This window comes from Pasteuria penetrans (assembly GCF_900538055.1).
GTDB classification, from domain to species: domain Bacteria; phylum Bacillota; class Bacilli; order Thermoactinomycetales; family Thermoactinomycetaceae; genus Pasteuria; species Pasteuria penetrans.
This window is the reverse complement of record NZ_UZAC03000001.1, coordinates 346,027-403,697: the sequence shown is the minus strand read 5'-3', so window position 1 is coordinate 403,697 and position 57,671 is coordinate 346,027. Positions and strand designations below refer to the sequence as shown.

Annotated in this window: 42 protein-coding genes, 1 tRNA gene and 1 other RNA gene (1 of these 44 running past the window's edge); 24 read left to right on the top strand and 20 right to left on the bottom strand. The window is 46.6% G+C overall.

All coding sequences use genetic code 11. From position 1 onward, the window contains the following. The first annotated feature begins 1,993 nt into the window (after nucleotides 1-1,993). Both PPRES148_RS10435 and PPRES148_RS10430 read left to right on the top strand, forming a co-directional pair. Nucleotides 1,994-2,134: a hypothetical protein gene (locus PPRES148_RS10435; protein ID WP_187820358.1), complete on the top strand. Its 141-nt coding sequence runs from the start codon at nucleotides 1,994-1,996 to the stop codon at nucleotides 2,132-2,134. Between the two features lie 670 nt (nucleotides 2,135-2,804). After that, a complete protein-coding gene (locus tag PPRES148_RS10430) occupies nucleotides 2,805-2,954 on the top strand; it encodes a hypothetical protein (protein ID WP_187820357.1) in 150 nt (49 codons plus the stop codon). A gap of 444 nt (nucleotides 2,955-3,398) precedes the next feature. On the opposite strand, the gene PPRES148_RS01650 is transcribed toward PPRES148_RS10430, so the two are convergent. The 6 genes from PPRES148_RS01650 to PPRES148_RS01625 all read right to left on the bottom strand — a co-directional run bounded on the left by PPRES148_RS01650 (nucleotide 3,399) and on the right by PPRES148_RS01625 (nucleotide 13,977). Beyond that, nucleotides 3,399-4,382 (bottom strand): YitT family protein, encoded by a 984-nt coding sequence (locus tag PPRES148_RS01650; protein ID WP_149452934.1) that lies wholly within the window; start codon nucleotides 4,380-4,382, stop codon nucleotides 3,399-3,401. A gap of 424 nt (nucleotides 4,383-4,806) precedes the next feature. Further along, nucleotides 4,807-5,004, bottom strand: a complete 198-nt coding sequence (locus PPRES148_RS01645; RefSeq protein WP_149452933.1) for a hypothetical protein — start codon at nucleotides 5,002-5,004, stop codon at nucleotides 4,807-4,809. Between the two features lie 516 nt (nucleotides 5,005-5,520). After that, on the bottom strand, nucleotides 5,521-7,386 hold the full coding sequence (gene asnB, locus PPRES148_RS01640; protein WP_149452932.1) for an asparagine synthase (glutamine-hydrolyzing): 1,866 nt from the start codon (nucleotides 7,384-7,386) through the stop codon (nucleotides 5,521-5,523). 120 nt (nucleotides 7,387-7,506) lie between these two features. Beyond that, nucleotides 7,507-8,982, bottom strand: coding sequence for a glutamate--tRNA ligase (gene gltX, locus PPRES148_RS01635; RefSeq protein ID WP_149452931.1), 1,476 nt, complete (start codon nucleotides 8,980-8,982; stop codon nucleotides 7,507-7,509). 558 nt (nucleotides 8,983-9,540) lie between these two features. Beyond that, entirely contained in the window at nucleotides 9,541-10,818 is a 1,278-nt protein-coding gene (locus PPRES148_RS01630; RefSeq protein ID WP_149452930.1) for a S1C family serine protease, read from the bottom strand. A 2,913-nt stretch (nucleotides 10,819-13,731) separates the two neighbouring features. Next, entirely contained in the window at nucleotides 13,732-13,977 is a 246-nt protein-coding gene (locus tag PPRES148_RS01625) for a hypothetical protein (protein WP_149452929.1), read from the bottom strand. 559 nt (nucleotides 13,978-14,536) lie between these two features. On the opposite strand from PPRES148_RS01625, the gene PPRES148_RS01620 reads away from it, so the two are divergent. From PPRES148_RS01620 to PPRES148_RS01605, 4 genes are all read left to right on the top strand, one after another. Beyond that, nucleotides 14,537-14,725, top strand: a complete 189-nt coding sequence (locus PPRES148_RS01620; RefSeq protein WP_149452928.1) for a hypothetical protein — start codon at nucleotides 14,537-14,539, stop codon at nucleotides 14,723-14,725. A 673-nt stretch (nucleotides 14,726-15,398) separates the two neighbouring features. Then, the gene (locus PPRES148_RS01615; RefSeq protein WP_187820355.1) at nucleotides 15,399-16,160 is read left to right on the top strand and encodes a YheC/YheD family protein; all 762 of its coding nucleotides are present in this window, start codon (nucleotides 15,399-15,401) and stop codon (nucleotides 16,158-16,160) included. Between the two features lie 444 nt (nucleotides 16,161-16,604). Further along, complete coding sequence (locus PPRES148_RS01610) at nucleotides 16,605-17,309, top strand: hypothetical protein (protein ID WP_149452926.1); 705 nt, start codon at nucleotides 16,605-16,607, stop codon at nucleotides 17,307-17,309. Between the two features lie 1,382 nt (nucleotides 17,310-18,691). Beyond that, nucleotides 18,692-18,940 (top strand): hypothetical protein, encoded by a 249-nt coding sequence (locus PPRES148_RS01605; protein WP_149452925.1) that lies wholly within the window; start codon nucleotides 18,692-18,694, stop codon nucleotides 18,938-18,940. Here PPRES148_RS01605 and PPRES148_RS01600 read toward each other — a convergent pair. Beyond that, nucleotides 18,937-19,173 (bottom strand): hypothetical protein, encoded by a 237-nt coding sequence (locus tag PPRES148_RS01600; protein ID WP_149452924.1) that lies wholly within the window; start codon nucleotides 19,171-19,173, stop codon nucleotides 18,937-18,939. The two genes, PPRES148_RS01605 and PPRES148_RS01600, sit on opposite strands and share 4 nt — an antisense overlap. A gap of 146 nt (nucleotides 19,174-19,319) precedes the next feature. Here PPRES148_RS01600 and PPRES148_RS01595 point away from each other — a divergent pair, with 146 nt between their 5' ends. From PPRES148_RS01595 to PPRES148_RS01585, 3 genes are all read left to right on the top strand, one after another. Next, on the top strand, nucleotides 19,320-21,119 hold the full coding sequence (locus PPRES148_RS01595; RefSeq protein WP_223127909.1) for an ATP-binding protein: 1,800 nt from the start codon (nucleotides 19,320-19,322) through the stop codon (nucleotides 21,117-21,119). 42 nt (nucleotides 21,120-21,161) lie between these two features. Continuing rightward, entirely contained in the window at nucleotides 21,162-21,689 is a 528-nt protein-coding gene (locus PPRES148_RS01590; protein ID WP_149452922.1) for a YwhD family protein, read from the top strand. 446 nt (nucleotides 21,690-22,135) lie between these two features. Continuing rightward, nucleotides 22,136-22,591 carry a hypothetical protein gene (locus PPRES148_RS01585; RefSeq protein WP_149452921.1) on the top strand — a complete coding sequence of 152 codons (456 nt, stop codon included), beginning with the start codon at nucleotides 22,136-22,138 and terminating at the stop codon, nucleotides 22,589-22,591. Nucleotides 22,592-22,681: 90 nt separating this feature from the next. On the opposite strand, the gene PPRES148_RS12730 is transcribed toward PPRES148_RS01585, so the two are convergent. The 4 genes from PPRES148_RS12730 to PPRES148_RS01555 form a co-directional block, all read right to left on the bottom strand. Further along, nucleotides 22,682-25,999 carry a collagen-like protein gene (locus PPRES148_RS12730; RefSeq protein WP_149452920.1) on the bottom strand — a complete coding sequence of 1,106 codons (3,318 nt, stop codon included), beginning with the start codon at nucleotides 25,997-25,999 and terminating at the stop codon, nucleotides 22,682-22,684. Nucleotides 26,000-27,578: 1,579 nt separating this feature from the next. Further along, nucleotides 27,579-29,000, bottom strand: a complete 1,422-nt coding sequence (locus PPRES148_RS01575) for a hypothetical protein (RefSeq protein ID WP_223127908.1) — start codon at nucleotides 28,998-29,000, stop codon at nucleotides 27,579-27,581. A gap of 226 nt (nucleotides 29,001-29,226) precedes the next feature. Further along, on the bottom strand, nucleotides 29,227-31,170 hold the full coding sequence (locus PPRES148_RS01560) for a transglycosylase domain-containing protein (RefSeq protein ID WP_187820350.1): 1,944 nt from the start codon (nucleotides 31,168-31,170) through the stop codon (nucleotides 29,227-29,229). Nucleotides 31,171-31,318: 148 nt separating this feature from the next. Next, nucleotides 31,319-31,744: a hypothetical protein gene (locus PPRES148_RS01555; protein ID WP_149452917.1), complete on the bottom strand. Its 426-nt coding sequence runs from the start codon at nucleotides 31,742-31,744 to the stop codon at nucleotides 31,319-31,321. 644 nt (nucleotides 31,745-32,388) lie between these two features. On the opposite strand from PPRES148_RS01555, the gene PPRES148_RS01550 reads away from it, so the two are divergent. Next, on the top strand, nucleotides 32,389-33,480 hold the full coding sequence (locus PPRES148_RS01550; RefSeq protein WP_149452916.1) for a DNA-directed RNA polymerase subunit beta: 1,092 nt from the start codon (nucleotides 32,389-32,391) through the stop codon (nucleotides 33,478-33,480). 52 nt (nucleotides 33,481-33,532) lie between these two features. Further along, complete coding sequence (pgsA, locus tag PPRES148_RS01545) at nucleotides 33,533-34,066, top strand: CDP-diacylglycerol--glycerol-3-phosphate 3-phosphatidyltransferase (RefSeq protein WP_149452915.1); 534 nt, start codon at nucleotides 33,533-33,535, stop codon at nucleotides 34,064-34,066. Nucleotides 34,067-34,070: 4 nt separating this feature from the next. Here pgsA and PPRES148_RS01540 read toward each other — a convergent pair whose 3' ends face one another. Together PPRES148_RS01540 and PPRES148_RS01535 are read right to left on the bottom strand one after the other, a co-directional pair. Next, nucleotides 34,071-35,033, bottom strand: a complete 963-nt coding sequence (locus PPRES148_RS01540; protein WP_149452914.1) for an ABC transporter permease — start codon at nucleotides 35,031-35,033, stop codon at nucleotides 34,071-34,073. Between the two features lie 19 nt (nucleotides 35,034-35,052). Next, complete coding sequence (locus PPRES148_RS01535; RefSeq protein ID WP_246142875.1) at nucleotides 35,053-36,081, bottom strand: ABC transporter ATP-binding protein; 1,029 nt, start codon at nucleotides 36,079-36,081, stop codon at nucleotides 35,053-35,055. Between the two features lie 374 nt (nucleotides 36,082-36,455). Here PPRES148_RS01535 and PPRES148_RS01530 point away from each other — a divergent pair, with 374 nt between their 5' ends. From PPRES148_RS01530 to glpX, 5 genes are all read left to right on the top strand, one after another. Continuing rightward, nucleotides 36,456-36,881: a response regulator gene (locus PPRES148_RS01530; protein WP_246142874.1), complete on the top strand. Its 426-nt coding sequence runs from the start codon at nucleotides 36,456-36,458 to the stop codon at nucleotides 36,879-36,881. Nucleotides 36,882-37,012: 131 nt separating this feature from the next. Beyond that, nucleotides 37,013-37,873 carry a class II fructose-1,6-bisphosphate aldolase gene (fba, locus tag PPRES148_RS01525; RefSeq protein ID WP_149454181.1) on the top strand — a complete coding sequence of 287 codons (861 nt, stop codon included), beginning with the start codon at nucleotides 37,013-37,015 and terminating at the stop codon, nucleotides 37,871-37,873. Between the two features lie 18 nt (nucleotides 37,874-37,891). Next, a complete protein-coding gene (locus tag PPRES148_RS01520) occupies nucleotides 37,892-38,542 on the top strand; it encodes a transaldolase family protein (protein ID WP_149452913.1) in 651 nt (216 codons plus the stop codon). A 49-nt stretch (nucleotides 38,543-38,591) separates the two neighbouring features. Next, on the top strand, nucleotides 38,592-39,848 hold the full coding sequence (locus tag PPRES148_RS01515; RefSeq protein ID WP_149452912.1) for a hypothetical protein: 1,257 nt from the start codon (nucleotides 38,592-38,594) through the stop codon (nucleotides 39,846-39,848). 32 nt (nucleotides 39,849-39,880) lie between these two features. Continuing rightward, nucleotides 39,881-40,831: a class II fructose-bisphosphatase gene (gene glpX / locus PPRES148_RS01510; RefSeq protein WP_149452911.1), complete on the top strand. Its 951-nt coding sequence runs from the start codon at nucleotides 39,881-39,883 to the stop codon at nucleotides 40,829-40,831. A gap of 401 nt (nucleotides 40,832-41,232) precedes the next feature. Here glpX and PPRES148_RS01505 read toward each other — a convergent pair whose 3' ends face one another. Next, nucleotides 41,233-41,454, bottom strand: a complete 222-nt coding sequence (locus tag PPRES148_RS01505; protein ID WP_149452910.1) for a hypothetical protein — start codon at nucleotides 41,452-41,454, stop codon at nucleotides 41,233-41,235. A 774-nt stretch (nucleotides 41,455-42,228) separates the two neighbouring features. On the opposite strand from PPRES148_RS01505, the gene PPRES148_RS01500 reads away from it, so the two are divergent. Further along, nucleotides 42,229-42,762 (top strand): hypothetical protein, encoded by a 534-nt coding sequence (locus tag PPRES148_RS01500; RefSeq protein ID WP_149452909.1) that lies wholly within the window; start codon nucleotides 42,229-42,231, stop codon nucleotides 42,760-42,762. 1,215 nt (nucleotides 42,763-43,977) lie between these two features. Here the strand turns inward: PPRES148_RS01500 and PPRES148_RS01495 are convergent. The 4 genes from PPRES148_RS01495 to PPRES148_RS13230 form a co-directional block, all read right to left on the bottom strand. After that, nucleotides 43,978-44,160 (bottom strand): hypothetical protein, encoded by a 183-nt coding sequence (locus tag PPRES148_RS01495; RefSeq protein WP_149452908.1) that lies wholly within the window; start codon nucleotides 44,158-44,160, stop codon nucleotides 43,978-43,980. Nucleotides 44,161-44,225: 65 nt separating this feature from the next. Next, the gene (locus tag PPRES148_RS01490) at nucleotides 44,226-44,405 is read right to left on the bottom strand and encodes a hypothetical protein (RefSeq protein WP_149452907.1); all 180 of its coding nucleotides are present in this window, start codon (nucleotides 44,403-44,405) and stop codon (nucleotides 44,226-44,228) included. Nucleotides 44,406-44,810: 405 nt separating this feature from the next. After that, on the bottom strand, nucleotides 44,811-44,978 hold the full coding sequence (locus PPRES148_RS10420; RefSeq protein WP_187820346.1) for a hypothetical protein: 168 nt from the start codon (nucleotides 44,976-44,978) through the stop codon (nucleotides 44,811-44,813). Between the two features lie 1,405 nt (nucleotides 44,979-46,383). Beyond that, nucleotides 46,384-46,704: a transposase gene (locus PPRES148_RS13230; protein ID WP_425468257.1), complete on the bottom strand. Its 321-nt coding sequence runs from the start codon at nucleotides 46,702-46,704 to the stop codon at nucleotides 46,384-46,386. A 1,248-nt stretch (nucleotides 46,705-47,952) separates the two neighbouring features. Between PPRES148_RS13230 and PPRES148_RS01475 the strand changes: the two genes are divergently transcribed. Together PPRES148_RS01475 and rpmE are read left to right on the top strand one after the other, a co-directional pair. Further along, nucleotides 47,953-49,374, top strand: coding sequence for a LysM peptidoglycan-binding domain-containing M23 family metallopeptidase (locus PPRES148_RS01475; RefSeq protein WP_149452904.1), 1,422 nt, complete (start codon nucleotides 47,953-47,955; stop codon nucleotides 49,372-49,374). An 87-nt stretch (nucleotides 49,375-49,461) separates the two neighbouring features. After that, nucleotides 49,462-49,674 (top strand): 50S ribosomal protein L31, encoded by a 213-nt coding sequence (gene rpmE / locus PPRES148_RS01470; protein WP_149454180.1) that lies wholly within the window; start codon nucleotides 49,462-49,464, stop codon nucleotides 49,672-49,674. Nucleotides 49,675-49,839: 165 nt separating this feature from the next. Here rpmE and PPRES148_RS01465 read toward each other — a convergent pair whose 3' ends face one another. Both PPRES148_RS01465 and rpoE read right to left on the bottom strand, forming a co-directional pair. Further along, complete coding sequence (locus PPRES148_RS01465; protein WP_149452903.1) at nucleotides 49,840-51,495, bottom strand: CTP synthase; 1,656 nt, start codon at nucleotides 51,493-51,495, stop codon at nucleotides 49,840-49,842. 408 nt (nucleotides 51,496-51,903) lie between these two features. Further along, the gene (gene rpoE / locus PPRES148_RS01460; protein WP_149452902.1) at nucleotides 51,904-52,419 is read right to left on the bottom strand and encodes a DNA-directed RNA polymerase subunit delta; all 516 of its coding nucleotides are present in this window, start codon (nucleotides 52,417-52,419) and stop codon (nucleotides 51,904-51,906) included. Nucleotides 52,420-54,096: 1,677 nt separating this feature from the next. On the opposite strand from rpoE, the gene PPRES148_RS01455 reads away from it, so the two are divergent. From PPRES148_RS01455 to dnaX, 5 genes are all read left to right on the top strand, one after another. Then, entirely contained in the window at nucleotides 54,097-54,309 is a 213-nt protein-coding gene (locus PPRES148_RS01455) for a hypothetical protein (protein ID WP_149452901.1), read from the top strand. A gap of 313 nt (nucleotides 54,310-54,622) precedes the next feature. Beyond that, on the top strand, nucleotides 54,623-56,008 hold the full coding sequence (locus PPRES148_RS01450) for a hemolysin family protein (protein ID WP_246142873.1): 1,386 nt from the start codon (nucleotides 54,623-54,625) through the stop codon (nucleotides 56,006-56,008). Nucleotides 56,009-56,101: 93 nt separating this feature from the next. Continuing rightward, a tRNA-Ser gene (locus PPRES148_RS01445) sits at nucleotides 56,102-56,188 on the top strand. A gap of 49 nt (nucleotides 56,189-56,237) precedes the next feature. Beyond that, nucleotides 56,238-56,503, top strand: an RNA gene (ffs, locus tag PPRES148_RS01440) — signal recognition particle sRNA large type. Nucleotides 56,504-56,558: 55 nt separating this feature from the next. Then, on the top strand, nucleotides 56,559-57,671 hold the 5' portion of the coding sequence (gene dnaX, locus PPRES148_RS01435; RefSeq protein WP_187820343.1) for a DNA polymerase III subunit gamma/tau. It continues 786 nt past the right edge of the window; the window shows 1,113 of its 1,899 coding nt (coding positions 1-1,113); the start codon lies at nucleotides 56,559-56,561; its stop codon lies beyond the right edge, outside the window.

Here is a 57,671-nt window from a genome sequence, read left to right as displayed (position 1 = left end):
TCCGATGGTATGTCCTCTATTGGATTGGTCCCTTATGGATGGTGGCATCTTTATTCATATCTTTTTCCATGAACTCACAGGAGATCTCTTTCTGGATAGTAGTGATGGGACTTTTGGGATGGTGTATTTTCTTTAAACTACAAGTGAGACGAGAATGTCGATGGTGTTATGAAGCGGGGCCTATTCATATAAAATTTATTAATAAAATAATAATAATAATATTTATCTGGTATGCGATCGTTTGGTATGTCCCACACACCTATGAAGACAGCTGGCCAGAATTTCTACAGACGATTTCCACTGTGGTTTTCCCTATCACCCAATCGTGTTTTTCCTCTCTCTGGCTGTTTCTCTGCCTGGGACAGCGTGGAAAGAGAGATGTTCTTAGGAATCCGTTACGGGAAACAGAGGGAGATGGGAGGTCTGATCAATCATCCCCTTACTCTGCTATCTCTCCCTCCGAAAGGAAAAAAATATTTATGGTGGGTCGGTCCATGGACTCTATTTTGATCATCATGTTGTTAGGTTTTTTATTGTATTTGGTGTACTGGGTGTGTAGTAGAAATGTCGGTACGTAGAGGGAAGCGGTTGATGGGCAAAAGATGGGGTAGAGAAATACCTCTGCCCCTTACGGATGAATCATCATCCATGACCAGTACGTGTAGGTTCATCCCGGGATCCTGAATCCTCTAAAACCCGATTCCTCTTATCGAACAATGTTTCAACCCCCACTCCCGGGATTGAAAACCCCCAGGTCCGATATAGGGACAAGATCCGAAATTTCCTAATGCAAGGAACATTTTGGATTTCAATCGACCGTATTGATATAATAGGATTTCAGATCGATTCTTCCCAATCTGTGCGTAGTAAGCCATAGACCCATCTAGGATGATGATTAGTAGGGGTAAGTTCGGTTGATTTCGAATGGCAGAATTATATATCTTGGCCCCTCATGACCGGGATAGGACGGAATAGTCCACAGATACATAGGGGGATTTATTTCCATGAAAACCTCTACTCGTTCACGGTTGACGAACAAAAAAAATATAAATATTATCACATTCTATGTAATAGGACTTCTTTTTCATGTGACCATGCTCTATCACGCCCATTTTTATTTTTATGGATCGGATTTTACACTAGGGTTTGCTTTTGGTTTTTCCTACTATTTGTTCCATGTACTACAGATATACAATTATGAGGAAGGTGGCTTCTGGGATTATTTTGACGACGTATATAATAAATTTACGAGGGTCTATTCTTATCATAGAGGGTGCGCTTCTCTATATGAAATGCGAGGTTTTCCTAGGTTTCTTTGGTATCTCCCTCTCTTTCTAGGTCCTTTATGGATGTTGGTATCAATTTCTCTGTTTTTGTGGATGGGGAAATCACCTTGGTCCATAGGGATATCGACTTTGGGAATTGTGGTTTGGTGTGTATTGCTGCAGTGGCAGGTTTCCAGGGAGATCAATCTGCGTGCTAGGTCTGATTCCGTAAATAGGAAATTTGTATCGATAAAAACACTACAGTTCTTCTTACTGTATATGATTCCTTTGTATATATCCTATCTTTTTGGCGATAGGTGGTCCGATCGACTTCAAACCTTATCTTTTGTTATTCTTACGATTTTGTATTCATCCACCATTCTTCCTTCATGGTTTCATATTTGTTTAGGACAACGTTCCCCCTATTATAGGGATGTTTCAAAGTTCTTATGGTCTGATGTTTATGGTAGTTTTGGTAAAATATATGTAGATTATAAATTTTCATTATGGAAATGCATTCTTTGGGTGGTACTCATCGTCTCTATACTCTTATTTGTCTTGGATAGGAATTACGGATGGTGATTATTGAGACCGTGCATTTTTTGCGGGAATGCCTTCCCTGTCAATCTAATCCGAGCGTTAGTAAAAATATAAAAAAATATAAATTAATCATGTAATAACGTCTTTGTATTCCCGGGAACACCCCACCGTGTGTGGGATTATTTTTTGTGACGGGAATTCGGGAGGGGATCTTTGCGTCGTGTCATGCTCTATGGGGGAGGAGCCTCCTGAAATCAGCGCGTGTGGTATGTGTGTCAAGAAGTCGTTTAGGAAATGGAGGTTGTTTTCGGCCCTTCGTAACCGGCTGAATAGGTAGCAGGTTACAAACTGCCTCGTGCTGCTAGGGTAAAATGTCCCGGTTGTGAGCGCTCTAGGAAAAGGCAGGGCATAACTCTGTCCGGTGGGGAATCGGGGAGATCAGCGAAAGAAAACCGTTCCAAGACGCATCGAAAGGCCTAGACCATGTCAAATGCTGCTCCATATGCTACTCCATAATATTGCCTGCCTGATTCATGCAATAATTTCATACCCTAAAGCCTCTATTCATCCACCCGCTATGAACAGCGGAGACCCCTGCCTCCAGATCCATATTCGGAATAGAACATATTCAATTTTAAATTCATTTATACTGAGCAAAATCATTGCGGTATGGGTATGCTGATTCAATTCTTTCCGTTGTCTTTTTTATTATGAACCATAAAAAAAATAGGACCGGCCCTAGGTCCTCCTCTGGTTCCGTAACCATTAAAGTGCGGAGACCCGCCCTTCGTAACCGGCTGAATAGGTAGCAGGTTACAAACTGCCTTGTGCTGCTGGGGTAAAATGTCCCGGTTGTGAGCGCTCTAGGAAAAGGCAGGGCATAACTCTGTCCGGTGGGGAATCGGGGAGATCAGCGAAAGAAAACCGTTCCAAGACGCATCGAAAGGCCTAGACCATGTCAAAACCGAGGTGGGTACCCGTCGGGATGAACCGTGAGGGATGATTTATCTCCTGCAAAAATTGTTTTTAGGCCGCCAAGATGAAGGTGCGCGGTACGATGGGGGTGGCACACGGGGCCATGATGGCAAAAGGATCGGCTTATCATTGATCCCAAGTCGTCTGCTATCTTCAAAAGGAGATCAGGAATAGGAGAATAAGACCACCTATAACTACATAATATAAAATACAATTTCAATAAAAAAGAATTTTACTTTATGTTGGTTTCTTTGGTGTGCATAAAAGGTACGGGATAGGAACCAGCTCCTACAACCCTTCAGCGATTTCTGGGATTCAACAAAGAATAACCAACCGCACTAAATTTTCAGATGCACCCTTTCAAGAAGGGGTACTTTTCAACCCCAAAGTACTTACGCAGGAAATACTCAAGAATGCTTATTTTATAATTATTATCAATATAAACATCCCAACATATAATTCAGTTTACAAAAACACTATAAATAAGTTTGATACTTTTTTCCGCAAGGGGGACAAAAAAGGGTCCCTCCGGGGGCCCTGCCCCGACCCCTTCCTGTATCTAAACCTAGGGATCGTGAAGATAGTTTTGGCTACAGGATCATACAAATATGGATCTTACTAGGAAACTCTCCAATGGTTCCCTATGTGATGGGATATTTTACTTCGAAAACTTTGTATATATTTCTTACAGCGTTGGACGGTTATAAGGGCGAAAGGGTCAATTTCCTCAACGAGGTTTCGAAGAGTCCCTAATTCCTTGGCAGAAACTACAGTGTAGATGACATCACATTCCCTATTGTCTTGGGAATTTTTTCCTTTCAATACAGTATAATCAATGTTGAGGTTTCTATCTTGAATTTTATGTATAATCAATGGGATTCGGGGTGAAATGATCATTATAGTGTATGCTGGTCCAAAATTCTCTAATATTATCTTGACTACAGAGGTGTAAGCGAACATATAGGGTAAAGTATACATAACGCCAATGCTACCTACAGCGGGCCAGGCACAGAGAAGAACGGAGATATCAAAAAATAGAAGAGTGTAATTCAATGGGATGCCTGCACAATGCTTCACAATCAGGGCCACCAGATCGGATCCACCTGTGTTGGCATTCACGCGCAGAACCAAGCCTAAACCCAGACCCATCAGGATACCACCCACCAGAACGGAGATCCAGGGATCAGTCTGAATGTGCCAATCCTTGGCAATTTGTTGCAAAGGGTTGGTAAGGACCAGTGCGGGGGGAAGCATGCTAACACCCAGTATCGTATTGATAATGAGCCGATACCCCAAGAGGGGAATACCCATAAGTACCAGGGGTATATTCAACCAAACTACCATGTCATTCAGATCTATGCCGTACATGTAATTGATAATCAGGGCAATCCCTGTAAAACCACCGTCGGCTAGCCTAGCGGGAACAACAAAAAAATTGACAGCAATGGATATGGCCAGGCATCCTAGAAAAATAGTACATATACGGAGTAGGATACCGGGCCATACGTTCCATTGAAGGAGATATGGCAAATCCTCCCTGAGGGACCGCCATTCTCTACACGTATGCTGTTTTACATCTGTCAGCATCCTATGGCTAATCAATGGGATTACGACCCCCTTCTAGGATTTGTGGGTATGTTGCAGATATCCTATCCTGGGGTTTTGAGTTTGAAATAGGGTGTTCTTAAGGACAACGAAAAGCACAGGGGGTGGGTGACCTAGCCACAATTCACATGGGGAGCCCAATAAAAATGGTCCCTGGGGGATTTTTTGCTGTTTAGGGTAGAGGTGGGGGGACGATTCTCCAATGATACATACTGGATCCACCGGGTTTATACATCAAGATTGTCCTCACGTCACCGAATCCCAAATCTGCCCCCGGGGGCCAGGATCAGGGGGTTTATATGATCCCAAACGTCCCCTAGAGATCCGTGTGAGCATGGGCTCCTGGGAACCGTATCCATTGCTTTACAATCATTCCGGTGTATCCATCCCCTTGTACAATCCTATCGCCCTTGTTCCCAATCTATCGGGTAAATCCATCCCTATTACGCTTGGACTGTCCCGGGATTGTTTCCTCCGTGGCCTCTTCGTTTCGCTTGGTCACATCTGTAGTTTCCCCCACGGTTGTTTGTTGTCCTATGCCCAACATGGCCGTCACCATCAACAATGAACAAGCAAATGCGCCAATGGATTGTATTTTCATACGTCGACCGGTGGTCATAATGCGCCATCCTCCTGGATCGTATCCATTCATCCTAACATTCCGGAGAAAGATGTCCCCCAAGGAAAAAGGATTGGGAACTTCATGTGATATTTTATTATAATTAAACAGAAAATTTTTGTTGATTTATGTTCAATGGATCGGGGACCGACTTGCTCTCACCCGTAGGAAAGGGGGTTTTCCATACGCGGGGATTTCAGGATGGTGTAGGAGTTCCATATGCCAGACGGAACATTCGCTCATTTTACCACCCCTGGTTTGGTTTGTAAATAAAAAATGAATTTTTTAAAACAACATACCAATGGAGGTGCGGGTCTTCTAGGGGACGGCAAGTGGAAGGTGGTTTTCCCCCTAGTTCGACGTGTTGTTGGGATGTCGAATGAGTTATGCAGGGGATGGCAGCTTTTTGAAAAGTGGACTCTAGATTGGGTGGGGATTCTTTTACAATAACCCAAGTCCCCGGTTCATGCAGGGCCAAGATCTCCATGTTCTTGCTTGTAATGGGTCCTTGGGAAACTACTGTATCGTAACACCATATCTTTTCCACCAGGTATCCAACTGCAACCAATGTGCCAGCAAAGAGGGTGCCTGCATGATTTGTCCAAACCATGCGAATTGGGGGGATGCCCCGGGTTGTAGCAGGGGTTGGACTGTGGTAGGATCCAGGAATTCATGTAAGGGGCTCGTGGTGTCATTCAGTAGGCTTGCTATTTTTTTCTGCATGGCTTGGAAATAAACAGGATTATGGGTACGTGGATAGGGATTTTTAGGGCGTAAACGGATGGAGTCTGGTAAGAGTCCCCGGCAAATATGGCGCAATAGGCCTTTGGTTAGGCCATTGTAATTTTTCATGGACCAGGGGACATTCCAGAGGTAGGAGACTAGCTTGGCATCGCAGAAAGGTACACGCGCCTCTAGGCTGGCAGCCATGGTCATACGGTCCTTACGTTCCAGGAGAACGGGTAACCAACGGGTTAAGGTCAGGTACGTAATGATTCGTAATCGGTTCTCGCGGGAGGATTCCCCTTCAGGGGATTGTACCTCTGCGCAGGCTTCATGGTAGCGTTCATGGAGATAGGAGAGTGGATCAAGACGGGTATGCCAAGAAGGTCGTAGGAAGGAGATGCGTTTTGAGGCGTTACGCATCCAGGGGAATACGTGTGGCGTTGTTTCCCTGGATAACGCCTCCTGTGATTCCCGGAACCATGGATAGCCGCCGAAGATTTCATCAGCCCCTTCCCCGGAGAGGACCACGCTTACCTCCCGACCCATTGCACGGGAAAAAAGAAGTAAGGAGGTGTCGATATCAGCCATTCCCGGCATGTCCCGGGCATAGGCAGCGGTGGATAGGTTATCTATTATTTCTTCTGCAGAGGGGCTTATACGACGGTGGTGGGTGCCTAGATAGTGGGACATAATTTCCACCCATCGGGTATCCGTATCGGGTTGGGTGCGACTTGCTTGGAAATGAACTTCATACTTACCATCATCAATGGAATAGGTAGGGAGAGCTCTTCCCTGATTTTTTTGATACCAGGGGTGAGCTATGGAACAGAGAAAACTGGAGTCAATACCTCCTGATAACATGGCCCCTATAGGTACATCGGCCGCCATTTGTTCTGTGACGATTTTATGGAGACAATCGTTTACATATTGTATCGTTGTCTCCATATCATCGGGGTGGGGAGGGTTGCCCCTCCAAAAAAAATATGGCTCTTCAGTGGTTTGATGGGGTGTAATGGACAACTTGTGACCGGGTTTCACCTCTTTGAGGGTAGAAAAAGGAGCACAGCCGGGTGTGTGCCCAGGACACATGGTCCAGAGTTCGTTGAGGTGGACAGAGTCAAGAGAGGGTTTGATACGGGGATGTTGTAGTAGGGTTTTGACTTCAGAGGCGAATCCCCATCCCGTACCGATGCGTGCCCAGAAGAGGGGTTTGATACCCAATGGATCCCGTGCTAAGAGAAGCCTTGGTACCGAGGGGTCCCAGATGGCGAGGGCGAACATTCCTTCCAATAGGGACAAGAAGTTTCCTGGTGAATGGATATAGGTCCAAAGAACGATCTCCGTATCAGAATGGCTAGTGATGGGGTACCCCTCTGCCCCCAACTGCCTTCGTAGTGTGGGGGTATTGTAAATTTCTCCGTTGTAGACAAGGGTATATTCCCTTCCCTTCCAGCTGCGTGTGAGGGGTTGTTGGCCCCCTATCGGATCAATGATGGTAAGTCGACGGTGGCCTAGGAGGAGGTGTTCGGAGGAGAAAAATCCTTCCCCATCGGGACCGCGGTGTATTTGTGTTTCATTCATTTCCTTCAGCAAATTTATGGATGTTGGTTCCAGGAGGGAACGTTGGAAATCAATCCAGCCTACTATACCGCACATATCGTCTCATCCCCTTTGAGAAGCAAACTACTTAGTATGATTCCGGAAGCGCGTTATTTTCCTTCTGACTGCGTAGCTGCCCATCTCTTGGGAGGGATTGGGTATGGATGGGGGATTGGTTTATAAGGAGTGTGGGATTCCGACTTGCTTGAGGTAGAGGCGTGAACGGTACAAAATCTCCTCTCGTCCGAGGCAATGCAGTAGATGTGGCAAATCGGGTCCTTGTGTTTTTCCTGTGCAGCAGGCGCGGACGGGTAGGAAGAGTTTTTTGCCGCGGAGGTTCGTTGACTTTTGCACCTCTTTGAGTAGGGAACGCATATCTTCCACGGAGAACATGGGATTTATGAATTGTATTTTTTCAAGGAAGGCTTCTGTTACTCTTTGGGATTCAGGTTCGGTGAGTATGGTTTTTGCATCGGGGTCTATTTCCTGTTCTGGCTGAAAGATGAATTTTGTGTGCGTAGCAATCTCACCAATTTCCTGCAGGGAGGTTTGAAAGAGGGAGATGATGTCTGACAATTTCCCCCTGTCCTTTGTCCCATCTATGTAGCCGACTTTTTGTAGATAGGGTAAGGCAAGTTTTGTGAGTTGTTTTCTTGATAAACGACGAATGTATTGGCCATTCATCCATTGTAATTTTCCCGGATCGAAAATGGCGCCTGCTTTATGGACACGTTGTAGGGAGAATTGTTTGATCAATTCGGGGAGGCTAAACAATTCCTCTTCAATTCCCGGGGCGGGTGACCACCCGAGAAGGGAGATAAAGTTAATGATGGCCTCAGGTAGGTAACCCCGTTCCTGATAACAATCTATGAACTGATCAATGGAGGCATCCCTCTTGGATAATTTTTTCCCCTCCATATTGAGGATCAGGGGCAGGTGGGCAAACTTGGGGGGTGTGTGACCTAGGGCGTGGAACAGGAGAATTTGCGAGGGAGTGTTGGGTAGGTGTTCTTCACCACGAATGACGTGTGTGATTTTCATGAGTATATCATCGACAGTGACTGCAAAGTTGAAGAGGGGTTGTTGGTTGGCTTTGTAAATCAAGAAATCACCAAGGTCATCGGTAGAAAAGGAAACCGTACCGCGTACGGAATCTACGATTTCAACGGTTTCGCCGTGTGGGACCCTGAATCGATAGGCAGGTTTCTCACCGGAGGCCAATCGATCCGCAATTTCCTGTTTGGTCAGTAGACGGCAAGTTCCAGGGTATTGAAAGGGTTTGTTCTCTTGCTTGGCCTGTTCGCGGAGGTCGTCCAACCGTTTAGGGCTACAGAAGCAGGGATAGGCATTTTTTTGACGTAGGAGTCTTTGCAGTTGTTCTTGATGTATGTGGGATCGTTGGGAGGATATGTAGGGGCCGTAGTTACCACCTGCGTCAGGTCCCTCATCCCATTCTATGCCAAGCCATCGCAGTCCAGACAGAAGGGTTTCCTGTGCCTTTGCTTGGTTGCGTACCGTATCAGTGTCCTCTATACGTAGGATCATGGTTCCCCGATTTTGTCGGGCAAATAGGTAATTGAACAGTGCGGTACGTGCTCCCCCTATGTGTAGATGACCCGTGGGGCTGGGCGCAAATCGAACGCGGATATGCATGGGCTCATTCCCCCTCTGAATGGTTGGTGTGGGTATGGTATAGCACGGATACGTGTCATCCGAGGTATATCATTTTACCCGGTTTTTTATGGATTTTCGTCCTTAGGATAGGATGATGCACCCTTGTGCCTGCGTTTTTGGTTTCTTCCGGAAGATACACTATGCAATTTTATATAATTATTATCATAAAATGTTAAATTCATTGTTCTAATTGATTGTATCCCGTTCAAATCATCAGGAGGACCGGGGTTATTCCCCTGTTCAGTTCTCCAAAATGGAGAAATCGAATTCCATAAGGGATAATTTATTTTAATTTTATATTTTTATATACACATGATTGTATTTGTATTTTTTACGTTGTGGATTTTTGAGTTCCCTAGTCGTATGGGGCCTCATTTTCCCCCTCATAGGGGGGTGTTTTTCACAACGCCAAAACCTGCCCCTTTGCAAGGGCAGGTTTCCATACATGGTGTGGAAATGGAATCTGGAACTCCCCAATCCCCCGTGGTATTTTTGTGGGAGAGAAGTTGACTCATACAGGGATTCGCCCCGGGTATTTTACCATGGTTCTCTCCTTATTTTTTTGGGTTCTTGTGGGGGGACATCACCCAGGACGATTTTCTTGCTTTTCAATTCAGTTTTTCCCTGTGGGTAGTACCGAATGGTAATCTCCTCTCCTGCCCTACCGTGATGGTTCAAAAAGGACCTGAGATCCTGTGGGAAGTCGACTTTTCTGGAGGCTTCCCCTTTTTGGACATGGGTTATTATGTCTCCTTCATGCATACCATGTTTTTCAGCCGCTTGTCCGGGGGACACCCCGGTGAGGATACAACCCCGGTGGATCCCGTCGGGGACATTATAGGTGGAATTTATATCCGGAATAGATCCTAGCGTAACTCCCAAATGGCCCCTACGAAAGCGACCGTATTGCATCAAATCCTCTGCGACTTTTTTTACTAATTTGGAGGGAATAGCAAAACCGATTCCTTCTATTGCGATGCTTCCCATGGATCCATTGGATGATAATTTGATTGAATTGATTCCTACGACCTGTCCTTTGGAATCGATCAGTGGCCCCCCACTGTTCCCCGAATTGATGGCTGCATCTGTTTGAATGAGGTCGTCGATGAGTGAATCCTGGCCCTGTAGGTTCGTAGTAATGGGGAGTGAGGTGGCATTGCTTCCTCTGGGGAGACGGCTGATGATTCCGGCGGAATATGCTTGTCCGATCCCTAGGGGGATGCCGATAGCTACTACGGATTCTCCTTCTACTAGGGAATCGGAGTCAGTGAAGGTAGCCGACCCTAGGCCCTCAATGTTAGGGAATTTTACTTTGATAACAGCGAGATCCGTGTCTTCATCAGATCCCACCAAGCTAGCGGGTATTTTGATGCTTCCTCCTTTTCCGCTGAGGGTGAATACAGCAATATGCTGAGCTTCATCCACCACATGATGATTTGTGAGTATTATGGCTTCGCCATTTTCCTTCAGTCGAACGATGATACCCGATCCAATGCTTTTTGATCTTTTGGCGCCCTCTATCGAGCTAAAGGGGTGGAGCCGTTCAATGGAAAGGCCATCTCTTACAATTCCCACTACATAGGGTTTGGCTTTTTGAATTGCCTGAGGTATAGACCCACCGGTGGCTGTCTTTCCTGATACCGGTGAGGGGGTAGTTGAGTCCACGGTGGATAGCACTCGGTCCTTGCTGCTTCCTGTTATCCCATTCCATAAGATCAGTGTGACAAGGGAACCGGAGAGGGAGGAAATGAGTAGGTAGAGGATCAACCGTGGTCGATGATTGTTGCGGGGGGACTGATTCGTGTAAAAGCCCATGGTTACCCCAAATTCCTCCTTGTGTTTGTGTTGGTATAGAAAAATTCCCCCGTTTTGGGGTCGTAATCAGGGTATAGCCTCCACTGGTTACTGAAACACATTGTAACAGACGATGGGCTTAAATTTCCAATGATCTTTGTATTTGTCGTTTGTTTTCTACAGAACTCGGGTTCTTATTTCATGATTTTCCTTTTTCCTTATCCTCATTATGCATTCCAGGAATCTTGGCTTGGAACTGGACTGGGACCATTGGAGGGAATCTTTCTAAATCCAGAATTCTATCCATTGGATATTTTGAGATGGTTTGTTGAATGGGCAGTTCCTGTATAGTTTTTTGGAAAACTATTTCATCCTCACCTAGACTCGTTCTCCCATATTCCGCAGGGAAATTTTGTGCGAACAGTTTCATTTCCTCATATTAAAAGACTATGCAACCTGGACTTGTGCAAGGGCCCCCTGGCGGTTTTGATTCAGTGTCGAGTAGACCCACCCAGCATTTCAGCCGAGTCCCTTTGGACGACTTTTTGACACACGGTGCTGCTGCAGAAAGAAAAATAAAATTAACCCGAATGTTTCCTGTGGATTAAATGTTTTATAAAGAAAATTATATATTTTACTATATAATCATGTAAAAATTTATATAATTTTTACACCAGGACCCCTAAACCACCACAAATTCGACTTCTAGCCTTCTATTGAAATAATTTTTTATATATTTAATTATGAATTATTGTTTTCATTCATATCCTCCTCGAACTTTTTTTCGAAGATAATGAATGGCCATCGAGAACGATCCACTGTATTGTTTACAATATTATGTACGGGATTGGATATGGTCAGCTAGCTATGGTGGAAGGGCTACCTGAGGGGCGATAGGGGGATGATACAGGAATTGATAAGGAATGGTTACAGAAAGCGTATTCTAGATATCTATAGAGTCCCTATTCCTTCTAGACCCATTGTATGCCTCAGAATTACAAAACAGTGCGTCCTGGTGAACATTTTTTCATTAGTTTCTTAATTATTTCTTTTTTATATTATATAAAAATTATTTTCTTACGGAGGGACTGGCGAGGGAGTTGGGTGTTTTAGTCCCCCACTTGTTGCATCTAGACAGCAACCCCAAATTGTGTTGCTGCTTACACAATTCGAACGGGTCCTGTACGTCGTAGGCATTTTCTGCTACTAGGGCCTCGTGTCCCGAGGTGGATTCCCGGGTATCAATAAAGGCTTAGAAACCCTAATTTCGTCTAAATTCGTGGGTCCTATGGCTCATATCAGCGATATCTTTTCATCCGTTGTTGCTACTACTGTTACTTCTATTCTCCTGGGAAATGCCCTTATCATTCTGATTTGCTTGTCGACACAATCACTCGATCCAAGAAAAGATATTCTTTCTTTATTTCTTACAGTGTAACCCTTCGATTTTCCTCATTAATAATTTTCAATGAGTTGAAAATTATTAATATCACCGTTTTTACAATATATTTTATAGTTATTTTATCATACAAGGATTGACTAAACACTTTTAGTAATTCCTATATAATACCCCCGGTGGGGGTCATTGTTTTTCCTCCCGTCGTGTATGGAATGCGAAATGATTTTATCTATATTTTTATTTTTATAAAAAAAATAACTACATAACTTATCATTTTCACCCCCATTTTTGTTCTAACTTACGTTGCCCCCCTTCCCGTTTTGTTTGGGTGGATGTTTTCTCCCCTGGTATTGTAATTCTTTCTCCCACGCCATCGTATGGATAAAGGGAAGAGTTGGAACTGGGGGAAGGAGTTATTTGTCCCCCAGGAATTGCATCTTGCTTCTCTCATGTTGCAGATCGTTTTTTGTGAACGGATGTGAGATAGATGCCCGGGTAGGGGTGTTATCCTTACAACTGTGTTCATGCAGCTCTCGCGGTATTTTGCTAATGTGTGTCCTTGTAGGGGTAGTGAACGGGGAGGATGGATGTCTAGATACAGGTGGGGATGTTAGGTTGGTAAGCGATTGGTTTTTTCCTGGTTTTTTCATAACATCACTCATAGTCTGGTAATTGTAGGCGTACATTACCTATACCGCATGTTCATGGTTCTTATGAGGGTAGTAGTGGGGACTAGCAATGGGAATGATTTCCATAGGGTGGATTCATTATGTTGAAGGGATGAAATTCTGCAGTCCATTCCTTTTTATGGGACGGGAATGGATTGTAGAGGTGCTTGCCTGGTTGGGTTAGGTAGGGGGAAGTAACCACAGATATGTCTTCTATGGGGGGATGGGGCGTTTTTCCCCCGTGATTCGATAAGCCAGTTCGCAGGTGTTACATCCCTGGCTTCTATAGCGTTATTATATCTGATTGCCTGAAATGGTTGTGCTGGTACTGTTGCGTCCTCTTTGTTTGATGATAGGCCGTCCTTGTTTCCTTTCAATGCCCCCTTTGATATTCCATGGATAAGAACTCATCGCATAATAGGGTTACATTATGATTGCATTTTCAGGTCCCACTGCTGACATCCTTTATTGCTCGAAGAACCGTTTTTTAACAAAACTCAATTTTGTGACCATTGCAGGGGATCCTCTAGAATTTGGGGGTGAATCGTCTATAGGTTTAGTTACCTCATGGGGGGCGAAGGAAAAGCAAGTCAAAACCAGGTGCAGGGGGGATGAGGAGCGGGTCCATTGGGGGCGGGTGGTTTTCAAATTACCTAGTGCTCTTGCCGGTATTTGAGTATGTTGGTAGTGAAAAGAACAGTTCATGTCAGAATTCAGAGGAGCATGGTGGGTTTCCTCCCTGGATTGGGAATCGCAGGGGATGATTTATTTATCTATTGTGTCCGGGTGGATGTGGTGTAGGGGGCGGCATCGGTTTAGTCGAGGAGGGCTGGCATCTCAGCCAACCCTCTCACAGAACCACACGTACTACTCTCGCATTATGCGGCTCTTATGATCCCATAGGATTTTCCCCATTTCAAACACCAGTCTGGTGTCACGTTCTTTGTACCTTCCTCTGCTGTGTTCTATACGGGTTTCGATCCCATGTTGCCTGATCCAACTTGCGATCATCTCCTTATCGCAGATTGTGCGTCCGGTTAGACCCACCGGGCCTAACCCACGACCATCTCCTTGCTTCGGATTGTACGTTGGCTGGTCAGGCAGACCATTCAACCCCTTCGCTCCACCCTCATTACAAGGGTTTCTTCACTACTATGAGTTGATCCGACTCTGTTCACGGAAGCCTCGGTATACCCTTAGCCCTTTACGCCTGGCTAAGGCCAGAGGTGCCCGTGCGACAGTCTCTCGTGGTTCCCTATGAGGGCCTACATCAGGTTCATTCCATCTGTGTACCGGATGCCGTCAGGACAGTAGGTGGTTCGCCCTCCATGGCTTCGTTCCAAGGATAGGATCCGATACCCTTGTTTCGACATCAACTGCGCCTTTCGATGCTTTCCTCCGATGGTTCGCTTTACTAATTTCCCTGATTCACACCTGACAGGATTCTCTCGTCCTGCCTTTTCCTAGAACGCTCACCACCATTGCTCTTTACAACAGCAACACTGGGTGGTTTGAAACCTGCTTACCACTTGCCGGTTTCGGGGGGCCCCTCCCCCATCCCTCATAGAGCACGACACGACACACGGATCCTCTGCGTAATTTTTGGAATCTGTTGTGTAGGCATTTGGGTTGGTTTTCGGGTGTAAAAAAGCTGGGGGATCAACGATGTTTTGTGCACAGGGTTGCTCTGATCTGTGTAGTAGTCTACAAAATTTTTGTAGTGGGGGTGAAGGGATTGGTTCATTCCAACTTGGTTGGATTTGTAGTGGAGAAAATGGTGGGTCCTATGGATGATGCAGTAATTCTTGGGGGGTTTCCCCTTGTGGTTCATTATGTCCACATGGGTAGCGGGGATCACTAGTCAATCATTGGTCAGGCGATAAAGAACCAGGGGACCTGTTGTTGATGGAGTACTCTCCCATGTCGATTAGGATGATTCGTGCCTTGGGGGTTTCTCTTCTTCCGTGGTTCTTGTGTTCCATGGGTAGTGGGGATAGTTGTCAATCGTTGTTGGTTAGGCGGTAGGGAACCAAGAAACTCATCGCTGATGGGTGGATGATTTCCCCCTATCGATTAGGATTCGTGCCCTGGAGGGTTACCACCGGGGTGGCATTTCTTTTGCTATCATCGGTTGGAACGTTATAGTGCGGAAAAAAATTCTCCCTCCCTTGGGTTGTGGGATAGGGGCGAGAGTGGTAAGCGCCGTTTTTCCCCTAACCTTCCCGTTTTGGGTTGTGTTTTCCCGCTTATGGGGGATGGTTGTATAGGGGAAACCCCCTCGGTTCTCTGTATTCCACGGGAGTTCCTTGTAGGGTTTTCGATTCCCCCCAGATAGGAGGATGTAATAAGGGGGCGCCATGGGTCCCATGTTATCTGGGACATAAGGGGATTGGATGGATTATGATTTCCGTTCCATTGTAGTGGATTTGTCATAATGGGATATTGTCTGTATAGGGTAAACGCCTCTCTATTTTGTAGTAGCCTTCCCTTCCTTTCAGCATACCTTGGGGTAACAAGCAATGAAAAGAAGGGGGATGAAGTTGATGAGACGCCGTTATCAGCAGATAGCAAGCAAATGGAAAAAACATCAGGCACTGCTAAACAGTCCCTCTCTACATTACCACATCCCCGAGATGAGGCCCTTTACCCTCCAGGCATTGGAGTACCTGTTGTACCGTCACGGGGCGGCTTTTTTCAAGCCGGATCGGGGTGATGGCGGGGCTGGAATCGTTCAAATTCGCTTGGATCCCTCAGAAACGTCGCTATGGTTTCATCAGAACGGGGGGAATCGACAAATTCCGATATCGGAGGGATATCAGTGGTTGACTGGGGAGGCCAGGAATCGTGCCCACATCATTCAACAAAATATTTGTCCGATTTTCCATACGGGTCGTCCCCTTGATTTTCGTGTCCTCTTACAGCGAATCAAGGATTCATGGGAGGTTACAGGAATGTGTGCACGGATAGCTGCTAAGGGTGAGGTGGTTACCAACCTCCGTAGGGGTGGTCGCCCCCTCCCCTTGGATAGTGTGGTGGGGGGAGGGGCGGAGGGTGTTCACTGGTTACAGGGATCCTTGTCCCGATTAGGAGTGGAGGTTGCCAATACTCTGACTAGGACGTACCGTGGTTTGCGTGAACTAGGCCTGGATGTCGTGATGAATGATATAGGTAGAATGTGGATTCTTGAGGTGAATACGAGACCCCGATTCAATATTTTTCGTTTGCTATCTACACGGCAGACGTATCGACTGATTATGAGGAATCACCGTCGTATTTTGCATACCCCTGCAAATTAGTGAGATCCCTTGAATCGTTGGAACGTGTTTGGTTTGTGTCGCATAGACATAGTGTATTATTTTATGATAATAAATTTTTATATAATATGATCATTAATTGCAAGTAATTGTTTCATATTTTTTTTATAAAATTTTTAGAGATGATATGAAAAAGGGGGCATCGTATCTGGGGTGTATGAAGTGCTTGGTGTGGATAGTATATTTACGGAAATTTATCCCTATCCGATATGGTCAGAGTGGGGATGAAAACAGGGTTTATCGATAGATATAGGTCAACGACAAAGGGATGATGGATTGTCGGAATGGTCTCTCTTTATAGCAGTACGCAAATCATCCCAAAATTCGACAAACTTTTCTGTTGACGTAGATGTTTTAAAACTGTTACCATCTATATAAATCCAATAGGTGGAAAATTTTTTATAAGCAGTTCGGAGGTGTTGGACTATGTCCTCGATCACAGTGGGTGTATATTTAGGTAAAAAGGACCGTATTGTACGTTATTGGTATGAGATTCTCCCCAAAGGGCAGTTTCCGATGTTGGTGAAGTATTGTATGCAGTCCTATTTACTTCGTAAGAAGTTTTTCCCTCTCCATACCATTTGTGAGCCCCAGTGTTTAAAAGCCCAGATGGATATGCGCTCTGAGTATGTACCCACCCAGCGGAATGTTACCTTTACTCCGGAAGATGGTCTTGTCTATAAATGGGTGAAGGAATTGGAGAGTGGTTATCGCAGTGAGGAAATTAAGACCATTCTGCGGGAAACAGTGGTACATACTCTCCTGAGTGACAATAAGCTCAATTCCTCCTATCCACAACCGCAGGTGCAACCACAGCGAAGTTTGTCAGCGCCTAGTTTGCCATCACCCGTTTACAGTGTGGATCCACGTACGGGGCAGAGTATGGCTTATGGTACCCCCCCTGGTTATGCTGCTGAGGAAGCATCCACACCACAGCAACATATGGTTCCCAATTCGGTGCCCAACTCCGATACCATTCGGGGTGAAGATTCCCCGTATCAGACCTGGGACAAGCCGCCCAGTCAGCCGATTGAAACAGCCCCTATAGGCACCGCTACAGATCCGGGGTGTGATGTCCCTGGGAATCAGGGGATTGCAGGCAATTCCCGTGTTCGTCCCATTCTTTTATAATGTTCCCGCGGTTGGAGGGGAGGTTCTCTTTCTTTGTATGTTTTCATAGGGTTTCCAGGAAGTGAACGAAATGATATTCCCTGTTCATTAGGTGGAAAAGGTCAAGGTGACTCCCCTTTCCCTGTGTTCCCATGTTTCCTCCCCCTGTGGTGGGATTCCTGGGCAAGGTGTATGGATTCCGTTTGGGTTTGTGGGGGAGATAGGGATTGAGGTATAGATCAGAAAATTTTTTCTCTTCGCTATTCTCTTACTATGGAACCCAGAAGGAATGAATGGGTTTGTTGGGTCGTTACGGTGATTTATGGTTTTTCCTCCTTGTTTCCTCCCTAGGGATTCCGGGGGGGATGGACTTTTATTGTTGGTTGGTACTCATTGATGGGTCATGTACAGGCAGGTAATAATATGTAGAGCGCATAACGGGAGGATCCGATCAATCCACCTCAGCGGTGGGTTGTTTGGGTCCTTTTGATTTCCCCCTATAGTTCTCCTGTTTCTGAAGATCGCAGGCATATGTTCACCATTTTTTTCCAATCTTTTGTTCTTTCCCTGGTTTCCATGGAGCTGAGTGTATGGGGTTTCTCTCTATGGGTGTTGGATCAAAAGTTTCTAGCACAGGGTTTCTAAATCCTCGGGAACCTATTCATATTTTCGCATTATATGTTAATAAAAAATAATTATTGTCAACAAATCATCCTATTCATTCCAGTTTTTGGGACCTATGTAAAACATATCCCTATTTCCTGCGTTATTATGATCATCTCAGTACAGTAAGGGCTGGTTTGTCCTATTTCTATTATCATATGATACCCGTTTTTTCTGGGTGATTTGGTGATTGGTAAAAGGTGTGTGGACGATTCTGAAACTCACTGGGGGGGAAGGTACGTAGGGGTCAGGGACGAATTATATTATCATGGTTGCTAGGGAATCGGGGTATCAACGCACCCCTTTCAAGAAGGGGCATTTATAGCAGGGTTTGCCCTCGGAAAAACAGATGGTGCGGGAGGTCGTATAGTCCCCCTAGCATACCCCAGGGGGGTTTGTTATACCCCTGGAAACACATCCGACTCGGGGATTTTTACCTGTCCTTTGGTCCATGGAAGGGGTGCCAGGGGTTTAGAGGAAATTCTCACAGAGGGGGGCACGGGGAACGAGGGCTTCCCCTGTTCTTTTCTTACGGAAGGGTTGGGGCATTTCCCTTCCCAAGGGGCAAGGGGGCATTCCTACAGGGACTTCATCCAGTGGGAATCGTATGCTAGGCTGGGTTCAGAAAATATGGAGGTAGGTTCTTCGGGATCGATCTATAGGTGAGTGGGTCCCAAACTGCCCTAGCGTGGCTAATGGTAGGAGTTATAGGTTGTAAGTGACTGGGGAGAAGGGGGGGCGTGATCCTTTGTCAGATGAGGGGTAAGTATTGGGGGGACTGGCGTGAGCAAACTGGCCGGCGACGCACCGAGGGGAGCAGTTCATATCGAAACCGGATGGTGGATACGGATTTCCCTATCCCGAGGGAGGTTATGGGAGGACCTATCTACGGTTCTGTGACGACATGCATACGGTGTTATAGGACAGAAAATGGACTCAACATAGGTTTTTCTGTGCAACTGGGGAACCTGTCATATAGACATGCCTAGTGACTCATCACCATTGGGCTGTACACCATCCAAGGGATATAGGGGGGAGGCTGGTTTTGCACAACGGGGGCGGACTGGATTGTACTGGCTGTGGGCTTTGTAATGGGAGTGGAGCAAAGGAACCATAGGGCCAGCTCAAGGGACCAGCTCAGATGCATCTCTATCCCTTGACGAAGGGATGGGCACGGGATAGGGTCGGGTAAAACAGCTCCCCCTACCGGTGGGTATCTCATGGATTGATCTTAATTTCCTATTTTGGTTATAATTCTCGGTGTGATGTTTTCAGAGATCATACGTTCTTACGGGGAGGGAAGGGGAGAGGGGGGTTTTATGGACTATGGGGAGGTTGCTACTTATCCCTGGGTGGATAATGAATAGAATGGCAGTTCTTTTTGGGGATAGGGGATGGCTTTCAACTGTGGATTCAGACGTTGTGGAGTGGATATTGATTTCGGGTTTCCTGAGCGGTTTGTTTTGTTTACTTATGTCGCAGGAAGTAGCTGTGGTGCGGTTCTCGAGGTTGGGTTATACGATTGTCATAGGTATCATTTTGTTATTCCTTCATTGCATTCCTCAACGTTTGCCCATGTTATTCATCCATTGGGTGGTCGTAGCCTATCTATTGATGCGGACTCCCCCCTGGCGTTATCCAGGGTGGTTGGTAATGGGGATGACATGTTTGTATATTTTTCCAACCTGGATACGGGAGTGGGAAATCAGTGCATCATGGCATGTGGTGGAGACCATCCTGGTTGGTGGCCTCATGGGCTGTTTACTCTTCTTGTTACAAAAAATTCAGACTTTTCAATTCAAATTGATATCATCTATGAAGTCCCTTGTTGATCATCTACATCGGATGGCGGAACGCGTACAATTTCTCCATCGGGGGGTTATGATCCGGCGTCAGGTTCCAATGCAATCCCACCAGTGGACGTGGATGGAGGATGGCCACAACAGTCGTTCTTTCCTAGTCGCAGTAGATGCAATTTTGCAACAGGAGTCATCCTCGCCTTATCACATCCTTTGCCTTGATCAATATTCATGGCGTTTGTTGGTTCGTCGTTGGGATTTGTGTTTGGCTCCGGAGGGGGGGAAGAGTGGCCATGGTGGTGGTCCTACGCCGTGGCAACAATGTTTACCCAAACAAGCCCTGGTGGCCCCCGATGGTGATGATCGCATTGTGATAGGGTTTCTGGGGACTGGGCAGCAGTTGAAACTCTGTCGTGAGACGCTGATTCATCGTCTCCATTATTGCCACCGCCATCACGGATATCAAGGTGATTTTCTTCGTTTGCCTGCCTGTATCGGTGCAGCTTCCTATCCTAGGGAGGGGAGGGCGTCACTTGACTTGGTACAGCTGGCACGGAAGCGTTTGGATACACAACGGCGCTACCAGTGGAGGCGTGAGGTAGAGCGGCAACGGCAGTTGGAAAAACTCTCGTCTGTGGGTCAGTTGGCTGCTGGTTTGGCACATGAGATTCGTAATCCATTGACCTCCATCCGTGGTTTTTTACAGATTGCTGCTGCGGAATCGGTTTCACTAAAAAAATGGGAGTCCATTATGTTAGGTGAGATGGATCGTATCAATGATTTGCTTCGGCAGTTTCTCAAGCTGAGTGAAACCAAACCTGTACGTTTCCATCGTTTTCTGTTGGATCAGCTTATGCATGATGTATTGAGTCTATTGCGTCCCAAGGCGTTTTTGATGGGTCACGAACTAGAGGCTCTTTCGCCGGGTTATTTGGTTGAACTTGTTGCTGATGCGGAGCGTATCAAGCAGGTATTGATCAATCTCATTCAAAATGCATTGGAGGCTTTCCAACGAAAGGGGAAGGTGGAGATTCGTTGGAGTAAGCAACACGACCAGGCAGTGATTCAAATTGGTGATGATGGAAATGGGATTGATCAAGTGAATCTGACGAGGATTTTTGATCCCTTCTTCACAACAAAGCGCGAGGGGACGGGAATGGGCTTGGCAGTGTGTCAGCGTATTGTACAGGATCATGGTGGGCAGATTCACGTGACGAGTCGGATGGGTGTAGGGACCACGTTTACAATCCACCTCCCTCTTACGAAACGGCATATGGAACCTTTGCCAGCCGTGACGCAAGCTACTTTCCCAAGGGGTTTGGCGAATGCGGCTTTTGCTTGGGCGTCCTACGAGAGTGAGGTACAATGAAGGGTGGCGGGCAATATTTTAACCATTAGGGGGGTGAGTTAGGTGAGTGAAAAGCGGCGTGTCCATTTTTCCATTCTAGGGGGTAAACGTGATGAGAAAGGGCATCCCCCTCCCGGGCCTGCTGGTTTGGGAACCCTGAATCTATCCCATATGTCGGCGATTCTTCTGACGGAAACGAGTGCCGAGGTAGATATGGGTCTCATACATGCTAAAAGCCGTGTCGAACGGGGTATTCGTTTCTCCAGGGATCGTGAGAGTGTTGGGGAGAATTATCAGCGTTATGGGGTTGTTTGGGTTACCGTAGATGACTATCCCTCGGGGAGAGGTTATGCGGGCGTGACAGCCTGTACGATGCTGATCAATGCTGGGTTGAAGAAAGGTTATAAAAATCTCCCCGATCACGTGAATAGTATGGGTGATTCCCTCAAAGGGAAAATATCTCTCGATCCCCTGACTCCGTTAGAGGGGGAACAGTTGATGCTCTTCCTAAGAAATGATAAGCGGGATCTCTGGGAAAACAGTCCTGCGTCCGTTCGTGGATCACTGGTCTCTTGCTGCCCTAAGGGATAATTTTTTCATTAGGGCATTTTGAAGGCATGCGGTGAAAATATTGTTGTGTACTTATAGGGAATTCTATAAATAATGGTGATGGCAGTGTCACCATTCCAATCATCTCATTTTTCTACTCCCTAGTATCCACTACACTAATAATAAAGTTTTAGGTAAATAAAATAATTTGTGGTGTTATGCGGAAAGGAACGATCTGATAATTCCCGCCCAGAATATCCGTTCTGGGAATTTGGTTTTTCCCTCGACATAGGGGCCCAGTATTTTGGCTAATCCTCTTGCGTTGGAGGGGGTCTGGCATTTCAGTCAACCCTCTCACAGAACCACACACACGTACTACTTTCTCATTATGCGGTTCCCATGGGATTTTTTCCCATTCAGTGGTACCCCAGTCTGGTGTCACGTTCCCCATACCTTTCGCGTATTGTATCTGTCCGGGTTTTGATCCAATGTTGCTTGGTCCAACTTACGATCATCTCCTTATTTCAGATTGTACGTTGGCTGGTCCAGCCGGTCCTCCTGCTCCATCCTCATTACAAGGGTTTCATCATTACTGTGAGTTGATCCGAGCTCTGTTTACGGAAGCCTTGGTATACCCACTTATTAGTCCTTTCCTGGCCTTATCCGGGTTCGTACGACAGTTTCTCGTGGTTCTTCCCTATGAGGAGGGCCTAAATCAGGGTCCTTCCTTCTGTGTACCGGATGTCTCCAGGATGGTGAGTGGTTCGTTTCTCTATGTCCCTTATGGCCTCGTTCCAAGGATAGGTCTCTCGTCTGTTCTGTGGTTCCCATCAGCCCATAGTTGCCATCACGGTTATTCCTATTTTTCTGTGAAAGCCCTTATCATTCCGAAGGGTGGCAGTATCTTGCGTTCGTTTGCTTATCGATGCAATAACTTAATTTAACTTTTTAAAGTATAACCTTAGAAAAACACACACCTATGGGTGTGTGTTTTTCTTATTTTTCTATTATAAAAATAAATTATTTTAATGGTACTATGATAACTGAACTATGTCCATTGTACTACCGGATATAGTTACTGCACTAGATCCAGTATTCACAACATTCAAAGTATCTCCCGCAACGGCATCGAAAATAACCGGCGCTACTAGGAGACCAACAACCTGATTCCTAGTGATGGCTCCTCCATTGAGTTGCACTTCCAAGGTAACAGAGCTGGACAAAAATGTGGACAGAATCGCTTGATAGGCACCTGAGGATGCCAGTGTGAAGTTGGGAGAAGGTGTGGTAATAGTAATAGAAGAACCATTGGAGGTAGGAACAAGGTCAAAAGTAATGCTCCCGCCAACTGGGACACTTATATCCCCGCTTTGTAGGGCATGAATATTGTTGGCAGTGACTGTCGGCCCAGTTATACCCGTAGCACCTGTAGCTCCTGTGGCACCTGTAGCCCCTGTAGCCCCTGTAGCACCTGTGGCACCTGTGGCACCTGTGGCACCTGTAGCACCTGTATCGCCTGTGGCACCTGTGGCACCTGTGGCACCCGTATTGCCTGTAGCACCCGTATCGCCTGTAGCACCCGTATCGCCTGTAGCCCCTGTGGCACCTGTAGCCCCTGTAGCACCTGTAGCTCCTGTGGCACCTGTAGCCCCTGTAGCACCCGTATCGCCTGTAGCCCCTGTGGCACCTGTGGCACCTGTAGCCCCTGTAGCCCCTGTAGCACCTGTATCGCCTGTGGCACCTGTGGCACCCGTAGCACCCGTAGCACCCGTGGCACCTGTAGCACCCGTATCACCTGTAGCACCCGTGGCACCCGTATCGCCCGTAGCACCCGTATCGCCTGTAGCACCCGTATCGCCTGTAGCCCCTGTGGCACCTGTAGCCCCTGTAGCACCTGTGGCACCTGTAGCACCTGTAGCACCCGTATCGCCTGTAGCACCCGTATCGCCTGTAGCCCCTGTAGCACCTGTGGCACCTGTAGCACCTGTAGCACCCGTATCGCCTGTAGCACCCGTATCGCCTGTAGCACCTGTGGCACCCGTATCGCCCGTATCGCCTGTAGCACCCGTAGCACCTGTAGCACCTGTGGCACCTGTGGCACCTGTAGCACCCGTGGCACCTGTAGCACCCGTGGCACCTGTAGCACCCGTATCACCTGTAGCACCCGTGGCACCCGTATCGCCCGTAGCACCTGTAGCCCCTGTGGCACCCGTATCGCCCGTATCGCCTGTAGCACCCGTAGCACCTGTAGCACCTGTGGCACCTGTAGCACCCGTATCGCCTGTGGCACCTGTGGCACCTGTGGCACCCGTATCGCCTGTAGCACCTGTAGCACCCGTGGCACCCGTATCGCCCGTAGCACCTGTAGCCCCTGTGGCACCCGTAGCACCCGTATCGCCTGTAGCACCCGTATCGCCCGTAGCACCTGTAGCACCTGTAGCACCTGTAGCACCTGTAGCACCTGTAGCACCTGTATCGCCTGTGGCACCTGTGGCACCTGTAGCCCCTGTGGCACCCGTAGCACCTGTAGCACCTGTAGCACCTGTAGCACCTGTATCGCCTGTGGCACCTGTGGCACCTGTAGCCCCTGTGGCACCCGTAGCACCCGTATCGCCTGTAGCACCTGTATCGCCTGTGGCACCTGTGGCACCTGTAGCCCCTGTGGCACCCGTAGCACCCGTATCGCCTGTAGCACCCGTATCGCCTGTAGCCCCTGTGGCACCTGTAGCCCCTGTAGCCCCTGTGGCACCTGTAGCACCTGTATCGCCTGTGGCACCTGTAGCTCCTGTGGTACCCGTATCGCCTGTAGCACCCGTATCGCCCGTAGCCCCTGTAGCCCCTGTAGCCCCTGTGGCACCCGTAGCACCCGTAGCACCCGTATCGCCTGTGGCACCTGTAGCACCTGTAGCACCTGTATCGCCTGTGGCACCCGTATCGCCTGTGGCACCCGTATCGCCCGTAGCCCCTGTAGCCCCTGTAGCCCCTGTGGCACCTGTAGCCCCTGTAGCACCTGTAGCACCTGTAGCACCTGTAGCACCTGTAGCACCTGTAGCACCCGTATCGCCCGTAGCACCCGTATCGCCCGTAGCACCTGTAGCCCCTGTAGCCCCTGTAGCCCCTGTAGCCCCTGTAGCCCCTGTAGCCCCTGTAGCACCCGTATCGCCCGTAGCACCTGTAGCACCTGTGGCACCTGTGGCACCTGTAGCCCCTGTGGCACCCGTATCGCCCGTAGCACCCGTATCGCCCGTAGCACCTGTAGCACCCGTATCGCCCGTAGCACCTGTAGCCCCTGTGGCACCTGTAGCCCCTGTAGCCCCTGTAGCACCTGTATCGCCTGTGGCACCTGTAGCACCTGTAGCACCTGTATCGCCTGTGGCACCCGTATCGCCTGTGGCACCTGTAGCACCTGTAGCACCTGTATCGCCTGTGGCACCCGTATCGCCTGTGGCACCCGTATCGCCCGTAGCCCCTGTAGCCCCTGTAGCCCCTGTGGCACCTGTAGCCCCTGTAGCCCCTGTAGCACCTGTAGCACCTGTGGCACCTGTAGCACCTGTAGCACCCGTATCGCCCGTAGCACCCGTATCGCCCGTAGCACCTGTAGCACCTGTGGCACCTGTGGCACCTGTAGCCCCTGTGGCACCCGTATCGCCCGTAGCACCCGTATCGCCCGTAGCCCCTGTAGCCCCTGTAGCCCCTGTAGCTCCTGTAGCTCCTGTGGCACCTGTAGCACCCGTATCGCCTGTAGCCCCTGTGGTACCCGTATCGCCTGTAGCCCCTGTGGCACCCGTATCGCCCGTAGCACCTGTAGCACCCGTATCGCCCGTAGCACCTGTAGCACCTGTGGCACCTGTAGCCCCTGTAGCCCCTGTAGCCCCTGTGGCACCTGTGGCACCTGTGGCACCTGTAGCCCCTGTGGCACCCGTAGCACCCGTATCGCCTGTAGCCCCTGTGGCACCTGTGGCCCCTGTGGCACCTGTAGCCCCTGTAGCACCTGTAGCACCTGTGGCACCTGTAGCACCTGTAGCACCCGTATCGCCCGTAGCACCCGTATCGCCCGTAGCACCCGTATCGCCTGTAGCCCCTGTGGCACCCGTATCGCCTGTAGCACCTGTAGCACCCGTATCGCCTGTAGCACCTGTGGCACCCGTATCGCCTGTAGCACCTGTGGCACCTGTAGCACCCGTATCACCTGTAGCACCCGTATCGCCCGTAGCACCTGTAGCCCCTGTTGTTCCCGTAGGTCCTGTTGGTCCAAAAGAAAAATCAGGGTTCGGAATCGATGGCCCGGCAACTCCAGGGGGTAAGGGATCTAAAAATTCTAGGTCGAAGTTTGTTTTAAGGTTATTATCCATGGACAATTTTTTCTCCTCTTTTATCATAATATAGTAAACTACTAATTTACTTTAATTTTGTAATAATATAATAGGCGTAAGACAATACCACTAATTCACATTATGAATAAATATATTAAATCGCGAGGGCTACTATAAAAAATAACTTATTATTTTTATAGTATAAAATATAGGAATAAAATTAATAATGTTATGATGTTTACACCAATAACGTTTACGGTGTTGTTTTCTGTTATGAATTACAATTATTTTATATTTAAAGGATAGACTAGATTGAGAACTCACTGCCTTTTCATAATTATTTTTTTATTCAGTTGATTTTACACGAGCTCTTGTCAGAGGGTATCTTTCTCATTAATTTATAAATATAGTTAATAAAAATTATATTATGTATAGAAATAGTGATAAAGATAAAAATTAATATGGTAACTTGCGCTGAACTGTTGTGTCCTTCTATAAGATCCCTTCCCCCTCCTGAATATTCTTTTGTTCAGTTGAGTCTTATCCCCATTAAGGGTATGCGGGCTATTGTAGGCCCGGGTCAAGGGGGAATGATTATTATTATATCATCTACCGAATATTCACTCATAAAATAGTAGGTTTCCCTATAAACCCATATCAATCCGCCAAACAAAATACTTTCTTCGGGAGTGGACCCTTGAATTTCGAAAATGACCTTCCATATTTTTTTTTGGATTGTTCTTTTACAAATCCTTCTATACCTGAACGCCCCCCCATTTTTGGGCTCCCCCATAAAGATCATGGGACTGCTTCGTACCAATCCATGGAGCCCATATTCATATATAGATGTTATTTAATTTTATTATATAATTATTAGGAATATATTTCGTAATAAGTTTGAATTTTCCTGCAATAGATTTAGTGCTAAGAACATTGTATACATAAAACATTACAATATAAAAATATTGTTATTTTTATAAATATATTACTTTATGAGTACAAAAAATCATGAAGCACCCTTAGGATTGGAATCCAATGGGATTTGTTAGGAGATTATATAATCCAAGGAATAACTGGTTCCATGATCCCTGAGAGGATTTAGAAATGGAATGGGGTAAGGATTTTATTCCTAGATTCAATTCGGAATAATTACGCCTCCTCCGTATACAGTTCCTATTACGCATAATGCAGGTACTGTGTCTTCAAGCGGATCGTTTACCTTGACAGTTTCCCAGTAGAATGGCTATAAAGTCATCCACTCATTCATACTCTGTGCCCGGGTTTTATGTCCTCATGCAATTTTCTGCTTCTTATATTGGTCCTAATAGATGATACACGGTGAACCTGTCCGCATAATAGATTCCCAGGTGGCTCAGGAGAACCATCGAGTCTATTTCACCCGTATACCCGCCGGGGAAACAGTAGACAGGTCCTCCTCTATAGCTTAGTCGACAACATCCGAATTGGTGTGTACATTTTTTAAAAGTAATTTTTTAGTATTCATGATCAAAAAAATATCATAAGGATCATTTCATAGATAGTGTAAAAAATATTATATATAGATAAAAGGGTCATTCATACGTACGAGAATTGGATTACGTACTGTCAACTATTAGTATCAAACTCCCATCGTGTCTTGAATAAAAATATCGTTATTTTTCCATTTATTTCTTTTTTTATTTTTTGTATCCTTTTCTTTTATAGGAGATGAAGAGGATATCTCCGACGTTCCTATACGGGTATCCCCGGATATAACTTCAGAGAACGGATTTTTTTCTTCCGGATAGGAAGAGAATGAAGAGGGGGGTGATTCCACAGTAGGGGAATTGTTCTGTATGTGGGAATTAGTAGAACGGTTGGAATGCTTGGAAGCTGATTTTTTTCCACTCCCGAAGAGTTCATTGTGAAGGCCCCTCAACTTGTCAATGTCTTCATTGAATTGTTTTGCGGCTTTGCTCGCTTCCCCGAGGTGATTGTTTGCTACACGGAACTGGTTTTTTACCTGTCTAGGACTTGTATTCCGTACCCTGTCCCCAGTGTAGGACCATTTCTGAAGGGGATTCCAAATCTTCCGTTGTAGGAAACCATCCTGTTTACTATCCAATGAATGCCCTTGTCCAACTAAGGGAGAATATTTTTTTTGAACTTCTTGTATCTCATTTTCCATATTTAATAATTCCGAACCTTTTTTGTTGATTTTATTCAGTGAATTTTTTATTTTTTTTTCTTTTATTTTATTCCCATCCAGATGTTCTTTAAGATCACTAATGTCTTTATAAACCCCATCTAGCATGGGTACATATTTTTCTTTTATTTTCCCCGTTTCCTTTGTCGCTGGATCGACATGGGGACCCATCTTCTTCCAACTATCATCCCTTTCTCTTATTTTATCCTTCATAAATCTTATGGGATGGAGGAATGCCTTCATGCCTCCAACCTTTTTTCCTTCTATCTTTATAGCCTCATTATGAATTACCAATCCTGTTTTTGAAAAATCACGTGCATTTCCCAATTCATACCTCATCAATCGGCAATTTTCACCTAAACAATTTGTAAAATTTTTAATATTATTAATTTTTTCTTGACTTATGGGCCGCTTCTGAAATGGATTCCGGAAGAATGAAATCTTATTCCCAGAGGTACCCTGACCAGAAGAGTTGGCTACAGGGGCAGTCCCTGCGATCGCTGCTGAACTTATGGGCCGCTTCTGAAATGGATTCCGGAAGAATGAAATCTTATTCCCAGAGGTACCCTGACCAGAAGAGTTGGCTACAGGGGCAGTCCCTGCGATCGCTGCTGAACTTATGGGCCGCTTCTGAAATGGATTCTGGAAGAATGAAATCTTATTCCCAGAGGTACCCTGACCAGAAGAGTTGGCTACAGGGGCAGTCCCTGCGATCGCTGCTGAGGCAGGAGGGAATACTGTTCCAATAATCACACATAGGGAAAGCAGGTAGGAAAAAATAACAATTTTGGAAAGGGGATATCTCTGAAAAAGTATCGTTGGGGCTTCGTTTTTCATATTCTGTTCGTTTTTCATATTCTGTATGATCCTTTCTGACTTGTACTTTAGTAATTAATTTATTAACTACAATTATACAACAAATAATTTGTTTGTAAACAATTATACACAAATATAAAATAATTTGACAAAGGTATTGATTATAAAATAGGAGGAATCCCCCATTCAGAGGGACCATCCCCATTACTGAGTTACATTTCCCCTAATTCTAGAGATAGGAATCCACTATGAACCCAATCGTACACTATTGGAAAACATCTCTCCAAAAATCACGCAATGTTTCCCATAATGGTTTTTCCCCCCTGTTTACTGATGGGTGGGTATGCAATAAACACATTTGTTTTGGCTCTGTACCTTCGACAAAATACTCCATATACGTGTGTGGACAATAAGGAGTAGCTTGTTTACCAGTTCTCGCATCTATCCAGACCCGTTTCACACCGGCAGGGGGGGAAAATGCAACTGGTTCTTCCTGATGTGTGGCATACCTCATAAAATCAGCCCATATATGTTGCCCCAGCTGGATGTGTTCTGCCGTGACAGGCTCATTGTGATCGTATCCCACCCAGGTTGTCGCTACCATTCCCGGGGTAAAACCCGCCAACCATCCATCCCATGGGGTCGAACCCGTCTTTGCTGCCACATGATCAGGAACTTGATCAGCAATTGCATACGCTGTTCCCCCGGGATGGAAAACACTCCCCAGCAACTTTGTCAATACATAGGCATTTTGCTCGGAAACTACACGCTCCTGCTGCGGTCTGACGGAATAGAGGACACGACCCAACGCATCCTCCACCCTCGTAATCAATTGTAATGGACGATGGATGCCCTGCGCAGCTACCGTAGTATAAGCTTCGGTTAATTCCCATGGGGTCACACCATAACTCCCGAGTGCTAGGGAGGGGGTTGGTTGTATAGGACTCACAATTCCCAGGCGCCTTGCAAAGTCTATACTCTCCTCTCCACCCAATCGAAAATAGGTATTCACGGCATAGATATTATCCGAATGAGCAATAGCCTCACGCATAGTAATTGGACGATTTGCGTAGCGGTGTTGATAATTTGCCGGTTGATAGGATCCACCTTCGTAGGAAAAAACAGTAGGAACACTATCCATCTGCGTTACCGGTGTAAAACCCTTTTCCAGGGCAAGTAGATAGAGAAATGATTTAAAAGTAGAACCCGGTTGGCGTCGCGCAAAAACTCGATGATAGGGTGCCTTGACCGGATCCCGGCCTCCTACTAAAACCCGTGTAGCCCCTACACGCGGATCAACAGCCACCAAAGCACCTTGTAAACCCCCATATTTTTCTATATAATTAGCAACGATTGACTCTGCTTTCCTCTGCAAACGCTCATCAATCGTTGTATAAATCCGCAAGCCACCCTGACTAACTGCCTCTTCATTCAATCCTAACAATCGTGTCACTTGTGTTAGAATGGGTCCTCGTACATAACTGGCGGGGGAGCCATGGGAAACCGGAGTGAACTTTAGGTTTAATTTTTCTAAACAGGCCTCCCTTACCTGCTGTGGGGAAACCATATGATATTTTTCCATCAAACTCAGTATGTATTGCTGTCTCGAATGAATTCTCTGCCAATGTTGGTACGGAGAATAATGAAGTGGACCACGTGGTAGGGAAGCTAAAAAGGCTGATTCTGCCAATGTAATGTCGTATACCGACTTCCCAAAATAAATATTGGCGGCCCGATTGATCCCGTAGGCTCCTTGCCCATAATATACCGTACTGAGATACATTTCTAACAGCTTTTCCTTGTCCAGTTGTATTTCCAACTGCAGGGTATAAATAGCCTCTCGTAGTTTGCGCCACCATGTGCGTTGATGATCCAAATACAAATTACGGGCTAACTGCTGTGTAATGGTACTGGCCCCCTCCACTATCCCCCCATGACGCAAATTGTTCCATAACGCGCGCAGGATCCCACGCAACGAGAAACCAAAGTGTTGATAAAAGGAACGATCCTCTGCAACCAGGGTGGCCAATACTACAGCATGGGGAAGACGATTGAGTACCACCGATTCACGAAGGGGACCTGACCCCAGTTGATCAAAAACTTTACCATTGGCATCATAAATTAAGGAAGGGGATTTCGTCGTCGCTGCAGGCAAGGGTGCTATGCGAAGATACGAAACAAGGGAGAAAAAAAACACGACAAATCCCACTATACTCCTCCATAGGAGACTTTTCCCTACTCCTCCGCTCCACCTACTGGTCCACATTTTCTAACCACCCATTCCCTTGTCTTCCATTCCATAAATCTTCTTGTTGATCACTTTAATGTATATTATGCAGAATTATATAAACGATTATTCACATGAAATACCCAGAGACAGTCCATCTGTGATTTTTATTGGAAAAGGAAGTTCGGGGGATGAAGGAATCATAGAAATTACCGATGAATTTCCCATTGGTGCTGGAAAAATATTCCCTTGCGTTTGCCTCTTCCCTTTTCCCCTCCCTCAATGAATCTTCTGCGATCCTTTTCAATCCATTGGAAATGCTGCCCAAATATCTGATAATTCTTAAAATATAATCATTAGAATCATCAATAAAAAACTCTATATGGATCGCATATTCGGTGAAGAACAGGCCGAGGAGGATGAAAACCAAGTCTATATCAGAAGGTTGATTCGTACCCACCATGGATAATAGACGATTCTGCAAGTAAGTTTCCCTTTGTTCTATTCCCTCTGTTTCGTAGTCATTGGGTATTGTGTTACAATGTTGGGAAGCCATCTGTCCTCTTGTCCCCTTATATTTTTTGTTTGAATAAGGAAGATTATACAATAAGGACAGATGGCTTTTCCATTATCTTTTACCATGTTTTTTAACCAACAAGATTTAATTACCGTGTTTTTATACATAATAATCTAAATAAACTGTTTATTATGGAATATCGTACTGATCCATTTCCTGGGGATGCATTGGATGAAAGAGCAAGTACTATCAAATAAACCTACTATATTTATTAAATTTTATTATAGATTGGTGGGAAACCGAATTTTGGAAAAAATGTTCTGGGCGGTACTTGTCGGATCGTTCCTTTTTGCGGTAGCACCAAATATGGAAAATTGATCCCACCCCGTATCGCCACAGGGGAGATATTGAAGTATTAAACCGTGATGGACCAGAAACCATGGGGGGGAGCCGTTCCATAATAAGGGGTATCGGTGGTTTTGCCGATCATGGCCGTTGAATCAAAGAAAATAGATCGTTACAATGGGGGGGGAGTTTCGGCCGTTCTGTTCGCTATGTGAAAAAGTTTTTTCGTTTTCCTAGGGTGTTTTCAGGGGGTAAAACCGGGGTAGATCGTTTTTTCGACTGTGTTCTCTGGGTTTCTTGGGAATAGTCTGTTTGAGTCGGGGGTGAGTGCAGTTCTTATGAAGGGTCCAAGGGAGGACGATGTAGATAGAGATGAGAGCGGGGGGGGAAATAGTTCCGAAGAGGTTCCCCAGTCATCGTCGTCCGAAAAATCACCGTCTGATTCTTTGGTGGGTTCGGGCAAGGTGTCTTTCCGGGATTTAGAGAGAAAGGGGAGGAGGAAGAGAGGCCAACCTGTTGCAGGGAAGAAGAAAAGGAAGCACAATGAAAAACGCTCGAAAAGACATCCATCGAGGCATCAGGAAGGACAGGTGGGGACAGTGGCCCAAACGGGTGTAAAGAATCATGAACAGGACTCTATGGCTAGTGATCGGGGAGTTTTAGAGGGTGATGACCGCCCTAGGGGGGATAACCCCGAGGAAGGATCCATACAGGAGGGTTCCGTCTCCCACGATTTTTTGGGGACCTCGCAGGCGGATACAGGGTCTGATGCTTCGGGGGTGTCCCCCAGTTCGGGATTGGACTCCCCTGGGGATGACCGTGGTCTTGCATCGGATGGTTTCCTGTCTGGTGGGTCTACAACGGGGAGGACAGACAAAAAAACGGAAAATGGATCACTTGATGAGGTACCCCAACCCCAAGCCCCATTGGATCGTATCCGTGGTAAACGATCGGAACGACTGAATCCTTCGCCATCATCGGATAGTGAGAATCCCCCATCATTGGTGCGCGAGGGGGAAGGGGCGGTGGGGTCATCGGAACCAACTTCCTCTCCTGCGGTGGGGAAGTTGACTTGGAGTGGGGAAGAGGAGCCTGATTCCCGGACTGAGGTGAACCTGAATCTCAGTACGGATGGATTACTAAAAAATTCTGAAAGATTCAAACAGGATCCCTTCCCTCAGGATGCGTCCTCTTCAAGGTCGAAGCGGGGGGCATCGGAAGGGGTGCGTGAGCGCGAGTTGCATCAATCCCCATCGTCGATGGTTCAGCCGCGTTTCATGAGAATTCTTTTCTGGACTCTAGGTGCATCGGTGGTTCTATTGGTTGTATGCATTATGGTAGGTTATGTGATCTTGGGTGGCGAAGGGGGATTTTTGGGTGTTTTTGATCCAGATGCCTGGGCGCGTGCGTACAATTTTATATTTGGTTGAGGCGTGTGATTTTGGTATTTTAGGTCTTCTTGCTTAGTAAGAGGGTGGAGCCGTGAATATACCCAATCTCTTAACTGTGTTCCGTTTATCCCTGATACCCGTCTATATTTTCATTTACCTTTCTGGTCATTCATACCGTATTTTTTGGTCCATGATTGTGCTTTTTACAGCTGGGATAACGGATATTGCCGATGGTTATTGGGCACGGAAAACCAAGCAAGTGACGGAGTTAGGAAAAATTTTGGATCCTTTGGCTGACAAACTCATGGTGACAGCTATTCTCTCCTGTTTTGTTCCCGAGAAGAGAGTGACGTTGTGGGAGGCTGGGGTTGTCGTGTTCCGGGATGTGGTAATGATTCTTTGTGCTGGTGTTTTCCGTTGGCGAGGGATGAAGACAGTACCGGCCAACTGGTGGGGTAAGGGTGGTACACTCCTGCTCTATTTTGTTCTCTTTGGATTTTTGCTGAATTGGCCTTATATGCACAATCTCCTATGGGTGGTTGCGTTGGTATTATATATAGCGGCCTGGATTTATATACGGGAGGTCTATAGGGTCAATGCCCTGGATCGTCATCGCTTTCGGTAGGGGACTATAACACGTCCCTTCTTTTGAAATAGCGGCAGGTTGAAGCAATCAAAATAATGTAATAGGTACTAACAACGGCAAGGGCCCAGTCAGAAGGCCCCTTTTCGTATTCCATTGGGTCTGTGTAGGTAAAGAGCAGGTAGTCAGCTAGACCCTTCCAGGGAGTAGTCCGTATATAACTGGCCAGGGGTTTCCCTCCGATTGTGGCTAGAGTAACGACGCTGATCGTCATGCCCCCGCTGCGAAAGAACGTGGCAAGGGAGAAGGCGAGTGTGGTCATCATGAGAACGAGAACAAGGTAGTGACCCATGGAAAGGAAGAGATAGGAAAATCCCGGTATGGTTACCACATGACCTGATTGATACGAAAGTTGGTCCCCGGCTGCTTCGCTAGGGCCTAGGATCAGGGTGGCAGCCATCAGGGTGTAAAGGAAGGCAACGAAAAAGCATCCGACCGCAAAAGTTAATGAGGCAAGGTATTTGGCGAGTAGGATGATGACACGGTTGGCGGGGCGGATCAGGAGTAGTTTGATGGTTTTGTCAGAAAATTCCGTTGATATACTTTCGGTGGCAACAATGCCGGCCAGGATAGCTACAACATACAGGAGGATGGTGTGGGATTCATAAAAACTTTGGGTCTTCGAATGTTTTATATTCATCTCCAGTTTTTTATCGACCATGGATCCACTAGGGGGAAGGTTATGGTTGATGCGATAAGTGGAGATGGCTATGTTTTCCTGTAGTTTCCCTTTTTCTTCAGTAGGGGTGCTAGGGGAGGAGAGTAGTTGTTTCTGCTCGTTGATTTGTGTTTGTAGGACCCCCTTCCAGTCCGATGGGGGTGTTTTGATTGTGTTGGCAGAGATCATGCTGAGGAGAGTGCCGCAGAGAGCAAGGATGCCGATCATGATCCATGCGCGGGGTCTTATGTAGATTTTGATGATTTCATTGACTACGAGTCCCCTGAGCATCTTCTCCCCCCTCTCTGGCCTAACGTCGTCGTCTACTCAATGGTTGGTTTTTACCTGAAGGATGGTTTTTCTCTTTCTCCTCCTGGTTGGCTTCCAAAAAGCGTTCTTCGAGGGATTTTCTGGCCACCTGAACCTCATAGACAAAAAATCCAGAGGCCACAAGATTACGGTTGATTTCGGGGATCTCCCGGCGTGGTATGGTTAGCATGAGACGATTTTTATAGGTCTCAAAGTTACGTTGCTTTAGGATTTTACGTAGCCTGGGCTTGGACAGAAGGATGGGCTCGATGACGAATGTTACTGCTACAGGGGTGTCGGTGTCCACGGGTTCATGGAGGGATTGTTCCCCCAGGAGCCGCCCCCTTTTCATGAGAATGATCCGATCGCACATGGCTTCCATTTCTGCCAGTAAATGGCTAGAAACGAGGACAGCCATTCCCATATCATGGGCTAATTTTTGTAAATGTTGGCGAATCTCTCGGATACCAGCAGGGTCCAGGCCATTGGTTGGTTCATCGAGAATGAGTAGGGAGGGCTGGTGGAGTAGGGCTTGGGCCAAACCTAGCCGTTGTCGCATTCCCAAGGAGTAATTTTTTACCCTACGGTGAATGCTCTTTTTCAAGCCCACTAGATCAATCACATCGCGAATGCGGTGTTGCCGTAGTCGGTTTCCTATGCCTGACATACGGGCGTAATGCATAAGGTTTTGGTGGCCTGTCATGTAGCCATACAGTTCGGGACTTTCAATGATCCCCCCTACATGGCGAATGGCACGCGTGAATTGGGTTCGAATGTCAAAACCGGCGATTTTTACCTTTCCCGAGGTGGGCGTGGTAAGGCCTACAAGCATGCGTATTGTAGTGGTTTTCCCTGCTCCGTTCTCACCCAAAAAGCCCACGATTTGGCCGGCTTGGATGGTAAAACTAATGTTACTAACGAGTGTCTTATTTCCGATTTTCTTTGTGAGATTATGCACCTCCATTACAGGTCTCCCACGGAAAAGGGGGTTGTGCATATCGCCGGAACGGGATCTCGAAAGCCCCTCCATCCTCTGTGGTTGCCTCCTTTATGAGCTTTGTTAGGTAGGATGCCCATCTTGATCGAACCCTTTTCGTTGTGCGGGGTGTTCTTTGTTTATCATGTGTTTCAAACGCTTATTTCGTTTGTTTTCCCTATGTCCTTTGATTGTGCGGTAATATTTTCAGAATATTTTTTAATTTATAAATATTAAAAGGGATACCGGCTCTCTCTGATGGGTGTTTATCAATTATTGTCTAAATATTCTGAATATAATGACATGAACGGCTATGCTTGTACTAGTGGTGATGAAAAAGCGCAGAAAATCATAATGCTGTCAGGTTCTATTTCTATTATGGCCTAGGTTGGGCAGGGAAAGAGCGGGTCAGCGAATTAGAGAAGGGGATGGATTCAGTTATGCGACTCAATGAAAAGAAACTTCTGGTTGTGGATGATCAGTATGCCATTCGCTTGTTGTTGAAGGAGATTTTTTCCCAGGACGGGATCATAGTTCTTCAAGCCGCAGGGGGTGAGCAGGCGATTGAATTGGTAGCACAGCAGCAGCCCGATCTTATGCTACTGGATATGAAGATGCCTGGGATGGATGGATTGGAAATTTTACGCCGTGTTCGTCAGGTGATACCTGCATTGAAGGTGATTGTGATGACCGCCTATGGTGAGCTCGAAATGATGGAAAAAATTCGTTCGTTGGGCGTGGTGATGCATTTTCCTAAGCCTTTTGATGTACAAGCTGTTCGTTGTGGTGTTCTACGTTATTTAAATACTAGTCCTTATCACCGACCTGTGAGTGGCACCTACTCCCTACTGTAAAGTTGGATTTCGAGGGTGTTTGGAGTACAATGAAACGTATATATTCAGGCGACGGGCGCGTATTTTGCCTTTTCCCCATATGCTGATCGGGTGTTAAAAATGTTGAGGGGGCGGATGGGTTGTTAGTACCAATGCATTCCTGGCTTCGTTTAGGGAAGAATCAAGGGTTTGCCGTAGGGCAGTTCAATCTCAACAATTTAGAATATGCACAGGCAATTGCAGCGGCTGCTAAGGAGGAGCAGTCCCCCTGTATCTTGGGGGCAAGCGAGGGAGCTATACGTTACATGGGTTTGGCCAATGTCGTGGCACTGGCTCGTGTGGCAGCTGAGGAGTCGGGTATGCCGATGGCATTGCATTTGGATCACGGTAGTAGTTTTTCAGTAGTCATGCAGTGCATCCGTGCTGGTTTCACCTCTGTCATGTTTGATGGTTCCCACCATCCATTTGAGGAAAATGTACGCCTGACGCAGCAGGTAGTGGAGGCAGCGCGTGCAGTAGGGGTTTCTGTGGAGGGCGAGCTAGGTACAATCGGTGGGGTGGAGGACGATCTCTCTGTGGATGAGGCCGATGCGGTATTGGTCGATCCCTCGGAGGCCATTCATTTTTGGGAGTTGACACGGGTGGATGCTCTGGCCATTGCTGTAGGTACAGCGCATGGTATGTATAAGGGGGAACCCAATATTCGTTTCGATATACTCAAGGAAGTTGCTTCCTCCATAGCGGCCCCCATCGTTCTGCACGGGGGATCAGGGGTCCCGGACGCATCGATTCAGCGTGCTATTGAACTGGGGGTTGGGAAAATCAACGTCAATACGGAGAGTCAGGTGGCGGGTACCCAGGCTGTACGGAAGTGCCTGGATTCGGATCCCAATATTGTTGATCCTCGAAGCTATCTGAAATTGGCCCGTACAGCGATTCAGGGGGTAGTACAGGGTAAGATGCGTTTGTTTAGGAGTTCGGGTAAGGGTGATCTAGACGTTTCGCGGGTCTGAGATGTGGGGGAGGTTTGCATGAAATTTTTCCTTGATACGGCGAAGGTAGATGAAGCTGAAGAGACAAGGACCTGGTGGGGTGTGATATCCGGTATTACGACGAACCCAACCCTACTCGTTTCCGCGAAGAGGACACAGGAGGAGGTGGTTGCTGGTTTATTGGCTGCTTCCTCTGGTACGGTGCATGCCGAGGTGGTTGGGGAGGTAGAACAGATGGTGGAGGATGGACGTCGTCTCGCCGAGCCCTCTCCTCGAATTGTCATCAAGGTCCCGGCCAGCCCAGAGGGGTTGGAGGCTACGCATCGATTGAGTCAGGAAGGTATTCGTGTCAATGTAACGCTTGTTTTTACCGTCAACCAGGCGTTGTTGGCTGCGAGGTCAGGTGCCTCCTTTGTAAGCCCCTTTGTAGGTCGTTTGGAGGACAACGGGGAGGATGGCGTCGACCTTGTCCGCAGGATTGTTCAGGTATTTTCGTTACACGCCCTACCTACATTGGTTTTAGCAGCCAGCCTACGGACACCTGATCATGTTACACGTGTGGCTCTAGCAGGGGCGCATATCGCTACAGTTCCTCATCATTTGTTGACACAATTATTGCGCCATCCACTGACGGAGCAGGGCATACAACGTTTTGAACAGGATTGGCGTAGTGTGAAAAAATCTGGATAAGGGATTTAGGTATCGATGGCCGGGTGCATAGGGCGAGGGGGGATCGGTTGTGAAGCGGCTTACGGGAGGCGCATGGGGCGTTTGTGGTGGTGCATCGTTGGCAGGAAATGCCCAGGTGGGCGGTGCCCGTTTGAGTTTGCTAGCGATGATCCCGGCAACATTGTTAGCCGCGACACCCTCATCCCTGGAGGGTATTCGTCCCTCTAAGGAGATAGAGGGTCTTGTTACTTGGCTTCGTACGTTGGGGGCGATCGTTCGGTGGGAGGGCGATCGTTTGTCCATTGATCCTCGCCCCGTAGGCCGTGGGCCCCTTGGGTTAGGGGTTTGGGATGGGGGAACGGATTATCGTATGAGTGTGATGATAGGCCGTCAATATCCCTTCTGGGATTGGACGGAGGTACCCACTGTGGATACGGGTTTGTTGGCACTTCGTAGGTACCAGGAGGTTCTTGGGGTGATGCGGCGACGAGGTTCCGATTTGCCTCGATCTATTGATGATACTGTTCCCCCTGGGCGCCGTGTCGTTCATATGGATGCAGGAACACTGGAGGGTACTGTTCAGCTGATGCTGGCTTCTGTACGTATGCCAGGTCAAACCATCATTGAATGGGCGGCTCGTGATCCAGAGGTTGTGGATATTGCCACCTTTTTGATTAGTATGGGTGCACACATCAAGGGGGCAGGGACAGATACCATCCGTGTGGAGGGTGTCTCTGGATTGCATGGTTGTCGTCATACCCCTATCCCGGATCGTTTTGAGGCCTCCATTTACCTCCTAGCGGCTGCAGTTACAGCGGGTTCCCTATGGGTGGATCCGGTGATCGTAAAGCATGTAAGTGCCCTGTTGGCAAAGTTGCAGGAGGCAGGTGTTCATGTTCAGGAAGTGGATGAGGGGGTGAAGGTTTCTGCGCCCTCGATGTGCCAAGCGGTGGATTTAAAACCTTACCCTTATCCCGGTCTGTCCCCTGATGTTCTACCGTTGTTCGCTCCCTTTCTCGTACGTGCATGCGGGACGAGCATTTTGACTGATGTGAATTCTGTGACGGGTTCGGTTTATCATTTTTTAGGTGCAGTGGGAGCAAATGTACGGATGGAGGGTAGGACGGCGATCATTCAGGGGGGGAACCCCCTACTTGGAGGGGGGCAGTGGGTGGTGGATGAAGGTTCAACTGCTGCGGCTGTTTTGTTGGCTGCAATGGCCATCCCAGGTGAAACGAATATTCGGGGGGGTAATGTTCTAACTTATTGTTATCCCCAGATTGTTTCACAGTTTGTACGCCTAGGGGCGCAGATTTCGATTCTCTAAGGATCTCATGCACATATAAGGGGTGTAGGATTGTGGAGCGTAGCCTATCGATGGAACTGGTGCGTGTGACAGAGGCGGCGTCTGTGGCGGCTGCGCGGTGGTTGGGCAGGGGAGATCCTAGGGGGGCTGATGCAGCGGCCACGGGTGCTATGCGTAGGGTCTTTGACACGATTGCTATGCGTGGTATGGTGGTCATTGGTGAGGGTGAACGTGACGAGGCCCCCATGTTGTACATTGGTGAAGAGGTGGGTGCAGGAGGTTCCCTTGCGGTTGATGTGGCGGTGGATCCCCTAGAGGGTACAAATATCGTGGCTCATGGTAAGGGTAGTGCGCTGGCTGTTGTGGCTATCTCCGATCGGGGAAATTTGTTACATGCCCCCGATGTTTATATGCAGAAATTGGCAGTAGGTCCGTCGGCAAAGGGGAAGGTGAGTCTGGATGCACCTGTAGGCGAGACCATTCGGATCGTGGCAGAGTCGGGGGATAAGGCCGTGGAGGATGTGGTTGTGGTCATTCTTGATCGTCCTCGGCATAGGGAGTTGATTGCGGAGGTTCGTTCTGTGGGGGCGCGAATTAAACTCATCTCTGATGGTGATGTGGTAGCAGCCATCCATACGGGTTTTCCAGCAACTGGGGTAGATCTCCTGCTGGGTACGGGGGGTGCCCCAGAGGGTGTGTTGGGTGCGGTGGCCCTGCGTTGTTTGGGCGGTGAATTGCAGGGTAGATTGGTACTCGATGGGGAAGCACAGAGAGAACGGTGTCGATCCATGGGTTTGGAGCGGCCGGAGGATGTTTTGTATATGGATGATATGGTGGCGGGAGATGATGCCATTTTTGCTGCGACTGGGGTTACCGATGGGGAGCTCCTAAAGGGTGTTCGTCATCTAGGGACAACAGTCGAAACCAATTCAGTGGTAATGCGAGCGAAAACAGGTACAATTCGTTTCATTCAGGGTCTCCATCGTTTGAATATGAAATCTTAATTTTTGAAATATTTGTAATGATTAAAATTATATTCATTGCGTAAGAGGGGGCAAGTTGATTTCTGTTTTTTTCCTTTTTCCTAGCATAAGGTGTAAATGGTCCGGTTGCATCTTACATTTGGTGTTGGGGTCCCGAAAGGACCCTTTTTTTCTCTCCCAGTCCTGTCATGATTTTGTAGTATATATAAAAAATATAAAAAATGATCCATTTATTATTAAAAATAAAAATATGATAATTGTATAATAGTTATATAAAAAATATTTAATGATGATAATAATGAATTTAATCTATTCCTTTAGGTCCTACTTCGATTATGGGGATGTTGCTCCGAAGTCCCAGTAACCTCCTCCAGTGGATCCCCCACTAAAGTTATCGTTTTACTGTTCCTTCTCAGGATGGGTCAGTCCCTTTGCCCTATTTCCACTATAGAAGCTTCTACACTACTATGAGCTGGACTTCGTGCACGGGACCTCGGTTCGTCCTCGGTCTTTTTACATCTAGCGATAGCCATAGCGCCGTGCGACGATCTCTCGAGTTCCGACTTGGTTTTGGTTTTGACATGGACTACAATTTTCGATGCGTCTTCGGACGGTTCGCTTTCTCTGATCTCCCCGATTTCCACCTGACAGGGTCATGCCTTGCCTTTGTCGGATCTTGGCCAAACTTTGGACCCGGGAGTTCAGTTTCGGGGGTGGGAGCTGAACCACTGTTCGATAGGTTGAATATATCGTGATAGGATTTTGTGTTTACATCTGTCTAGATTTGAATTCTCCCCCGCGGTATTCCAGGGTATTCTTGAGGGAATACAGTAGTATAAATAAGTTGTTTTTATAAAATTTAATTTTTATATGTTATAATCACGGGCAACTCACCCTCTATCAGGGAATAAGGGGTTGTCGGGATGAAAACAGAACTAAATTTCCCAAGGCCCCCCTTTTCGGACGAAGTGAAAATCGTGAAAATAGAGCAATTAGGACCCGAAAAGTCGGATAAAATGAGGATTCGTTGTGCTCCCGCGAAAATAAAATTCAATTTATTCCCTATGCAAAAGAATATTAGGCTTTGTGATCTGTAACCTACTATCAAACGGTCCGCTCTGTACTTATAAAAATAAATATAATTAACATATGTTATCAGAAAAATATGTAGGGGGGGATGTTATCTGTTTCCATAAATTGTTTATTTTTTAGAAATGAAATGAAGAATATATCTACAATGAGCATAATAAACATAGGATCATGATATTCGATAACCATATTATATAAAAATTACGAAAAATTACGCCAAAAATACTTAATATTAGGCTCCTTTTACGACCTATCTATTGAAATCTAGAAATTCCGTATTTACCATTGTTCCCTCTCCTGATTCTGGAAAAGGTTGTGATTGATCCCATATGTTGAACCATGTAATAATCAGAATGACGCCCCTTGCCTTTGTGTTGACTCTCCTTTTCACATTTCCTGTTGACATCAAGATCGAGGCTGAATTCGATGATGGGGGATCGCCAGGGGCAGTTACATCCTCATCTGCAGATGGAGATGTAACAAAACCTTTGGTTTGGTTTCATCGGGTCCCCATATCCGAAGGTTGCGTTGAACGTTTATTGGCGAGTATTATGTGTGGTGCCATAGTAGGAGCTATGATTTTCGGTCTTAGGAGAGGTATTCTTTGGGGGGTATCCCTCGGTGCGGTTGTGGGTATTGTGATGGGATGTTTCATTCTCGATATACTGTGGCCAGAGGATCTATTTCCTATACCTGATGGTTACAAGGGGTTATCAACAGTTATTATGGTTACTACTTTGCTGGCGGATGCTAGACCTATGGACCGCAGTAGGAGAGGTACCCTTTTGAGAGTCGCCCTTGCCATATTCCAAGGTGTAGTTTGGAGCATTGTGGCATGCTTGATTTTTCATATTATATTGTAGGTTGTTTCCGAGCTCGTTTGCAATCCCTCCAAACAGGATCCTGAAGGAGATTTCTCTCAAGATGTATTTTTTTCAATATATTTTTGAATTTTTTTATTATAAAATATAAAAAGGTTTATTTTCATTCATTCTATTTTTCACGTTTGAAGATAATGAACGTTAGGGGAAAAGAGAACCCCCCCGTTTTTAGGTCTGACCTTAAGATCTGATTAGCAATGAAAAACGACAGTACAGTGGGGGTATGAGAAACTTAGTATCCTCGTCTTATACTGTTTCCGATTTTATTCCCAGTATCCAAATAGTGAAATCTGGTTTGTTGTGGACCCATCAAAGGTCCAAAAATAGCAGAGAATTCAGTAAGAGAAAAGAAATACTGATGGTTTGCAACACCGTTGCTTTTGGAGATCCCAGCGGGGGGTCTTGCGGCTTCAAAATCCATAGGTTCTGCGAATCCCTGAGGGCTGGACACTGTCTGTAGTCCCAAAACTTATGTTATCTATCGTAGTCCCCTGGTAGATCTGGTTGGCCCTCGATAAAAAGATACCTTAATAGAGAACCTTGGGGGCTAATAGTGACGGGAAAATAATCCCTCTTCCTCGTATGTGGGAGGGGGACCTCCGTTCGGGGGTCCCCTGCACCCCCGAAATTCGTTTCGGGGGTGTTGATAAGGCACGATTCATGGCTCTCCCCTCACTGGGAGGGAGGAAGTTTTCTAGGGAAGAGTCTATAGAGATGGCGATAAAGGTATCCGTCATTGAGTGCCCGGTTTTACATGCACATTGTGGCTTTCTTGGGAAATGTATGCGCAAAGGGGCCTCACCATAAAGGGGGAATTGCGATTCCTTCTGCGTTGGTGATAACGTCGAGTAGGGCTGGCATTTCAGCTGGGTCCCTCACAGAACTGGACGTGATACTTTCTCGTCATCCGGCTCTTCCCATCCCATTCCAGTCTTCAGACCCTTTGGGTCCTATTTCGATTATAGGGACGAGGTTCCAGTGATCTCCTCCAGTGGATCTCCTCCAGTGGATCTCCCACTAAAGTTGTTGTTGTACTGTCCTCTTTCAGGATGAGTCAGCCACTTCCATTACAGAAGCTTTCACACTACTATGAGCTGATCCGATTTCGTGCACGAAACCCCGGTTTGTCCTCGGTCTTTACCTTTGGTGATAGCCAGACGTCGTACGACGATCTCTCTAGTTCCGATCAAGAGACGCCTAAATCGGGGGTTCATCCCACCTATACACCGCATGCCACAAGGGCAGAAGATAGGTCGTCCCCCACGGTTCATTTCGATGGTCCATTTCGATGTTGGGTCCCCACCTCGGTTTTGAGGCATGGACTAGGCCTTTCGATACGTCTTGGGACGGTTCGCTTTCGCTGATCTCCCCGATTCCCACCTAACAGGGTCATGCCCCGCTTTTTCCTAGACCGCTCACAACCAGGACATTTTACCCCAGCAGCACTAGACGGTTTGTAACCCGATACCTATCGGCCGGTTACGAAGGGCTGAGCAACCTTCATCTCCTGAACGACTTTTTGACACACATACCACCTGCCTGATTTCGGGGGCCCCCTCCTCCATCCCTCGTAGAGCACGACACGATACAAAAATCCTATTTTTGAGATAATTGACGGAGGGCATGGTTATGGGGGGTCCCCTTGTCTCCATAACCATCTACTAACAGGGAGAGGAGGAAACTTCATTTGCCATGGAAACCTCTGTGCAGGGTAACCAAACACCCCATCCCAACTCGAAACGATGGATTATCCCTTCCTTTTTCATGATCGGCTTGATTTTTCATGTTCTCATGGTATTGCCTACGGGTATGTATGGGGGATTTTTTCATTTCGCTACTATCTTGACGTTGGCATTAGCCCCTTTTTTGTTTTACCTTTTTTTCAAGGCAGTCCTTTTCCCCATGCACCCACGCCTAGAATATCAATGGTATGATTCCTATAGAGGACTTCTGCAGATGCACACGTACAGGCGAACCTGTCTTCATTTATACCAAATTCAGGGTTTTTCGAAATGGGGGTGGTACGTCCTCTATTTTTCCGGACCTCTGTGGATGGTTGTTTCCTTATTCGTATTCATCAGCATGGGTCCGCAAAGACAATCCCTTTGGATTTTGCTAGTGGGAATGGTTGGTTGGTGCTTACTTTTCCTATGGCAAATTAGGAGGGAGCGTCGATGGTGCTCTGAGGCAGGAACCATCGATCTACGCTCCCTATATGGAAGGATACTGCAATTTTTGATATGGAACACTGGATCTCTGTATTTTTTTTACACTTATGTAAATAGATGGGAAGAAAAACTACAAGGAATCTCCATTGTCATCCTTGTCCTTATCCATACATGCCTCTTTCCGAATTGGTTCCATCTCTGTTTAGGGCAACGCAAAACATACTACAAAAGAACCTTTTTTGGTTCCTTATTAGGGATCTGTGGATATGGGAATTTTAGCAAACGAACCCCCTCCCCCCCTGTTGTGTCTATCCCTGAACGAGAAAATGTGAAAACAGATGTTGTGTTATGTGATTGGATTGTGGTAGGAATGTTGATTTTACTATATTTTGTGATGAGAATAACGAGATTGTGAGAAGACCAACACCTTTGGTTTTGTTTTGCTTGCATAATGCTCTCAGGGTATTTTCTACTTGGGCTCATTTCTTATTTGGTAAAAGGCCCTTTCCCCTCAAGTCCTTGGTTGATGAGGGGGATATAATTTTAATAATTAGTTATTTTATTATAATTTAGGAAAAAGGCACCTCATTTCTAAGGGTTTCCTCTGTTCATAGCGGGCGGACGAACAAGCGCTCTTTTGGCATGGGGTTTTGCAGGAATCAGGGTCCTTGGCCAAACTTTGGACCCAAAATATCCTTGGGCGTTTTTTCCTACTCTGAATTGTAAGGATGAATTGGATGAGGCTTACTTCCCCCCATAATTGGTTTGTTGATTCAGTTCATTGTATACGCGCCCATGCCAGAGAACATTTGTCTCTACCAATTTATAAAATAAATAGAAACAAAAGTATGTGTTTTTTCTATTATTTATTTAAAATTATTGAATAAATTTTTATTTTCGTTTTCTAGGTTTCTATTGTACATACGATAGCAATATTTTCATAGTTTCCCCCAGTCCGAACCTCAAAGTGTTGGCGAAAATCAAGCTTGGTGGCACAGTTTTTCCCCTCTATAAGAGCACATGGGTGTCCCTTTGTCCCCCCACGATGGTAATTTGCAGTGGACTGTTGCCCCCTCTGTAAGCTCTCCGCATCTTTTTTAATGTTTTTGTGGTCATGATGCAATCTTATCCCGATGAGGGTATGCAGATTATTGTAAACCCCAGTAAAAGTGGAATAATCGGTGTTATACCATTTTCCAACATCCTCTATAAACTCGTAGGCTTCCCCAAGTTTATGCCAATCTGCAAGATGAAATATTTTCTTCAGGAGTAGCCTGGATTCGGGAAGTAACCCTCTGTGTTTTTTCTTTAGGGCGCGTCCTTTACGAATCCTTTGATCCTGGACAGGTATTTCCCATTTTTGAGTTTCTCATAGATACAGTCCACCCATTCCCGGTGCAGATGACAAGAAAAATGCCAGCGGAAGACGAAGAAATCACGGGGGGAAGAACTTTTCTTTTTTCTTATAAAATGCTGACAAATCTCTAATATATTCATACTTATTCTTTGATTTTTCCAAATAGATTAGCAATTCATTGAGAATATTTCTATCTTGATCAGAAAGTTCTCCCCGATCATTTTTCCATAATAGATCGAGGAATAATTTCCTGGTAGTAGAATCGAATCGCTTATCCCCAAGTGTGACTTTCAGAGGAGGATGTAAGGTAAGATCCCTTATATTCTTTATGATGTGAAAGCGATCCAACACAATAAGTGCATTGGGGAGCAAACTTGGTATGGGTGGGGTTCGATCCATGGCAATAACCACCGGATCAGGTTCCTATAGGTTGTGATTTTGCCTCTGGTAGTTCCATGAATCCCTCCTATTTTCGGTCCTTTACCACAAGCCAATACGGACCCAAGTTTTATATCATAGATACAGTTTGCGTAGTTCTTGCCTTTCTTCGTCGATGTATCATCTATACCGATAGTCCAACAATGTCCCTGTTCCTTGGCCTTCCTGATGGCCTTTTCCTCGAGATCTTTTCTCCTTCCTAGAAGTAAATTTATCAAAAATAGAACCTGTTTCCATCGGTATTCCATGTAAACTTGCTGCTTTCTCTGCTGAGGATCGTATTGCCGTTGATAAGAACATTCCCCCTACAGAAATTTTTATATTTTTTTACTTTTCTAATAAATACATATACATGGTTGAATTTGTTCTCGTAGTAGGTACATTTCCATCGTTGGGGTTTTATAATGGATTCAATTTCCCATAAGCCAAGAATGCCGTGTTTTATTTTTTGTTCTTTGTCGAATCCTGCTTTTTTCGCTTCGTACGAAAAGGGGAGCTTTGGGAAATTTAGTTTCGTTTTGATCTCGACAATTCCTTATTTCCTGATGGAGGGTGAGTTGCCAATCATTATAACATATAAAAATTACATTTTATAAAGATAAAGTATGTGTCCTACTGTATTCCCTCAAGAATACCCTGGAATACCGTGGGGGAGAATTCAAATCTAGGCAGATGTAAACACAAAACCCTATCACGATATATTCGATTGACCGAACAGTGGTTCAGCCCTCTCTCCTGGGACTGAACCCCCAGATCCGGAGTTTGGTCAAGATTCTTTTGGTTTACCATGGGTGTTCTCCCTATGGGGGTAGTATTGAGTATATTCATAATAGGTTATCATTCTTATACAAATCTCAATATTGTGTACCTATATTATTTATTTTTTCCTGAAAATGTAATGAGAATCCTAAATCCATATTCGAATTTTATTTTGTAATCATTGAAGTATGAAGACCCATAGGGCTTATTTTGTGCATCCATTAACAATGTAGTATTTTTATAATATTTTTTTAAATAACATAAAAAAATACTAATAGGTGATATAGTTTCCTTCGGTAGTATCAAAAATGATCTTGTAAAAAATGCGATGAAATATTTTTCTAGGGATCTCAAGAGTGGAAATAGAAACACCCCCGATAGGGTGACATACCCGTTCGGAGGGATGGATCGCATTTGGATGATTCTGGCTTTCCTAAATGAGCATTTGGGTTGACAAGTTCTACAGACAAGTTGGTTATGCATAGTTATATAGGTAAGGTCGTCCTGTTGGGTTTGTTCAACAGTCGTATTTTTCCTGTGAAGGGTGTGGGGCCAATGTTCGGTAAATATGGATGGACGTTTCTTTCGCTCTCCTTAGGCATAATAGGTACATCCATGACACCTGCCCATACTCCCAGCATGGTTCTAGCGGAATCATCGGAGGAGGAACAAATTTCAATAAAAAAGCATAAGATTCAGGTGATAGAGGACGGTACAACAAATGATATGGTGGTTTTCTCGGGGAATGAGGGAACCAGGGATTCCCCATCTCTGATGGGGGAATCGGTCCCAATACAGAAAAAAAGGGTCCATAGGGTAGTAAGGAGAACCGTATCTCATGGTAACCCTGGGATAGGTAAGAAGGCTAAGGATTTCTCATCCCCCTGGGTACACCAAATCCGGCAGGGTGATACCCTGCATGGCATTGGTCGTTTGTATGGTGTTAGTCCCGTAGACATAATTCGCGTGAATAATGGCCTACTTCCTCATGTACTGGAATCCGGGGATTCAATCTATGTTCCCGTCAGGAAGAGGATTATACCTTTTCGTTATGGCGATACGATCGAGAAACTAACACGTGATTATCGTGGAACACGTGAACTTTTCTCGGCATGGAATCCGTGGTTGGAGAATCCTGATCGTGTATCTCCCTCAACCCTGATTGCTATTCCTATACCTTGTCCCCTCCCCGATAGGATTCCTATCCTGAGCACACGAAAGGGAATATCTGGGGCGAAGGACCCACGGAGCAGGGGTAATGATGCGGACAAGCGCCGGTTGGATACCCATGTAGGAAAGGGAGAAAGGAGAGTGCCGTCTGTTCCCATGGAGGAGGAGGAAGGGGCTGCATTCGAATCTACAGATGTGAGAATTATGAATGGAAAAAAGAAACCACGGAATGATGGCCAATTGTATCCGGTGATCAATGAAAGGGTAAATGGAGAGAGGGAGACCGCTAGCCCCAGAGAAAATATGGGGGAGTTTTTTTCCTGGCCGGTTCGGGGAAAGATAACCAGTGGGTTCGGTTGGCGTGGTGGTCGTATGCACAACGGCATTGATATTTGGCATCCGGATGGGAGAAGGACGCCGATTTTCTCTTCACGCTCGGGTAAGGTCATACGTGCCGAATGGGCGGGTACGTATGGAAATTTGGTGGTTATTGATCATAGGGGGGAGTTTGAGACCTATTATGCCCATTTGGATAGAATTTCGATAAGCAAGGGTCAATGGGTGGAAAAAGGTGATTTGGTTGGTTGGATGGGCAGGACTGGGGATGCCAGCGGATACCATCTCCATTTTGAAGTTCTCCGACGGGGTAGGGCCATCAATCCCCGTTCATGCCTCCGGTTGCGGAAGGAAATGGGCTGCTGAGGTATGGTAGAGTTGTTCATTATGTGATATAATACGCCGCGCGGGTTGTGATCTTGTTCATTCTAGAGGGGAGCGGAAGCAATTATGATGAGGGCCGGATTGCATCCAGAGTACCATACAGCAGAGGTAGTTTGTGCATGTGGTAATGAATTTCGGGTAGGTTCAACAAAAAAATCCCTAAGGATTGATATTTGTTCTGAATGCCATCCCTTCTACACAGGCAAGCAAAAAGCGGCGAGCCGTGGTGGTCGGGTGGAGCGTTTTCAAAAGCGCTACAATATGGCAGGGACATCGGAATAGAACATTGAGAGATATACCCCAATACGAACTTTTCGGGGTGTTTGCCACTTCATGGAGTGTTTGTCCCGGCGCGACCAGGTTGTCATCCAAAACCTGGTCGGCGACGCGGGGGAGTTTTTGTTGTTCCCCCGGGTTGTTTGCCCCTCCCGATTTTCGGGCTCGTTTTCATTGACTTTTTCGGATGGGTATGGGATTGCGGTTGTGCTTTTGCTGACGTTGTGAATGCCACCGTGTGGCAGCCCCGATGAAATATTTGAACAGGGGATGGGGTCGACCTAGTCGGGACAAGAATTCTGGATGAAATTGGCAGGATACGAACCATGGATGATGGACGTATTCGACAATCTCCATCAGACGACCATCGGGTGAGATGCCTGAAAAGAGGTAACCTTTTTCCTCCAAGCGGGGACGGTAGGCGGTATTGACCTCGTAGCGATGGCGATGTCGTTCAGCGGTTTTCTTTTGTTGATAAGCTTGATGGGCTTTGGAATTTTCGATCAAGTGGCAAGAGTATAATCCTAGACGCATCGTTCCCCCGCGTTCCGCCACCTGTTTTTGATCCAGTAGGAGGTCGATGATGGGGTGTGGGGTGACGGGATCGATCTCCGTGCTATTGGCTTGTTCCAGCCCTAGCCTATAACGGGCCCCTTCAATGCATGCCACTTGCATGCCTAGACAGATACCCAGAAAGGGTATGTTCTTTGTACGGGCGTAGTGGCAGGCAATGACTTTCCCCTCGATGCCCCTCCTACCAAATCCTCCCGGGATGAGAATTCCATCGACGTCGGCCAATTCCTGGGCTACAGAATCAGGGGTTACCTTTTCTGCATGGACAAGGTGAATTTTCACATCTAAATCGTGGTACATACCTGCATAACGTAGGGATTCTACTACACTGATGTAGGCATCAGGTAACTCTACGTATTTCCCTACTAGTGCAATGACAACCTTCCCTTTTGGATGTTGTAGTCTCTGTACCAGAGAGTGCCAAGACTGTAGATTGGCGGGTTGGCTTGGTAAATTGAGCATTTCGACAACGATTTCATCCAAGCCCTCCTTCTGCAGCAGCAAGGGTACCTCATAGGGTGTTTCCGCATCCTGTGCTTCGATGACTGCGCGCTGGTCGATATCGCAGAGAAGTGCCACTTTCTGGCGTAAGTTGTTGGGTAAAGGGTGCTCCGTTCGGCAAACGATGACATGGGGTTGAATTCCCAGGCCACGTAGTTCCTTCACACTGTGCTGAGTGGGTTTGGTTTTTAGTTCTTGGCTTGCTTTGAGGAAAGGGACAAGGGTGCAATGAATGTAGATAATGTTGTCGCGCCCGATGTCGTTTTTGAGTTGTCGTATGGCTTCAAGGAATGGTAGGCTTTCGATATCGCCGACGGTTCCGCCGATCTCTGTGATGACGATATCGGTCTTGCCATCCTGGCTGACACGCAGGATATGTTCCTTGATAGCGTTGGTTACGTGGGGTATGACCTGTACGGTTGCTCCCAGATAGGTTCCCGTTCTCTCCTGGCTAATGACGTGGGAGTAAATGCTGCCCGCGGTTACGTTGCTGTTGCGGTCCAGGTGGGTGTCCATGAAGCGCTCGTAATGACCTATGTCTAGATCGGTTTCGGCTCCATCATCGGTTACGAAGACCTCGCCATGTTGATAGGGGCTCAGGGTACCAGGGTCTACATTGATATAGGGGTCACATTTTTGCATAATTACTCGAAGACCACGGCTTTTTAGTAACTTTCCAAGTGCTGAGGCTGTGATACCCTTCCCGAGCGAGGATACGACTCCACCTGTTACGAAAATCCATTTGATGGTCATGGTTGTGCTGCCTGGATGTAGGGGGCAGCTTTTCTACACCTCGCTTCCTGTATGTCTTATTTCAGGTGTTGGTGCGGATAATGGCGGTAGCAATGGTCACCGCCCCGATCGTGTCATTTTTTACTTTCTAAATATTCATCAAAAACCCTATTGAAAATAAAATCATTATTGTTGGGCATATTATGGATCGGGGCGGTGGTTTTGTTTTTTTGCACCAGCGCCATTTCGTAAATTTGATGTGTATCCGGGGGTAATGTGTATCCAGGAGGGGAAAAGGGTGGAGGGGGTCGTGCCCCTGTGGGATTCTACCCTCGATTACGTGCCGGCGAGCTGTGTTCCCACAAGTGTCGGCTGTTTTTGCGTTCTCTACGAACAGGGCTGGGGTAAGAGTGGATAGGGGGTGGTTTATCAATCCCTCTCATTATCGCTCTCCTCGAGGATATCGTCTTCGTCGTTTTCACTGTCCCCATTCTTGTGTAATTTTCCTGTGAAGGAGGCATTGGCTGGGTTGGCCACGAAGGCCGGGTCTTCGCCATTATCGGCAAAAATTTCCGGTTCCCCCAATTCTTCCATATCCTCATCCAGCAGGAGATCGTCTTTTACGTTTGCGGCAACAGCTGAATCGGTGGCTTGCTCGGTGGGATACCAGCTCCGTAGTCCCCACATACCCCTACCAACACAAATAAACCGACCATCGATGTTGATCTCGGTGTAGAGCTGAGGGAGGTAATGGCGTACGATTTCCTCATCCATTTCCTTCTGCTGGGCAATTTCGCGCATAAGGTCACGGTATTGCATCGGCTCATGCCGCTGCTGGAGAATATGGTAGGCGAAATCCACCATAGAGATTTCCTTGACAGATAAACCCATTACCATGTTGGTAGCCCCTGCCCCGGTATTATGGACTTGAGCCAGAAGGATCACATCCTTTCTTGGTATCCCTAGGACATTTTTCTATGGTTGGCGGATAGGTCCAATTTCCTCCGTGGGATATCTGAGATCGCTTTCCAAACCCCAGTTCATTGTAGCGTACAGGAATGGGAAGTCAACCATTGGTTCGGAGGGACATGTATGAATATAGGGGGTTGTACGTCGGAGGATTTGCAATTTTAAAATAAATGCGGCGTTCTTTCCAAAATTAGGTAATTTGGTGCTGGTGCAAATGATGGTGATGGCAATCGTCATCATCCCAACCATGTGATTATTTCACTATCTAAAGCTTAAGATAATTTATGGATGAATTGTGGATCGGGGGGCTTTATATTTTGCACAAGAACCAATTTTTAAGTTCCCTAAACTGTCCATGAATCGTCCTCCGTGTGTATTTTCTGGAACTGAAATCATATGGATAGTGTAGCATGAAAGATAAAATTTATGGGATGATAAAATTCTGTTTATTAAATAAATTTTTAAATATATAATTAATATTAATTTTATTTTAAAACTACACAGAAGGAGGGTTTCTTCATCCCTTTCTAAAACACCGTCTAAGGAGGCCCATCTTTGTGCATTTATATTATAGATATCAATTATCAAAATACACATGGAACCATATTATAGAATTAATATTCTTAATATTACAGCGAAAACGCCTCCCATTTGTACTCTTCTGCTCGTTGACTGCTGTTGCGCTTCAGGACGCAAAATTCTACTGTTGAGGATACTGGATGGCAACGAATCCCTTCTGTAAAACGTTTGGATCTCTCGACCTGATCTCCCGCCGTGATGTTCGGTTGTCTGAGTCATGCGATCGCCCAAGTTATGGCGGATAGGAATCGTAGTGTGGGGGTTTTTGCACAAACTTAGGATTCGGAATGTCATGGGATGGCCTCAGTCCAACCGGATCCCAAGGATGAATTAGGTGGAAACCTACTTTTCTTCCTCTACGTTAGCTGATTTGTTCCGTTGATTGTACACGAGCTTATGCCAATCTGCAAGACGAAATATTTTCCCCAGAGGTGACTTCTTTGATTCGAGGACCCTGTATTTGGGGGTCCACTAGCTCGGGGGGGGTAACAAGTATTGGGGAGTGACTCAAGCGGGGATCCCTCAAGGGCGTTTTTGAGGGTTCATGGGAGAACGGTAAGGAAAGGATTGGGTGGAAATTCAGAGGAGGGGGTCGGCCCGCAAGAACGCTTGGGAATGCTTATTGAGAACGCTTATTTATAGGTAGAAGAATACGGATTTAGAGTAGAAATTTCCCTGCAAAGGATTTCAACCGGGTGGTAGGGGGCAACTTGGAATAGCCCCAATCAAGGGGTCTATACACAATTTTCAACGGGGGAAAACAGGCTCATCCATTATGAAATTATGAACCCTCAGGGTTTCTTGGGGTTCGGTGGGAAGGGGACAGGTATCCAAATGAATGTTTCATACGCTGGGGATGACAGGGGGAAATGAATACATATGAATACATGATTATAGTTTAGATACATTATATATTATTTATATTAATGTATATTTAAATAATTAATAAAAAGAATATAGAACCTGGAACGGATCGTCGATAGCATAGGGGAGACAAAAAAGGGCCTTCTGGGAAACTGATACCAACATTTGAGATGCAACCCTAAGCTATAATGGGGGCGAATCATGGTATAATTGACATGGGTGAAGGTAGTAGCGAATGATGTTGTTAGAGGTGGGATGGTTTCCTGTTTGGGATCGGAGGGTTGGTTGGGGTTTGTTTTTCGGTTATCTTATGGGACACGGGGATATAGGAATGCGGTAAGGGCTGGGGGATTTTTGCGCAATGAGATTTTCCTGTTGTTATTGGATTACAGATCCCCAAAGCAAATCATGGATCCTAGGTAATCCACATGGGGCGTACGGATTATTTGCATAATGGAAGCATTTGATGGTAAATTTGGCACAGGTGATTTTTGTGGGAATTCAGAGAGAATAGTGGTGAGGGTTTGGTTGGGTGCTGCCCTCTTGCGTCCCCCATCGCGTTTTTACATTAATATATTATAAAGTTTTATGAGTACTATGGATTTAACCTCCGCGTTTTTCCGTTCTTTCCCCCGCTTATCCTGTAAGTTTATGTTGTAATTCCGCGGAACAATGCAGAATGCTAAGGTATAGGAAGTTGGATAGATTCGGTGATCCATAAGGAGGGTATACCGCATTGGACGGACCCCTGTATTGGGATAATGTTGGTGCACTCATTATAAAGTTACTTTTGGCTGTCTTTCTCGTTGCACTCAATGGTTTTTTTGTTGCGGCGGAATTTGCCATTGTCAAGGCAAGGCCCACCAGGGTGAAGCAGCTTAGTTCTTCGGGTAGCGTGGGTAAAATGGCACAGACCGTGTTGAGTAGTCTGGATACCTATCTCTCCGTGACGCAGGTGGGAATTACCCTTGCTTCCTTGGGATTAGGTTGGGCGGCAAAGGATACGATGGGTGAACTGTTGGTTTCATTATTCAAGGGCTTTGGATTGCCGGCCTGGTTTCCCCACGTGGTGGCTGTTTCCCTCGCTTTTCTTCTGGTTACCGTAGGGCATATCGTCTTCGGGGAGATGGCGCCTAAGTCCATCGCCATTTATAAGGCGGAAGAAATAACCCTCTGGGTAGCCCGACCGTTACACTTTTTTTATCGTCTTTTTCGTCCCTTTATTTTTTTGTTAGAAAAATCAGCCAATTTAGTCTTACGTCTCCTTCGGGTGGATTTGAAGAATCTCAAACACAATGCGCATACCGAGGAAGAAATTCGTATGTTGTTGGCACAGAGTCACAAGAGTGGTGTGATTGATCAAGCCGAGCTCATGTTGTTCGACAATATTTTTGAGTTTGCCGATCGTATTGCCCGTGAGGTGATGGTACCTCGTGTGAACATGGTTTGCCTGTTTGTTGACAAAACCTTTGAGGATAATTTTGAGATTATTAAGAACGCCCGCCACACCCGTTTTCCCCTCTGTGGCAGGGATAAGGATGATATACGGGGTATTGTTCACATTCGGCATGTTTATGAGTGTATATCCAGTGGGGTGTCTTCCCCCGTGTTGATGGATCTGGCGAGGCCCAACGTGGTTGTTCCAGAGACCATGGAATTGAAGGATATTCTTCGCAATTTACAGAAAAACAGGGTGGAGATGGCGATTGTGGTGGACGAGTTTGGTGGTACTTCCGGATTGGTGACCACGGAGGATATCATCGAGGAGATTTTTGGTGAAATTCAGGATGAATTTGATGATGAGAAGCCCCTTTTTCAGATCGGAAGCGAGGGTACCTTAATTGCAGCCCGTTTGCTCATCGAGGAAGTAAATGATCACTTTCAAACGAAGATTGAGGATACGGATAATGATACGATTGGTGGATGGCTCTTTTCCCGTTTGGAGAAGGTTCCAGAGGTTGGTGATGAAATTCGTTCGGGTGCTTGGGTTTTTGTTGTCCAGGAGGTAGATCAACTTCGGATCAAGAGGATCCTTGTGAAGCCTATGAAATTGGGTAATGATGGGGAAACGGAGGTTTCAACAGGAGTGGATGGTAGATCAAGGGGATCCGGTGGTCCATGAGTGATCGGGGAGTGATCGGGTAATTTCGATTTGACAGCCTTGTTCGATCGGGTGTAGAATGAGGGACTGAGGCGGGGGTCTTCCGTCCTGTGTGGAGGGGTGGTCGAGTGGTTTAAGGCAGCGGTCTTGAAAACCGCCGTAGCTTTGCGGCTACCGTGGGTTCGAATCCCACCCCCTCCGTTTTGCGGTCCTATTTTTTTTTGTTCGTTTTTGTGATACAATGAAGTGGCTGCGCTAGATGGGGAGGTAGCGGTGCCCTGTAGCCTGCAAGCCGCTCTAGCGGGGTCGAATTCCCATCCGAGGCGTTAGTTGTGAAGGTCCGGGGCTTTGTTGCGATGTTGAGGGTAGGGTCCTGTGCAATGGGGGGTCCGTGAACCGTGTCAGGTCCGGAAGGAAGCAGCACTAAGGGGATTTTTCCCATGTGCCGCAGGGTGCCCTGCCCGAGTCGGAACGTCGTCATCCGTTTTGGCAGCTGCGTCGGAGATGGGTGCGCAGCTTTCCCTCTGGGTGTGGGGATTGATTCGAATACGGAATTCTAGGGGAAAGTTCCTTGGCTATTGGGGGGGCGTGTGGCCTTCTCAAAGGAGAGGGACTTTTTGGTGTTTTTATAGATGGGTGGTGTGCTAGGGGGACGAAGGAAGGAGGGCGAAATATTTTGTCCTATCAAGCTCTTTATCGTATATTGCGACCCCAGCGCTTTGCTGATATCGTGGGCCAGGAACATGTGAGGCAGGTGTTACAGCAAGCGGTGCAGTCGGATCAGTTGGCCCATGCTTACCTACTCTCCGGCCCCCATGGTACAGGAAAAACGACAATGGCTAGGATTGTAGCCAAGGCGGTCAATTGCGAGGCATTGGTGGGTGGGGAGCCTTGTTTGACTTGTTCGCCGTGTTCCCGAATAGCAAAGGGAAATTCCATCGACGTATTGGAATTTGATGCTGCCTCGCACCGTGGTGTGGAAGAGATGCGCGATTTGCGGGAAAAGGTACGCTACGCAGCCACGGAGGTTCGGTATAAAGTTTACATAATTGATGAGGTGCATATGTTGACGCAGGAGGCGTTCAATGCCCTATTGAAGACTCTAGAGGAACCCCCTTCGCACAGTCTTTTCCTGTTGGCCACGACGGAGCCCTATCGTTTACCTGCCACGGTTTTGTCACGTTGTCAACGATTTTCCTTCCGTCCAGTTTGTTCCATTCTTATGAGGGATTATCTGATGGATATTTGTCAGAAACAGGGGGTCCGGGTGGAAGAGGGTGCCTTGGAGTTGTTGGTACAGGATGCAGGGGGGAGTATGAGGGATGCCGTTGGTCTGCTGGATCAGGTCCTAGCCTGTGGGGATAGGGAGTTATCGGAGCATTGGGTTCGTCAATTGACGGGTGGAGTGGCTGAGGGGAATTTGCTTCCTTTATGGCAATCCTGGATGTCCTCACATCGGGTTTCGGTGTTGAGACATCTTCGCTCCCTATGGGGGGAGGGTTGCGAATCTTATCGTGTAGCTGAGGGTTTACTTAGGATCGCCCGAAAGGTGCTGTCCTCTCGACTGGGTTCTGATGGCGTGTGGGGTGTCGAGGAAAGCCCTCTCTGTGAGGAACCCAATGATAGCACATCTTTTGATGTCGATGTTATACTTATGAGAACTGAAAAATTACTTCATTCGCTT

Coding starts and splice junctions, on each gene's coding strand:
- PPRES148_RS01490 (WP_149452907.1), bottom strand. CDS start 44,405: ATGCCCTCCGTCAATTATCTCAAAAATAGGATTTTTGTATCGTGTCGT.
- PPRES148_RS10430 (WP_187820357.1), top strand. CDS start 2,805: ATGATTTATCTCCTGCAAAAATTGTTTTTAGGCCGCCAAGATGAAGGT.
- PPRES148_RS01575 (WP_223127908.1), bottom strand. CDS start 29,000: ATGAAAAACGAACAGAATATGAAAAACGAAGCCCCAACGATACTTTTT.
- PPRES148_RS01535 (WP_246142875.1), bottom strand. CDS start 36,081: ATGGAGGGGCTTTCGAGATCCCGTTCCGGCGATATGCACAACCCCCTT.
- fba (WP_149454181.1), top strand. CDS start 37,013: ATGCATTCCTGGCTTCGTTTAGGGAAGAATCAAGGGTTTGCCGTAGGG.
- PPRES148_RS01600 (WP_149452924.1), bottom strand. CDS start 19,173: ATGAGATACCCACCGGTAGGGGGAGCTGTTTTACCCGACCCTATCCCG.
- asnB (WP_149452932.1), bottom strand. CDS start 7,386: ATGTGCGGTATAGTAGGCTGGATTGATTTCCAACGTTCCCTCCTGGAA.
- PPRES148_RS10420 (WP_187820346.1), bottom strand. CDS start 44,978: ATGGTTCCTGCCTCAGAGCACCATCGACGCTCCCTCCTAATTTGCCAT.
- PPRES148_RS01595 (WP_223127909.1), top strand. CDS start 19,320: ATGGCAGTTCTTTTTGGGGATAGGGGATGGCTTTCAACTGTGGATTCA.
- gltX (WP_149452931.1), bottom strand. CDS start 8,982: ATGCATATCCGCGTTCGATTTGCGCCCAGCCCCACGGGTCATCTACAC.
- PPRES148_RS01530 (WP_246142874.1), top strand. CDS start 36,456: ATGGATTCAGTTATGCGACTCAATGAAAAGAAACTTCTGGTTGTGGAT.
- PPRES148_RS01615 (WP_187820355.1), top strand. CDS start 15,399: ATGAAGTTGATGAGACGCCGTTATCAGCAGATAGCAAGCAAATGGAAA.
- PPRES148_RS01550 (WP_149452916.1), top strand. CDS start 32,389: ATGAAGGGTCCAAGGGAGGACGATGTAGATAGAGATGAGAGCGGGGGG.
- PPRES148_RS01465 (WP_149452903.1), bottom strand. CDS start 51,495: ATGACCATCAAATGGATTTTCGTAACAGGTGGAGTCGTATCCTCGCTC.
- PPRES148_RS01645 (WP_149452933.1), bottom strand. CDS start 5,004: ATGACCACCGGTCGACGTATGAAAATACAATCCATTGGCGCATTTGCT.
- PPRES148_RS01630 (WP_149452930.1), bottom strand. CDS start 10,818: ATGGGCTTTTACACGAATCAGTCCCCCCGCAACAATCATCGACCACGG.
- PPRES148_RS13230 (WP_425468257.1), bottom strand. CDS start 46,704: ATGGATCGAACCCCACCCATACCAAGTTTGCTCCCCAATGCACTTATT.
- PPRES148_RS01610 (WP_149452926.1), top strand. CDS start 16,605: ATGTCCTCGATCACAGTGGGTGTATATTTAGGTAAAAAGGACCGTATT.
- PPRES148_RS12730 (WP_149452920.1), bottom strand. CDS start 25,999: ATGGATAATAACCTTAAAACAAACTTCGACCTAGAATTTTTAGATCCC.
- PPRES148_RS01555 (WP_149452917.1), bottom strand. CDS start 31,744: ATGGCTTCCCAACATTGTAACACAATACCCAATGACTACGAAACAGAG.
- PPRES148_RS01540 (WP_149452914.1), bottom strand. CDS start 35,033: ATGCTCAGGGGACTCGTAGTCAATGAAATCATCAAAATCTACATAAGA.
- rpmE (WP_149454180.1), top strand. CDS start 49,462: ATGAGGGCCGGATTGCATCCAGAGTACCATACAGCAGAGGTAGTTTGT.
- PPRES148_RS01500 (WP_149452909.1), top strand. CDS start 42,229: ATGTTGAACCATGTAATAATCAGAATGACGCCCCTTGCCTTTGTGTTG.
- PPRES148_RS01585 (WP_149452921.1), top strand. CDS start 22,136: ATGTTGCTTGGTCCAACTTACGATCATCTCCTTATTTCAGATTGTACG.
- PPRES148_RS01520 (WP_149452913.1), top strand. CDS start 37,892: ATGAAATTTTTCCTTGATACGGCGAAGGTAGATGAAGCTGAAGAGACA.